We start from the raw sequence: 55970 nt of genomic DNA, 5'->3' as shown, positions 1-55970 counted from the left end.
GACCGTCGGCGCGCGGTGGCGGTGCGCGTCACTTCGCGTCCGCGTAGCACTCCACCACCGCCGTGCTGAACGGAAACCGCACCGGTGTCTGCCCGAAGGCGATCCGTCCCGCCAGCTCTCCTGCCTCGCGGATCGCCGTCGCCACCGCCTCCGCCTCCTTGGCGGGGCAGTGCACGATCACCTCGTCGTGCTGGAAGAAGACCAGCTCCGCGCGCATGCCCGCGGTCGCCTGCCGCAGGGCCGCGAGCAGCAGGAGTGCCCAGTCGGCCGCGCTTCCCTGGACCACGAAGTTGCGGGTGAACCGGCCTCGTGCCCTGGCGTTCGACGAGGCGTAGCCCGGGGTGAACTCGCCGTCCCGGGACGGTTGTTCGGTGGTCTCCTGGGGGAGGCCCGCCTCGTCGTCCTCCGCCGCGCCGGCCGCGCGCGGGCTCGTGCGGCCGAGCCAGGTGCGGACGAGGCGGCCCTCCTCCCCGGCCCGGGCCGCATCGTCCACATACGCCACCGCCAGCGGGAACCTGCGCCGCAGAGCCGCCAGGTTCTTGAGCCCGTCGCCCGACGTCTGGCCGTAGATCGCGCCGAGGAGCGCCACCTTGGCGTGGTCGCGGTCGCCGGAGAAGGCGCGGTCGGACAGGACCGAGTACAGATCGCCGTCGTGGCCGGCGACGTCCATCAGGCCCGGGTCACGGGAGATGGCGGCCAGCACCCGCGGCTCCATCTGGTCGGCGTCCGCGACGACGAGCCGCCAGCCCTCGTCCGCGACCACCGCGCGCCGAATCACCTTCGGGATCTGCAGGGCGCCGCCGCCGTTGGTCGTCCAGCGGCCGGAGACGGATCCGCCCGGCAGATACCCCGGCCGGAAGCGTCCGTCCCGCACCCAGTCCTGGAGCCAGCTCCAGCCGTGCGCCACCCAGATCCGGTACAGCTTCTTGTACTGGATCAGGGGTTTCACGGCGGGGTGGTCGATCTCCTCCAGTTCCCAGCGGCGCGTCGAGCGCAGCCTGATGCCCGCCTGGGCGAAGGCCTTGATGACATCCGCGGGCAGATCGGGGCGCACCCGCCTGCCGAACGCGGCCGACACCTCGTCCGCCAGCTCGGCCAGCCGGCGCGGCTCGCCGCCGCCCGCGTACCGCTCGCCCAGCAGTTCGTGCAGGAGCCCGCGGTGCACGTCGGCCCGCCACGGGAGCCCGGCGAGGTTCATCTCGGCCGCCACCAGCATGCCCGCCGACTCGGCGGCGGTGAGCAGCCGCATCCGCCCGGGGTGCTCGGCGGCGTCGTGCCGGCGCAGCTGGTCGGCGTACACCTCCAGCAGGGACCCCAGCGGCACGGGCACCGGCTGGGGCTCGAACAGCGAGGACTGTGAACCCGGTTCGGCGGCGCGCGGGGGCGGATCGGGAGGTACGGGGCCCTTGTGGAGCCGGGCCAGGGCGGCTGCCGCCGAGCGCGGCTCCCCGAGCCGCCCCTCGTGGCCGAGCAGCAGCAGCTCCGCATCCTCGATGTCGTAGCACCGCTCCACCCGCACGCCGGCGGACAGCAGGCGGGGGTAGATATCGGCGGTCGAGCGCCACACCCAGCGCCCGACCTCCGGCCGGGAGCGGACGGCCTCGGCGAGGTCGGGCTCCGTGAGGACGGGCCCGGCGGGCAGGCCGTCGGGGCTGAGGGGCACGAGCTGCGCCCCACCGCCCTCCGCAACCGCCAGAGCCCATCGGTCGCTCATGGATTCGAGTGTGGCAGGCGGGTGTGACAACGGCGGCGGACCCGCCGAGCGGCCGGACCGGATCGGCGCCTGGCCCGGGTCCGGACGCGTCAACCTCGTTGCCGGACCGGTTCGGCCCCTCGTCCGGACCAGATCGGCCACGTGACTCGGCCCGGCCCGGACCGGATCGGCCCCTGGCCTGGATCGGCTCGGCCTCTGGGCCTGGATCGGATCGCCCCCGTGACCCGGTCCGGACCGCCTCACCCGGACCGCCCCACCCGGACCGGCCCACCCGGACCGCCCCACCCAAGCCGGCCCCGAGTCAGCCCCCGGGTCGCCGTAGGGGCCCCGACTCGATCGAGCTGCGCGGCGGCACGGCCGAGCGGATCGTCATCATCGCCGACCCGGAGGCGGGACCTGCGGGGGGACGTTCTCCGCGAACAGCGTCGAGACGCCCGAGCCCGCACTCGCCGAGCACACCCGACCGGCGGCCGACGGCACGCTGCGCGCCACGATCATGGAGACCTTCCCGCCGGCGGCGGCCACGGGGCAGACGCTGTACGAGACGGGCCACGTGCCCGGGAAGATCGTGATCAATCCGTCGCGTCGGTGAGGGTGCGGATCACCCGGGCCGGGTTGCCGACGGCGAGCACCCCGGCGGGGAGATCCAGGGTGACCACGGAACCGGCCCCGACGACGGTGTTCTCGCCGATCGTCACACCGGGGCAGACGATCACCCCGCCGCCGAGCCAGACGTTGTCGCCGATGGTCACCGGCTCGGCCTTCTCCCAGCCGGCGCGGCGGCGCTCGGTGTCCATGTCATGTGTCGGGGTGAGGAGTTGGACGTTCGGGCCGATCTGCACGTCCGCGCCGACGGTGATCGGCGCCGCGTCCAGAAAGACCGCGTTGACGTTGACGAACGTCCGGTCCCCGATGGAGATGTGGTGGCCGTAGTCGCACTGGAACGGGGGCCGGATGTTCACGTTCTCGCCCACTGAGCCCAGCAGTTCGGCCAGGATCCGTGCCCGGTCCGCGCGCGCCGCGCCGCCGTTCGCGTTGTAGGCGGCGCACAGCGCGAAGCGCCGCTCGGTGTCCGCCATCAGCTCGGGGTCGTCGGGCAGGTACCACTCACCGGCCTGCATGCGGTCCTTGTTCGCGCCCACGTCAGCTCCTCCCGGCCTCCCGGATCCCGGCCTCCCGGATCCCGTGCGGTCCCACGGCGTCTCTAGGATCGATCATGTCGGTCCGAACGGAACCAGAGGTGGGGATTCGTGGTACGAGGTGCGGTGCGGCGCGTGGGAGCGAGAGTGCTTCCGGCAGCGCTGCTGCTGGGTGTGGTGACGGGATGTGCGGCGGAGGCGGAGCCGGAGGAGCCCGCGGCCGCGTCGAAGAACACGGCGTCGGGGAAGAGCACGGCGGGCGCCCCGGCGGGAACCGTCGCGAAGGGCGGTTCGATCGGAGGCAAGGGCTCGGCGTGCGTGCTGCCCGTCGCCTTCGACCTCGCCTCCGGCTGGTCGCCGGAAGCGGTCATGATCGACGCCGAGTTCGGTGCGCTGAAGCACGGCCCGGTCACCCTGGTCTGTGAGATCGACGCCAAGCCGGCCGGGAACGTCGGCTTTCTGCGGGTATGGACCGGCGGTGCGGGTTCCACGGATCCGCGCGCGGCGCTGGAGGCCTTCGTGGCCGAGGAGTCCAGGAGCAAGAAGGACGTCGCGTACACGAAGACCACGGTGGGTGGTTTCGCGGCGGCCGAGGTGACCTACCTCAACACCGACGAGTCCCTCGACGCGCCGAAGAAGGAACGGGCGCTCGCCTTGGCCGCACCGCGGGGTCTGGTCGTGCTGCACCTGGGCGGGATGGACACCGCGGAGCACGAGCAGATGCTCCCGGCGTACGAGCTGGCGAAGAAGAGCGTGCACGGAGTCTGAACGGGCGGACGGCCGGGGCGGGTTGCCGGGCGGAGGGTGCGCGCCTTCAGGACCGCGGCCGGAACAGGGCGGCCCGGGCCCGGTGTTCGGCGTACGCACGCGCGGTTCGGGCCTCGCGCGTCGGCGTGGTGCGTGTCGCCCGCCCTCCCCCCCCCCCGACTCCCCTCACGCCGCCTGACTCCGGCGGCCCCGGACTTCGGTACCGCCCGGCCTCCCCCGCACGGCGGACCAGGACTCTCCTCGGCGCCGACGCGACGGACCGGCCCCCCGGCGAATCTCGACACATGCCGAGAATCCGAGCTCTGCCGAATGTGCCGTACCGCGTCGCCGTCGCCGCCCACGCCGTACCGCTGATCACTCTGCCCTCCGGTCTGTGGCGCCTTGCCCTCGCCGCTGGGCTGCCGGTGGCCGAGGACTCCGTGCCCGACTGGGGACAGGGGGTCTATGTCGTCATGCTGAGCGTCGTCTCCGAGGCGCTGGCCCTGCTGACACTCGGACTGGTGCGGTCGTGGGGTGAGGTCGTGCCCAAGTGGGTCCCGGTGCTGGGCGGTGGCCGCGTACGGCCGGCGGCGGCGGTGACCGCGGCGTTCGCGGGAGCGGCCGGGCTGATCGCGTTGCTCGGCTGGGCCGTCTACGCCTCCGCCACCGGGCTGGGCGAAGGGTCCATCGGCTCACCGGCACAGAACGCCCTCCTTCTGGTCTGCTACCTCCCGTTGATCGCCTGGCCCCCGCTGCTGGTGTACGTGGCGGTCGCCTATCACCGCCGCAGGACCGCGCTCGCTCCTGTCCGGGTGTGAAGCGCACGTCCGGGCGCGACAGTGTTCCCCCTGCACGCTCCGTACGTCATCGGCGCGTTGCCACCCACGCGGGCAGCAGCGCCGCCGCCACCGCGACGACCGCGCACACGCCTGCCGCGGCACCGGCCGTGGCCCAGGGAACGGCCACCGTGACGGGGGCGGACAGGAACGCCAGTGCCGCCGCGAGCCCGGCGAGGTTCACCGCGGTGACAGCGACTCCCAGCAACGCGCCGATCCCGACAGCCTCTCCCGCAGCATGCGCAGCACGTCACGGCCGGTCGCGGTGTCCAGCGCGCCGGTCGGTTCGTCGCCGAAGAGCACCGCGGGCCGGGTGATCAGCGCCCGGCCGATCGCGACCCGCTGCTGCTGACCGCCGGACAGCCGGCCGGGCCGGTGCCGCGCCCGGTCGGCGAGCCCGACGCGGCGCAGCGCGTCGCCGACCTCCGTACGGGACGGCCGGCGGCCCGCCAGCCGCAGGGGGAGGGCGACGTTCTGCGCGGCGGTCAGCGACGGGGCGAGGTTGAACTGCTGGAACACGAACCCCACGCGCTCCCGGCGCAGCAGCGTCAGCCGTCGCTCGCTCAGCCCGTCGAGCGCCGTGCCGTCGATCTCCACGCTCCCCGACGTCGGCCGGTCGAGCCCCGCGGCACACTGGAGCAGCGTGGACTTCCCCGAGCCGGACGGCCCCATGACCGCGGTGAAGGAGCCGGCGGAAAGGCCGAGGTCCACACCGTCGAGAGCGGTCACATCGCGGTGGACGCGGCGCAGGGCGGTCAGCCGTACGGCCGTGCCGGAAGTGGTCGTCGTCATGCGTCCAGGCTTCCGGGGCGCGGGCCGGGGTTCACGACCACTGAGGGGCGTCCTGCAGGTAGGGCCTGCCCTACCTGGGATCATCGGTGAGCAGGGCGGCGTACCGGCGGGAGCACGAGCGGCGAAGACGCCGCCTGGGGGGACACGGACGGCGAGGACGCCGGCGGGACACAAAGGAGGCGGACCGGTGGGCACGGTGGACGAGGCGCTCGCGGGCGCCCTGTACGCACAGGGCGACGCGGGGCTGGACACGGGCGCGTCGCTGCTCGCCGCCGACCCCGCCGCGGACGGTGAACTGACCCGGCGCGGCGAGGAGTTCGTCCGCCGCGCCTGGGAGCGTGGCTGGCAGCCGGCCGATGTCGTACGGCTGGTCCGGCGCGACCTCGACGAGCACCATGTGCGGCTGGTGTCCCAGCTCATCGCCGGGGAGTCGCACCGCTACGACCGCCTCCCCCCGCGCTGGTCCGCACAGCTCGCCGAGCTCGCCGGCCCGGACTGGCGGACGGACCGCTTCTCGTACGCCACGGCGGTGCTGGAGCTCTACCGCCTGCTGGTCGGGCTGCCCGCGATCGAGCCGGTCGGCCCGGTGCCGGGCACGCCCTTCACGGCACCGCCCTCGCCGGACGAGCCGCGGATGCTCGGCCGTATCCGCGCCCTCCTCGCCAAGGCGGAGGCCACCGGCTTCCCGGAGGAGGCGGAGGCGCTCACTGCCAAGGCCCAGGAGCTGATGGCGCGTCACAGCGTGGACGAGGCCGCCGTGTCGCACCGCACCCATGCGAAGGACGCTCCGACCGCCTGCCGTATCGGGGTGGACGCCCCGTACGAGACGGCGAAGGCGATCCTGCTGGACGCGGTGGCAACGGCGAACCGCTGCCGGGCCGTCTGGAACGGTGCGTTCGGCTTCTCCACGGTCGTCGGCTTCGACGGCGACCTGGAGGCGGTCGAACTGCTCCACACCTCGCTGCTGGTCCAGGGTCACGCGGCGATGACCCGCGCGGAGGCGTCCCAGCGGGCGGGCGGACGCAAGCGTACGAAGACGTTCCGGCAGTCCTTCCTGATGTCCTACGCGAGCCGCGTCGGCGAACGCCTCGCCGCGGCCACCGAGAGCGTCGCCGCCCCGGAGGACCTGCTGCCGGTGCTGGCCTCCCGCGATGTGGCGGTGGCGGGCCGGACGGAGGAGATGTTCCCGCGGACGACGACGACACGGGTGCGTGGTGTGACGGACGAGGCGGGCTGGCTCGACGGCAGGGCGGCGGCGGACCGGGCGCAGGTGTCGCGTGAGCGGGGCCAGTTGCGGCCGTGAGGGCGCGGGGTGCGGTCGGGCCGGGGCGGGCGACGCGGCTTCGGTCGTGCGGCGCCAGGCGTGGGCGCACCGGATGCACGAGGCAAGGGAGAAAGCGGGCGCAGGTCTCGCAGGACCGGGGGGAGCTGCCGGCGCAACGCGCCGGGCCGCAGGCAGGACCGTGCCCAGGTCTCGCGTGATCGCTGCCCGTTTCGGCCATGCAGTCCCGGGCCGCAGGCAGGTCCGCGCCCAGGTCTTGCGTGATCGCTGCCCGTTTCGGCCGTGCAGCCCCGCGCCGCCCGCGCCGCCCGCGCCGCCCGGATCGTCTGAATCGTCCCGTTCTGCCGTTACCCTCGCCCCATGTCCTGGCTCCGGGCCCTGAAGGAGACCGCACGCTCCGGGCTCACCCTCGAACGGCAGCGGCTCGAGCCCCTCGTCGCCCTGCGGGGCGCGCTCGGCCTCGCTCTCGTCGTCGCGGGTGCGCTCTCCCTCTTCGGGCCCGTCGTCGCCGTCAGCGCCGCCTTCGGAGCCTTCCAGGCCGCCATCGCCACCTATCAGCGCAGCTGGCGTCCGCGTCCGGTGCTCGCCCTCGCGTCCGGCGCGAGCCTCGCCGTGTCCACCTTCATCGGCTACCTCACCGCCTTCCACCTCGTGTTCTTCCTCGCGATGCTCGCGCTGTGGACCTTCCTCGCCGGGCTCGCCTGGGCCCTCGGCCCCACCGTCGGCAACATCGCCATGTCCAACGTCGCGATCATGCTGGTCACGGTCACCCTCCCCACGTCCGTCGCGGCAGCGGCGGGCCACGCCGCCATGATCGCGGCCGGCGGGGTCGTCCAGGCCGCCCTCGTCGTCCTGCTGCCGGTACGCCGCTGGGGCGCCCAGCGTGACGCGCTCGCCGACGCCCTCACCGCGGAGGCCGACTACGCACGGCGGCTGCGCCACGACCCGACCGCCCCCTTCGACCCGGCCCCGCTCATGCAGGCCCGACGTGCCGCCGCCGTCACTCCCCGGCAGGCCCGCCGTCGCCCGGCCGAGCTGCACGGGATGCGCGGCGTCGTGGAGCGGATCCGCCCCGTGCTGGCCGCCCTCGCCGACCCGGCGGTCGGGGTCCCCGCCGAAGGGCCCGAACGCGGCCGGGTGCGCGAACTCCTCTCCGCCGCCGCGTCCGTCCTCACCGAGGCCGCCCGCGCCGTCCGGCACAACAAACCGCTGCGGCTGCCGCCGTCCGCGATGGCCGCGCTCAGGACCCCGGACACCGCCGCGGTCCTCACCGGCCCGGCGCGCCGCGGGGCCCGCCGGCTCGCCGCCCTGCTCGACGACGTGACGGAGACGGCCCGCGGCGCGGGCGCCACCGAGGGCCCGCACCGCGACCGGCCGCCGCTGATCCGGCTCGTCCCCGCTTCGCTGCGCGTCCTGCGCGACGAACTGCGCGGGGACTCACCGGTCCTGCGCCATGCCTTCCGGGTCTCCGCCGTCACGGCGGCCGGCTACATCGTCGGCACCGCGCTGCCACTGGGCCACGGCTACTGGGCGCCCATGACCTGCGTGATGGTGATGCGCCCGGACTTCTCGCAGACGTACGCCCGTTCCGTCGCCCGGTTCGGCGGCACCCTGATCGGGGTCGGCGCTGCCACGGCCGTCGTGCAGGGGGCCGGACCGGGCGTCTACGTCTCCGGTGGTCTCGCCGTCCTGTGCGCCTTCTGCGTCTTCCTCGTCCTCAGCACGGGGTACGTCGTCGCGAGCGTCTTCATCTCCGCCTATGTCGTCCTCCTGCTGGGCATGGGAGGCGAGGACTGGAACCAGACCGTTCCCGAACGGGCCCTGCTCACCCTCGCCGGCGGAGTGCTCGCGATGATCGCGTACGCGGTCTACCCGGCCTGGGAGACCCCACGGCTGCGGCATCGTCTCGCCGACTGGCTGCACGCCAACGGCTCCTACGCGGCAGCCGTCGTGGACCGCTACGCCGACCCCGCGGGCCGGGCGGACGAGGACATCCGTCAGGCCCTGCTCGACGCGCGCGACGCCCGTATCGCCTGGCGGGAGTCGGTGAAGAGGGCTCAGCACGAGCCCGTACGGCACCGGGGGCTGTCCCGCGACGCCGCGGACAGGGCGGGGAAGGCGCTCTCCCAGCTCGGCCGTGGCGCCATGCTGATGGAGGCGCATCTGCCCGACCGCGGCGCGGCCCCCGTGCCGGCGGCAGCCGACCTTGCCGAGGCGCTGCGCCGCGACACCGAGCGCGCCGCCGCGGCGGTACGCGAGCGCAGGACCCCGCACTGGGACGCGGTGCACGAGGCCATCGACCATTGGGACAGCGAGAGCGCACCGGACACGGTGCTGCGCACCGGCGCCGGGCTGGTGGCGGAGGCACTGGACGACCTGAGCGAGGCGCTGGAGCCGGAGGACGAGGGCGTACGCGAACGGGCCGCGAACCCTGACCCGTGAGGTCGGGGGACGCGGCCCGTCACGGTGACGCGGGGAATCAGGAAGTCGGGATCCCCGTCGGGAGCGTGCTGGGCAGCCCCTCGGGCAGCTTGCCGCTCGCGGACTTGGTGAGCGTGTCCTTTTTGCCGGCGTCCCAGGCGATGACGAGGGTCTTGCCGTCGTTGGACTCGATCGATCCCATCGTCCGGTCGGTGTTGCCGTCAGAGCACTTGAGCGACAGCATCGGCTCGCCGCCCATGTCCGCCAGGTCGCCGGTGCAGGCGCGTCCGTCCGCGACCAGGACGGCCTTCTTGCCGGTGACGGCGAGGTCGACGGACTTGCCGTCGGTCTTGCCCGTCCACGCGCCCTCGATGTCACCGCTCGGCTTGTCGCCGCCGCTCGACGGTGTGGGCGCGCCGGACGACGTCTTCCCGCCCGAGTCGGCGCTGTCGTCGCTGCCGCATCCGGTCAGTACGAGAGCTGCTGCGGCGACGAGGCCTGCGGCGGCCATCGACATGCGTACACGCTGGTGCACGTGACTTCCCCCTTGTCGGTTGCAGGACCGCGCCACGCTACCAGGGACAACTGCCGTGCTCCCGGCGGCAATCCGGCGGCCGCGGCGGGGCTGACTCCCGCGTCACCGGGCGCGTGACGCACACCTCATGAGACTGGCGGCGGTTCGCCGGAGCCGGAAGGGCGCGGATTGCGTCTCTTCCTAGTACGCGAGGTGCACGAGGTCCTCGGCCGCGGGGAGGACGTCCCCGGAGCTGTAACCGAAGCGCCACCCCGCGTGCACGTGCATCTGCCCGTGCGGGTGCTCATGCAAGTGCATATGAACAGAGCTATGATCCGGGACAGTTGACACATGCACCTTGTACCCCGGGAGCGACACGTGCACCACGCGTACAACGGCATGGCGGCCACGGAGCTCCGCGGGGTCGTCTGGCAGAAGAGCAGGCACAGCAACTCACAGGGTTCCTGTGTCGAGTTCGCCAAGCTGCCCGGGGGAGATGTGGCGATGCGCAACTCACGGCATCCCGACGGACCCGCGCTCGTCTATACGCCCGCGGAGATAGAAGCGTTGCTTCTCGGCGTGAAGGACGGCGAGTTCGACCACCTGATCGCACCCGCCTAGGCCGGGACGCCCCAGCGTGTAGGCCGCGAGCGGACGGCCCGGTGAGTCAGAGCCAAGAGGGGCCGGCCCGCCCCCCGATGCGGGTCCGCCCCCGGTCTCGCGGGTCCGCTCGTGTCACCCCAGCCGGAACAGCGCCCACACGACCTTGCCGTGCAGGGATCCGGCGAGCGGGTGCCAGCCCCAGCTGTCGCTGAAGGAGTCCACCAGAAAGAGGCCGCGGCCGGACTCGGCCGCGCCGCAGGGGTCGGGGAACGAGGCATCGTCGCCGGCGCACGCGCCGGGACCCTCGTGGCTCGGGTCGCGCACCGCGCACACCAGCCGACTCGCCCAGCGCATCAAGTGCAGCCGTACCGGGGGGCCCTGGACCTCGCGCGGTGTCTCGTCGGGCAGGGCGTGCCGCAGGGCGTTGGTGACGAGTTCGGAGACGACCAGCGCGACATCGTCGAAACGGTCCGTCAGCTCCCACTGTCCGAGTGTCGTTCTCGTGAACTGACGTGCCCCGCGCACCGCTTCGTAGCGGGCGGGGAGGGAGCACGAGGCGCTGTTGGAGACTGCCGCGGGATCGAAAGGGGGAAGCCCCTGCCGTAACGGCTCGAGCATGGTCGATCCATTCGTCCCCATGCGAGGCACTCCCGGGAATCGCGGCTGTGACGCTTCAACACGAACGAGCACGCAGGTGCGCGAGGACCATGGTTCCGAATGCGTACGGCAGATGCAAGGGCAGATGCACGTGCACGCGCCGGACCTGTCCGACCCCGTGCCGTTTCTTGACCATATCTTCCACGGATCTCTCCCACGGCCTTCCCAAGGGCTTCCCATTTCCGTAATCGAATGAGTACGGGCTGAAGCGTTTTGGTGGCAGAATCCGGCACTTGGGGTTCGGGGGTGCTCCACGCTGTAGGGGACGGAACGCGATGAACGGCGATGGATGGGGAGGGTTGGAGTCGTGACCGCAGGCGAGTCGTGGGCCGAAGGGCCAGGTGGCGGTTCCGTTGTGCGGCGCATCCTGTTGGGCTCGCAGCTGAGGAGGCTGCGCGAATCGCGCGGCATCACCCGCGAAGCAGCCGGCTACTCGATCCGCGCATCGGAGTCAAAGATCAGCCGCATGGAGTTGGGACGTGTGAGCTTCAAGGCGAGGGACGTCGAGGACCTGCTCACGCTCTACGGAGTCGCCGACGAATCCGAGCGCGGACCCCTGCTCGGCCTCGCGAAAGAGGCCAACGTCGCCGGGTGGTGGCACAGTTACGGCGACGTGCTGCCCGGCTGGTTCCAGACATATGTGGGACTGGAGGGCGCGGCCTCGCACATCCGGATCTACGAGGTCCAGTTCGTCCACGGCCTGCTGCAGACCGAGGCGTACGCCCACGCCGTCGTCGCCCGGGGCATGCCGAACGCACCGCGGGCGGAGATCGACCGGCGGGTGGCCCTGCGCCTGGAGCGCCAGAAGGTGCTCGTCTCGGAGCGCGCCCCGCATCTGCACGCGGTGCTCGACGAGGCCGCACTGCGCCGGCCGTACGGCGACCGGGAGATCATGCGGGGTCAGTTGAGGCATCTGATCGAGGTCTCCGAGAACCCGAACGTCACCCTTCAGGTGATGCCGTTCAGCTTCGGCGGGCACGCGGGCGAGAGCGGTGCGTTCACCCTGCTGCGGTTCCCGGAGTCGGACCTCTCGGACATCGTCTATCTGGAGCAGCTGACCAGCGCCCTGTATCTCGACAAGCGCGAGGAAGTCGCCCAGTACGGGCGGGTCATGAAGCGTCTGCAGGAGGAGAGCCCGGATTCGGCCGAGAGCCGGGACGTCCTGCGTGGTCTACTCCAACTGATCTGAAACGACAGTACGATGACGTGACGTCAGGCATCTGCTTCTGCGATGGGAATCGGATCACATGTCCTTCTTCACCGAGCTGGCCCACCAGTACATCGATGGCGAGTGGAGGCCTGGCACCGGCTCCTGGGACATCATCGACTTCAATCCGTACGACGGTGAGAAGCTCGCCTCCATCCCCGTCGCCACAGCTGTCGAGGTCGACCAGGCCTACCGTGCGGCCGAGCGTGCGCAGGTGGCGTGGGGCGAGACCAACCCCTACGCCCGGCGGACGGTGTTCGAGAAGGCGCTGCGCGTCATCGAGGACCGTGAGCAGGAGATCACCGAGGCGATCATCGCCGAGCTGGGCGGCACCCATGTCAAGGCGGCGTTCGAACTCCACCTCGCCAAGGAGTTCCTGCGCGAGGCCATGCAGCTGGCGCTCCGGCCCGAGGGCCGCATCCTCCCCTCGCCGGTCGACGGCAAGGAGAACCGCGTCTACCGCCTCCCGGTCGGTGTCGTCGGTGTGATCAGCCCCTTCAATTTCCCCTTCCTGCTGTCGATCAAGTCGGTCGCCCCCGCGCTCGCGCTCGGCAACGCGGTGGTCCTCAAGCCCCACCAGAACACGCCGATTTGCGGTGGCTCGCTGGTGGGCAAGCTCTTCGAGGACGCGGGTCTGCCGGCCGGCGTGCTGAACGTCGTCATCACTGACATAGCCGAGATCGGTGACGCGCTCCTGGAGCACCCGGTGCCGAAAGCCATCTCCTTCACCGGTTCCGACAAGGTGGGGCGTCATGTCGCCACTGTCTGCGCGGCCAGTTTCAAGCGGGCGATCCTCGAACTCGGCGGCAACAGCGCGCTGATCGTGCTCGACGACGCGGACATCGACTACGCGGTCGACGCGGCGGTCTTCAGCCGGTACGTGCACCAGGGCCAGGTCTGCATGGCCGCCAACCGGGTGCTGGTGGACCGCTCGGTGGAGAAGGAGTTCACCGAGAAGTTCGTCGCCAAGGTGCGCACGCTCAAGGTCGGCGACCCGTCGGACCCGGCGACGCACATCGGTCCGCTGATCAACTCCCAGCAGGCCGACGCGGTGACGGCGCTCGTCGACCACACGGTCGAGGCCGGTGCGACCGCCCTGCTGCACGGTGGCGCCGTGGGCAATCTGGTCTCGCCGTCCGTGCTCACCGGCATCGCGACCGACTCGCCGATCCTGGGCCAGGAGATCTTCGGGCCGGTGGCGCTGATCGTGCCGTTCGACGGGGAGGACGAGGCCGTCAGGATCGCCAACGACACCCCGTACGGCCTGTCCGGCGCCGTGCACACCGCGGACATCGAGCGGGGTGTGCGGATCGCCAAGCGCATCGAGACCGGCATGATCCACATCAACGACGGAACCGTGCACGACGAGCCGATCGTGCCCTTCGGCGGCGAGAAGCACTCCGGCAGCGGACGCCTGAACGGCGAGTCGATGATCGAGGCGTTCACCACCCAGAAGTGGATCTCGGTACAGCACGGGCGCTCGCGCTTCCCGTTCTAGGCGGGTACAGGGCCGGGCGCGGGTCGCGTACCCCCGCCCGGGTGACCGGTACTGAACTCTTCTCCTTACTCTGCTCACCGCGGGCCCTTGAGGACAGAACCTGTCCGCAAGGGTCCGTAGTGTCGTGGTGTCGGAAGGAGGCGGGAGGTATCGCCCTCTCCTCGCAGCAGCCGGAAAGGCGGACACCATGGTCACTCACGTTCCCGCAGAGGCCCGTGGAGACGAGCGCGGTGCGCTCCTCTCCTTCGTCGAGGCCCAGCGCGGCGCGATCCGCCGGTCGGTCCTCGGGCTGACGGAGGAGCAGGCCGCCAGCCGCCCGACCGCCAGCGAGCTCACGCTCTCCGGACTGCTCAAGCACGCCGCCGAGATGGAGCTGAACTGGCTGCGCATGGCGCAGGAACGCCCGAACGAGAAGGCGCGCACCGAGGAGACGTGGGGCGACAGTTTCCGCCTGGTCGACGGCGAGACGATCCCGCAGACGCTGGCCTTCTGGGAGTCGGTCGCCGAAGAGACCGAGGAGTTCATCCGCTCGGTCCCCAGCCTGGACGACACCTTCCCGCTGCCCGAGGCTCCCTGGTTCCCCGCCGACGGAAGGGTCTCGATGCGCTGGCTGCTGGTGCACCTGGTGGAGGAGATCGGCCGGCACGCGGGTCACGCGGACATCATCCGCGAATCGCTGGACGGCAAGGGCGCGTTCGACCTGGTGGCGCTGGAAAGCGGCCAGAGCTGGGGCTGAGCCCGCACGCGGGCGGAGGCGGGCCGGAGCCGCGGCCGGGACGGTGCGGCCCGTGCGGCTGCGCGCGAGCGTCACCGTCAGGTCCGCGGCTCAGCCGGGGCCCGGACAGTCAGGCCCGTGCGGCTGCGCGCGAGCCTCAAGGCCAGGTCCGCGGCTCAGCCGGGGCCCGGACAGTCAGGCCCGCGCGGCTCCGCGCGAGCCTCAAGGCCAGGCCCGGCGGCTTCGCGCGAGCCTCGAGCGATCAGTCCCGCAGCTCCGCCAGCCGCTCCAGGCTGTCACGCGCCGACGCGCTCTCCTCGTCGGTGAGCCGGACTGCCGCCGCCCGCTCCAGCAGTGACCGCGCCGCCTCCTCGTCCCCGAGCCGCAGGGCGATGTCGCCGCGCAGGACGAGCAGCCGCAACAGCTGTACGGGGGTGGGCCGTTCGTCGTCCAGCCCGAGCACCCGGTCGATGATCTTCGCCGCTCCCGGCAGGTCCTCCTTGGAGTCGGCGAACAGATCCGCCATGTGCAGGGCCCGGGCGAACGTCTCCTTGGGGGCCGGCCGGTGGCTCTGGTCCTCGTCGGTCTTCTGGCCGATCCGGATGGAGTTGCCGCCGGGGTCGGTCATCAGGAACTGCCGTACCCCGTACGACATGTTCTTGAGCGGTCCGATGCGCGGCAGCCCGCGCAGCGGGATCCTTCCGTACGCCGCTTTGAGGCCGGCGCGGAACGCCGTGTGCAGTGTGTCGACGTCGTCGGTGAGGATGTAGCAGCCGGAGTAGGACTCCTTCGGGTCGTACGCCTTCATGCCGAAGAACTGCAGCTCGACGGGCCCACGCTCGACGACCGCGTAGGCGTAAGGGCTCTTCTGAAGGAAAGTCGTCTCGAAACCCAGGGCGGTGTAGAAGTCGACCACCGGCTGGATCGTCCGGCACGGGAGGAGCGGGATGGTCTTCTCGGTCATGCCACGTAGTCTAGTCAAAGTTGAATAGAAGGGAGTCCCGGCTGATGTCAGCGATCCGTCTGCTGGTCCTCGGTGCGGTACGTCAGCACGGGCGGGCGCACGGCTACCAGGTCCGCAACGACCTGGAGTACTGGGGCGCGCACGAGTGGTCCAACGCCAAGCCCGGCTCGATCTATCACGCGCTCAAGCAGATGGCGAAGCAAGGGCTGCTGCACGCCCATGAGATCGCGCCGTCCACGGCCGGCGGTCCGCCGCGCACCGAGTACGAGATCACCGAGAAGGGCACCGAGGAGTTCCTCCGGCTGCTGCGGGAGTCCCTGACCTCCTACGACCAGAAGATGGACGTCCTGTCGGCCGCGGTCGGCTTCATCGTCGACCTGGAGCGTGCGGAGGCCGTGGCCCTCCTGGAGGAGCGGGTGCGCGGCATGGAGGAGTGGCGCTCGGCGGTGACCGAGTACTACACCCCGGAGGAAGGACCCGAGTCGCTCGGTCACATCGGCGAGATCATGAACCTCTGGGTCGCCTCGGCCGACTTCGGCGCCGAGTGGACGCGCGGTCTGATCCGGCGGATCGAGGCGGGTGCGTACACCTTCGCCGGTGAGGGCGAGCCGTTCGTCGCGGTGCTCGCCGAGGGCGAGGAGAACCCGTATGCGACGGGTGAGGCGCACGAGGGCGATCTGGGCTGACGGTCTCGGGCCGCGGGAATTCGTCGGTTAATCAAGTTTGACCAATCGCGCATCCGGGGATACCGTCCTCCTCGTAGTCAAGTTTGACTACTGGCGTCGAGGTGCTGGAGGAGACGCATGACGGACGCGATCGTCGTCGAGGGCGCGCGCAAGCGGTACGGGGAGAAGAAGGCACTGGACGGACTGGACCTGACGGTGGCCGGCGGCACGGTGCACGGCGTGCTGGGGCCCAACGGCGCGGGCAAGACCACCGCCGTGCGCATCATGGCGACCCTGCTGCGCCACGACGGGGGCACGGTGCGGGTCGCGGGGCATGACGTGCGGACCGATGCGGCGGCCGTCCGGCGGCGGATCGGACTGCTCGGGCAGCACGCCGCGGTCGACGAGGAACTCGGTGGCCGGCAGAACCTGGAGATGTTCGGGCGGCTGCATCATCTGGGCGCGCGCCGGGCGGGCGTGCGGGCCGACGAACTGCTGGAGCGGTTCGGGCTCGCCGACACCGGTCGCAAGGCGGTCAAGCAGTACAGCGGCGGTATGCGCCGGCGGCTCGACCTGGCTGCCTCGCTGATCACGGACCCGCAGGTGCTGTTCCTCGACGAGCCGACGACAGGGCTCGACCCCCGCGGCCGGGCCGAGGTGTGGAGCGCGGTCCGCTCGCTGGTCGGCGGCGGCACGACCGTTCTGCTGACCACGCAGTATCTGGAGGAAGCCGACCAACTGGCCGACCGGATCTCGGTCATCGACGCCGGACGGGTCGTCGCCGACGGCACCGCCGACCAGCTCAAGGCCAAGCTCGGCGGCGACCGCATCGACGTGGTCCTGCACGACGCCGCCGACCTGGCACGGGTCGCCGCGCTGCTGCCCGGAGAGACCACCGTGGACGAGGACCGGCGGCTGATCAGCGCTCCCGTCAGCGACCGGATGGCCGCACTGACCGAGACCGTACGGGCGCTGGAGGTGGCCGGGATCGAGGCGGAGGACGTCGCACTGCGCCGGCCCACCCTCGACGAGGTCTTTCTGCATCTCACGAAGGAGGCCGCGGCATGAGCGCCTATGCCCTCACCGACTCCTGGACCATGACCCGGCGCGAACTCGCGCACTGGGCGCGGCAACCGGTGCAGGTCGTCGTCGGCCTGGTCTTCCCGGTGATGCTCCTGCTGATGTTCGGCTATCTCATCGGCGGCGGACGCGGCGTCGAGGGCGCCTACGTCAACTACCTCGTCCCCGGCATGCTCGCGCTGACCATGGCCTTCGGCCTCGAGTCGACGATGCTCGCGGTCACGCAGGACCTCAACAAGGGTGTCATCGACCGGTTCCGCTCGATGCCGATGGCCGACTCGGCGGTGCTGGTCGGCCGCAGCGCGGCGGACATGCTCCAGTCGGCGCTCAGCCTGCTGGTGATGACCGGTGTCGGATACGCGATCGGCTGGCGCTGGCACGGCTCGTTCATCGCGTTCCTCGGGGCGCTCGGACTGCTCCTGCTGCTGCGCTTCGCGATGCTGTGGATCGGCATCCATCTGGCGATGGTCGCCGGGAAGCCCGAGATGGTGCAGGCCGTGCAGATCCTGGTGTGGCCGGTCGGCTTCCTCTCCAACGCGTTCGCGGCACCGGAGTCGATGCCGGCCTGGCTGGGCGCGGTGGTCCAGTGGAACCCCATGTCCGCGACGGCCACCGCCGTACGCGAGCTGTCCGGCATCCCGGTCGACGGCGGCTGGGCGGCCGACCACGCCCAACTCCTCGCCGTGCTGTGGCCGGTGCTGCTGGTCGGCCTCTTCTTCCCGCTGGCCGTGCGGAGGTTCCGCCGGCTCAGCCACTGACCCCGAAGACCCTAATGATGGAAGGCTGTCGCCGCCGTCGTGTCACTGCCCATGGGACGCGACTGGCGGCGCAGTTCGGGCAGCAGGTCGTGGACGGACTCCATCAGCAGTGCGCCGAGGTCCGACGAGAAGCCGTTGCGGCAGACGATGCGCAGGACGGACAGGTCCTCGCGGTTCTTCGGGAAGGCGTACGCGGGCACCAGCCAGCCGCGCTCGCGCAGTCGGCGGGACACGTCGAAGACGTCGAAGTTCTTCACGTCCGGCGCGGTCGTGAAGGCGAACACCGGCAGCTCGTCACCGCGGGTCAGGAGCCGGAAGTCGTCGATGGCCTCGAACTGCTTCGCCAGCAGGCGCGCCACGTCCCGGCTCGTCTGCTGCACTTCCCGGTAGCCCTCCCGTCCGAGTCTGAGGAAGGTGTAGTACTGCGCCACGACCTGGGCCCCGGGCCGGGAGAAGTTGAGCGCGAAGGTCGGCATGTCGCCGCCCAGGTAGTTGACCCGGAAGACCAGCTCCTCGGGCAGGAGTTCCGGCGAGCGCCACAGCGCCCAGCCCACGCCCGGGTAGACGAGCCCGTACTTGTGTCCCGAGGTGTTGATCGAGGCCACCCGCGGTAGCCGGAAGTCCCACACCAGGTCTTCGTCGATGAACGGTGCCACCATCGCGCCGGACGCGCCGTCGACATGGACCGGCACGTCCAGGCCCGTGCGCTCCTGCAGCGCGTCCAGGGCGGCGCAGACCTCGGCGACCGGCTCGTAGGACCCGTCGAAGGTCGAGCCGAGGACCGCCACCACACCGATGGTGTTCTCGTCGCACAGATCGGCGGCGGCCTGCGGGTCGAGATGGAAACGCTCGCCCTCCATCGGCACCAGCCGCGGTTCGATCTCCCAGAAGTTGCAGAACTTGTCCCAGCAGACCTGGACGTTGATGCCCATCACCAGGTTGGGACGCGCGCCCGGATAACGATCGGCGTTCCGCTTCATCCAGCGGCGCTTGAGGGCCATGCCCGCGAGCATGCAGGCCTCGCTGGACCCGGTCGTCGAGCAGCCCACGGTGTCGGCGGGATCCGGCGCGTTCCACAGATCCGCGAGCATGGCCACACAGCGCCGCTCCAACTCGGCCGTCCGCGGGTACTCGTCCTTGTCGATCATGTTCTTGTCCCGGCACTCGCTCATCAGCACACCGGCCTGCGGTTCCATCCAGGTGGTGACGAAGGTGGCGAGGTTGAGCCGGGAGTTGCCGTCGAGCATGAGCTCGTCGTGGACCAGGCGGTAGGCCGTCATGGAGGGGACGGGCGCGTCCGGCAGCCGGTGTGTGGGCGGAGCCACCGTCATGCCACTGACCGGGTCGGCCGCCCCGTAGAACGGGTTCAGCGAGAGCCTGCGGTGCTCCTCGCCCTCCTCGGAGGACTCGTCCGCACCCTTGTGGAGTGCCATGCGCTCGCCGCCCTTCGTGTCCCGCGCCCAGTGCGCTCGGCTTTCAGGCTCATACGGCCGAGGTGCTCACGCAACGTGAGGCGGCGAGTCGGGACGCGTGACGGCGGCTCCGGACCGGCGGTCGCTCCGGCCCGGCGGTGAGGGAACCCGCGCTTCCGGACCTGCGGTGAGGGACCCCGCGCTCCCGGACCCGGCGGTCGTGCCCGGGCCCGGACGTCCCCTGGCGTCGCGCGTCAGAGACGCGCGATGACCGCGGCCGTGCCGTATGCGCAGACCTCGGTGCCCACGTCCGCCGCCTCCGAGACGTCGAAGCGGAACATCAGCACGGCGTTGGCGCCCCGTGCCCGCGCCTGCTCGGTCAGTCGCTCCATCGCCTGGTTGCGGGTCTCGACGAGGGTCTTGGTGAGGCCCTTCAGCTCACCGCCGATCATCGACTTGAGGCCGGCGCCGATCTGGCTGCCGAGGTGACGCGAACGCACGGTGAGGCCGAAGACCTCTCCGATGATCTCCTGCACCTGGTACCCGGGTACGTCGTTCGTGGTGACGACGATGACGTCCGCGTGCGGGCCCTGGCCGCCGCCGTAGTCCTCGATGCCCATCTTGTCCACCTTTCGTGAGCCTGTGACGGGAGCTATGACGCACAGCTTTGTCCCAGCCGGGGGACAGTGCATCCTGAGCGCACCGGCGGAACGCGGAACGTGCCCGATGCGTTGATAGTTTTGGTCGGGCGACATGCCGATAGCCGATCGACGACTACCTACTCAGGAGCCCGGACCTCGTGACTACCCTTGCGCTCGGACCGAGCTGGCTGGACCCGGACTATCTGATCGGGACCTTCGGCCTCATCGGCGTCCTGGTCATCGTCTTCGCCGAGTCCGGCCTGCTCATCGGCTTCTTCCTGCCGGGTGACTCGCTGCTGTTCACCACCGGTCTGCTGGTGACGACGAACAAGCTCGACTATCCGCTGTGGCTGGTCTGTCTGCTGATCGTGCTGGCGGCCATCATCGGTGACCAGGTGGGCTATCTCTTCGGCCGCAAGGTCGGGCCCTCGCTCTTCAAGCGCCCGGACTCCCGGCTCTTCAAGCAGGAGAACGTGGAGAAGGCGCACGACTTCTTCGAGAAGTACGGCCCCAAGTCGCTGGTTCTCGCGCGCTTCGTGCCCATCGTGCGGACGTTCACGCCGATCATCGCCGGTGTGAGCCGGATGAACTACCGCTCGTTCATCACCTTCAACATCATCGGCGGCACCCTGTGGGGTGCGGGCGTGACGCTGCTCGGTGCCGCGCTGGGCAAGGTCGAGTTCGTGCACCAGCACATCGAGACGATCCTGATCCTCATCGTGCTCGTCTCGGTGCTGCCGATCGCGATCGAGTTCCTGCGGGCCCGCTCGAAGAACAAGAAGGCCGCGGTCTCCGCGCCCGACTCGGACGTCCCGCCGGCCCGCGGCGGCCGCCACGCCAAGCGCTGAGCACCGAACGCGCGGCCGGCCGACAGGGCCGGCCGCGCCGAGTTGTCGTGCAGGCCGGCCACCCACGCCGTACGGATCGGCCGCGCGGAGTTGTCGGGGCCGGCCACCTCGTGTCGTACGGACCGGCCGCGCGGAGTTGTCGTGCAGGGCGGCCACCTCGTGTCGTACGGACCCGCCCCCCACGTCGTACGGGCTAGAAGCCGCGTGTCCGCTTGGCCGCGCGGCGCTCCGACGGTGCTGTGCCACCCGGCAGCCGGAAGAACAGCCGGGAGAGCTCGCCTCCGAGGTTCACCCCGATCGCGATGGCAAGCGCCAGCGCCGCCGCCTTGGACAGCGAGGCGAGGCCCGCGTTCAGATCGCCCCGCGCGATCTCCAGCAGCCCGAAGTACGTCGCGCTACCCGGCAGCAGTGGCCCGATCGCGGCGGTGACGTACGGCAGCGCGGAGGCGAAGCGGTAGCGCGACAGCACCTGCCCGAACAGACCCACCAGCCCGGCCGCGGCGGCCGTGGCGGCGACCGGCGGGACGTTCGCGGTGTCCGCGAGCGCGCCGTAGACGACCCAGGCGACACCGCCGTTGAGCGTCACCAGGAGCACGGTGTCCCGCTCCTGCTGGAGCATCACGGCGAAGCACAACGACAGTGCCATCGCCGCCAGCGTCTGGATCACCGGCCGCTCCACGCTGTGGATGGCCGTCTCCGGGTTGAGCCCCGCATCCAGCGCCAGCCCGAGGTAGAGCACGCTGAGCACCCCGACGACGATGCCGACGACGAGGTAGCCGACCTCGAGGAGGCGGGCGGCCGCGGTGATGTAGAAGCCGGTCAGGCCGTCCTGGACGCCGGCGACCAGCGCCCGCCCGGGGATCAGGGCGAACAGGCCACCGGTGATCACCGCCGACGCCCGGACCTCCAGCGGTGACAGAGTCAGCGCGACCCCCATCGCGGCCGGGGGCATGGCCGCCGCCACGAACTGGTAGAACTCCGGCAGCCCGCGGCCCGCACACAGCCACGCCAGCCGGTCGCCCAGCATGGCGCTGATCGCCGCCGCCAGGAACACCAGCACATCGCCGCCGACCAGCACGGATGCCGATCCGGCCAGCAGTCCGCCGGACAGCGTCAGCGCCCAGCCGGGAAAGGGGTGCCGGTTCCTGCGGATCTCCGCGAGCGTCCGGTACGCCTCCTCCAGGGAGACCTCGGTCTCCTCCGAGCTGATGTCGTGGATCAGCCGGTAGACGGCCGCGAGACGGGTGTAGTCGGTGCCCCGCCGGCGTACGGTCCGATTCGCCGTCACCGGGTCGTCGACCAGCGAGGGCTGATACGTGATCGACAGCAGCGTGAAGGTGACCGTGGGCTCGCAGCGGTCGAGACCGTACGAACGCGAGATGGCGAACATCGCCGCCTCGACGTCCTCGGCGCCCTCGCCGCCCGCCAGCAGCAGCTCGCCGATACGCAGCGTCAGGTCGAGCACCCTCGGCACGGCCGGGCCTGCGTCGTCCTGCTTCTGGACCGTGTCCGGGACCGGGCGCTCGCCCACCGGGATCTTGAGCATGGCCCGCATGCGGTCCTGCCACGGGACGTCCTTGGTCAGCCTGACCATCGGGATGCCCTGCGCGGGCGTGAAGGCGGGCGGTGAGTGGCGGGCGCTGTAGGTGCGCGGCGGTGCGAAAGCGGAACCTTCCGGCTCGACCGGAGCGTCCGGCGCGAACCCCGCCGGAACCGCGAATTCCGATGTGGTGGTCGGATCCTCGTCGGCCGTATCGGTCCGGCCCACTCCCGTGGGTGGGGCAAAAGCGCTGCGCGCCTCGTCGGACTGAGGCTTCCGGTCTTCCGGACCCTCCGGCTCCGCCACCACGTGCTGCCCTCATTCCCTCTTGTTCCGGCTTGTCACCCAGTATGTGCATGGACCCCCGGGCACACGCACGGCGGGCGGGACACCCTGAGGTGTCCCGCCCGCCGTCTAGTGACCGCTGTCGGCGGCGTTATGCGCGCCGGATGATCAGTGCGCGCCGCCCTGCGCCTCGAGGCGCTTGTAGGAGGCCTCGATCTCGGCCTCCGCCTCGGTGCGGCCGACCCAGTTCGCGCCCTCGACGGACTTGCCGGGCTCCAGGTCCTTGTAGACCTCGAAGAAGTGCTGGATCTCCAGGCGGTCGAACTCGGAGACGTGGTGGATGTCGCGCAGGTGCTCCACGCGCGGGTCGGAGGCCGGGACGCACAGCAGCTTGTCGTCGCCGCCCGCCTCGTCGGTCATCCGGAACATGCCGATCGCGCGGCACTTGATGAGACAGCCGGGGAAGGTCGGCTCGTCGAGGATGACCAGCGCGTCCAGCGGGTCACCGTCCTCGCCGAGGGTGTTCTCCACGAACCCGTAGTCGGCCGGGTAGCTGGTCGAGGTGAAGAGTCGACGGTCAAGGCGGATACGACCGGTCTCGTGGTCCACCTCGTACTTGTTCCTCGAACCCTTCGGGATCTCGATGGTGACGTCGAACTCCACGGGTGGCTCCTCCATGATCAACACATAGGTCTGGTGGTTAAGTGTCCCTCACGCACGTGTGTGATCGCGAAAGGGGCTGGTGCGAGGTGCCAGTGGTCAGGACATGGCAGCTCACCGCGGGCGCGGCCGTGGCCGGGCTCGCCCTGGCTGCCGGGGCGGTGGCCGCGGCCGGCCCCTGGGACTCCGGTCAGCGTAAGGCCGAGAGGGAGTGGGCCGCCGCCCGGAGCCAGGGTGGTGGCGTACATCACCCCAGGCCGGTGCCGGGGCGCCCGCAGCCCGCGCCCAGCGCACCGGGGGTCCTCGCGGCGCTCGGCATCCCGGTGACGGCTCCCGCGACTCCGCCTGCGGCCGCTCCGGCCGATCTCGCCGGGGAGCTCCTCCCGCTCCTCGGCGACCCCGGCCTCGGCACGGTGCAGACGGCTTCCGTCGTCGACCTCGCCACCGGCCGCGCGCTGTACGGGAAGGGGGCAGCCACCCCGATGACCCCGGCCTCCACGATCAAGATCGCCACCTCGGTCGCCGCCCTCAGCGCGCTCGGCCCCGACCACCGCATCCCCACCACGGTCACCGCGTCCAAGGACGGGAAGGTGCTCACCCTGGTCGGCGGCGGGGACGCCGGCCTGGACCGGGCCCGCATGGGCGCGCTCGCCGAGCGCACGGCGCGCGTGCTGAAGGCGCGCGGTACCACCGCGGTGCGCCTCGCCTACGACGTCTCGCTCTACAAGGGCCCGGTGCGCCACCCCATCGGCAAGAACGGCAACCTCGCCCCGGTCACCCCGCTGATGCTCCACGAGGGCCGGATCGACGAGCGGAGCACGAAGGACTCCGGACGCTTCGACAACCCCGCGCGCGAGGCGGCACGCGTCTTCGCGCAGTTGCTGAAGGACCGCGGCCTCACGGTCGCGGCCGACCCCGCGCCCGGCCGCCCCGCGGTGGGTTCGAAGCCCGTCGCCAAGGTGCTCTCGGATCCCCTCTCCGCCCTCGTCGAGCGGCTGTTGACCGAAAGCAACAACGACCTCGCGGAGGCCGTCGCCCGTCAGACCGCCCTGGCCACCGGCCGCCCGGCGAGCTTCGCGGGCGCCGAGCAGGCCGTGACCGCGCAACTCAAGAAGCTGAAGGTGCCGTTGGCGGGCGCCCGCTTCGCCGACGGCAGCGGGCTGAATCGCGCCGACCGGCTCTCCGCGGGGCAGCTCACCGCCCTGCTGGCCCTCGCGGCCGACCCGGACCGTCCCGGACTGCGGCCGGTTCTCACGGGCCTTCCCGTCGCCGGCTTCACCGGAACCCTGTCGGGCCGCTACGGCGCCACCTCACCGGGCACCGGCCTCGTCCGCGCCAAGACAGGCACCCTGAGCCAGGTGAACTCCCTGGCGGGAACGGTCGTCGCCCCGGACGGACGACTGCTCGCCTTCGCCTTCATGGCGGGCGGCACACCCAGCCGGGAATTCGCCCAACCCGCCCTGGACCGGCTCGCGGCGGCACTCGCCACGTGAGGCCCGTGGCCGACCGGCCCCTCCCGACACCTCACCGTCCCGCGGGCCCACCACGTACGGTTGACGCATGACGAGCATCGGTGGTGCCGAGATGGTCGACTGGAACCTCGCCGTGGCGACCGCGATCCGCTTCGTGCGGCCCGGGCCCGAAGTGACCCGGGAGGAGGCGCGGGCCGTCGTCGCCGAGCTGCGGCGGCATGCCAAGGCCTCGGAAGAGCATGTGCGCGGCTTCACGCAAATGATCCCCGAAAGCCATCAGCCCGAGGACACCCCGGTCCTGGTCGTTGACCGGGCCGGCTGGGTGCGGGCGAACGTCGCGGGCTTCCGCGAACTGCTCAAGCCCCTGCTGGAGAAGATGCAGGAGCGCCGCCCCGGCGGCCCCGGCGGCGCGGTCCTGGGCGCGGTCGGCGGCAAGGTCACCGGCGTCGAGCTCGGCATGCTGCTCTCCTTCCTGGCCTCCCGGGTCCTCGGTCAGTACGAGACCTTCGCCCCCGCCACCCGTGAGCTGCCCGCCGGCTCCAACGGCGGCGGACGCCTCCTGCTGGTCGCGCCGAACATCGTTCATGTGGAGCGTGAGCTCGAGGTCGATCCGCACGACTTCCGGCTCTGGGTCTGTCTCCACGAGGAGACCCACCGCACGCAGTTCACCGGCGTGCCGTGGTTGCGCGACCACCTCGAGGGCGAGATCCAGTCATTTCTCGGGGAGACCGAGGTCGACCCGATGACCGTCCTGGAGCGTCTGCGGGAGGCGGCCCAGTCGCTGGCCGGCGGCCGTCCCGAGGGCGAGGAGGACGAGGGCCGCTCCCTCGTGGAACTGGTGCAGACCCCGGCCCAGCGGGAGATCCTCGGACGGCTGACCGCCGTGATGTCCCTGCTGGAGGGGCATGCCGATTTCGTGATGGACGGCGTGGGTCCCGACGTCGTGCCCTCCGTGGCGGAGATCCGGGAGAAGTTCCAGCAGCGCAGGGCGCGTGGCGCGAGCCGGCTGGACCAGGCGCTGCGCAAGCTCCTCGGACTCGACGCCAAGCTGCGCCAGTACCGCGACGGAGAGCGTTTCGTCCGGGCTGTCGTGGAAGAGGTCGGTATGGAAGGGTTCAATCGGGTCTGGACATCCCCGAACACCCTCCCGACCAAGGCGGAGATCGCCAAACCGGCGGACTGGGTCGCGCGGGTGCACCGTAAAGCAGAGTCCTGAACCGGAGGCAGCCGCACGCCCTGGTAATCACCCATCCGAGGGACCGTGGGCCGTTGGCAGGCGTGCAATGCTCGGAGAACGGCTCGGTTCTGTCACCATCGACGCACTCTGAGTGACTGAACCTCAATCCGACTCCGACCGAGGCACCCCCCAATTCCACGAAGGGCACCGGACATGGGTCCCCATCCTGCGGTCGCGGCGATACGCCTGGCGGTCCGCCGCGTACTCCACGACGTACTCACCGAGCTCACCGAGACAAACGAACACGCAGCCCGGCTCGAGCGCACCCTGAGCCATGCGGCCGCCGCACCCTCCGGGTCCCACCTGCCCGGCCGGTCCGCCATGCCCGCCCACGAGCCGCTTGTGCTCGTGGCCTGCTCCGGCGGCGCCGACTCCATGGCGCTCGCCTCCGCGCTCGCCTTCGAGGCACGCAAGCTCTCCGTCCGGGCCGGCGGCATCACCGTCGACCACGGCCTCCAGGACGGCTCCGACCTCCGCGCGGCCGAAGTCGCCGCACGCCTCGGCTCGCTGGGTCTCGATCCCGTCGAGTCGATCACCGTCCGCGTCGGCCGCGAAGGCGGACCCGAGGCCGCGGCCCGCGACGCGCGGTACGCGGCGCTGGACGACGCGGCCGAACGCCACGGCGCCGTCGCCGTGCTCCTCGGCCACACCCGTGACGACCAAGCCGAAACCGTCCTGCTGGGGCTGGCACGCGGCTCCGGGACCCGCTCGCTGTCCGGGATGGCGGCCGTCTCGGGGGCGGCCGGGCGTTACCGCAGACCCTTCCTCCAGCTCGACCGGCAGACCGCCCGCAAGGCCTGCATGGTCCAGTCGCTGCCCGTCTGGGACGACCCGCACAACGCCGACCCGGCCTACACCCGCTCCCGGCTGCGCCACGAGGGCCTGCCCGCCCTGGAGAAGGCGCTCGGCAAGGGCGTCGTCGAGGCCCTGGCCCGTACCGCGCAGCTCTCCCGCGACGACGCCGACGCCCTCGACACCTGGGCCGCCGACGCGGAGGCCTCCGTCCGTGACGACTCGGGCCGGCTGGAGTGCGCCAAGCTCTACGCCCTGCCGCCCGCCGTACGCCGCCGTGTGCTGCGCCGCGCCGTGATCGAGGCCGGTGCGCCGGCCGGTTCGCTGTTCGCCCGTCACGTCGAAGAGGTCGACCGGCTGATCACCGGCTGGCGCGGCCAGGGGGCCATCAATCTGCCGGGCCGCGTCGAGGCGCGACGGCAGGGTGGCAGACTGGTCATTCGGCAAGGCTGACGCAGCGGCGCAAGCACCACGGCTGTGTCACCCCGGGGGCGACCCCGGGACCCCGGCAGACAGAAAGCGACCGCGTGAACGAGAAGGACTTGGGCACCGACCTTCAGTCGGTGCTCATCACCAAGGAAGAGATCGACGCGAAGCTGGCGGAGCTGGCCGCGAAGATCGACGCGGAGTACGCGGGCAAGGATCTGCTCCTCGTCGGTGTGCTCAAGGGCGCCGTCATGGTGATGGCGGACCTGGCGCGCGCGCTGTCCACGCCCGTCACCATGGACTGGATGGCGGTGTCGTCCTACGGCGCGGGCACCCAGTCGTCGGGTGTCGTCCGGATCCTCAAGGACCTGGACACCGACATCAAGGGCAAGCACGTCCTGATCGTCGAGGACATCATCGACTCCGGCCTCACGCTCTCGTGGCTGCTCTCGAACCTCGGATCGCGCGAGCCGGCCTCCCTCGAGGTCTGCACGCTGCTGCGTAAGCCGGATGCCGCAAAGGTCGCGATCGACGTGAAGTGGATCGGCTTCGACATCCCGAACGAGTTCGTCGTCGGGTACGGGCTGGACTACGCGGAGAAGTACCGCAACGTGCCGTTCGTGGGCACGCTCGCACCGCACGTCTACGGCGGCTGACGCCACCGGGAACCCTTACCCCCCTCCCGCCGTTGGAGCATGGGAGGGCGGGTTCGTCAGCCGTACCGTGCGGTCACGGTGACGATGCTGGGGTACCGTCCGAAGAACAGTTAGCTTTAAATACAGAGCAGTCTCACAGCAGCATTTACTACGGGCAGGAGGGACGGGGCGAATTCGCTCCGTATGGATGGACGTGAAGCGATACTTCCGTGGGCCGGTCATGTGGATCGTGCTGGCCGTCCTCGCCGTGGTCGTGTTGATGCAGGTCGTCGGCTCGTCCGGCGGCTACAAGACGGTGGACACCGGCGAGGTCGTCCAGGCGATCGACAAGAACCAGGTCGACCAGGTCAAGCTGACCACTGGCGACGAACAGATCATCAAGGTCGATCTGAAGGACGGCCAAAAGGTCAAGGACAGCGACAAGATCCAGGCGAGCTACATCGGCACCCAGGGTGCCGATCTGGCGAAGACGCTGCAGACGAAGTTCGAGGCGGGTGACATCGAGAAGGGTTACACCGTCTCGCCGTCGAAGCAGAGCCCGTTCGTCTCGGTGCTGCTCTCCCTGCTGCCCTTCGTCCTCATCGTCGTGGTCTTCCTGTTCCTGATGAATCAGATGCAGGGCGGCGGCTCCCGAGTCATGAACTTCGGGAAGTCCAAGGCCAAGCTGATCACCAAGGACACTCCGAAGACGACCTTCGCCGATGTGGCGGGGTCCGACGAAGCCGTCGAGGAACTCCACGAGATCAAGGAGTTCCTGCAGGAGCCGGCCAAGTTCCAGGCCGTCGGCGCCAAGATCCCGAAGGGTGTGCTGCTCTACGGCCCGCCCGGTACGGGCAAGACGCTGCTCGCTCGCGCTGTCGCGGGCGAGGCGGGCGTCCCGTTCTACTCGATCTCCGGTTCCGACTTCGTCGAGATGTTCGTCGGTGTCGGTGCCTCCCGAGTCCGTGACCTCTTCGAGCAGGCCAAGGCGAACGCTCCGGCGATCGTCTTCGTCGACGAGATCGACGCCGTCGGCCGGCACCGCGGTGCGGGTCTCGGCGGTGGCCACGACGAGCGCGAGCAGACGCTCAACCAGCTGCTCGTCGAGATGGACGGCTTCGACGTGAAGGGTGGCGTCATCCTGATCGCCGCCACCAACCGGCCGGACATCCTCGACCCGGCGCTGCTGCGTCCGGGCCGGTTCGACCGGCAGATCGCGGTCGACCGTCCCGACATGCAGGGCCGTCTGGAGATCCTCAAGGTCCACCAGAAGGGCAAGCCGGTCGCCCCGGACGTCGACCTGGGTGCTGTCGCCCGTCGTACGCCGGGCTTCACCGGCGCGGACCTGTCGAACGTGCTGAACGAAGCGGCGCTCCTCACGGCGCGCAGCAACAAGAAGCTCGTCGACAACCACGCGCTGGACGAGGCGATCGACCGTGTGGTCGCGGGCCCGCAGAAGCGGACCCGGATCATGTCGGACAAGGAGAAGAAGATCACCGCGTACCACGAGGGCGGACACGCCCTGGTCGCGGCGGCCTCACCGAACTCCGACCCCGTCCACAAGATCACCATCCTGTCCCGCGGCAGAGCCCTGGGTTACACGATGGTCCTGCCGGACGAGGACAAGTACTCGACCACGCGCAACGAAATGCTCGACCAGCTGGCATACATGCTGGGCGGGCGCGCGGCCGAGGAGCTCGTCTTCCACGACCCGACCACGGGCGCGGCGAACGACATCGAGAAGGCCACGGCCACGGCTCGCGCCATGGTCACGCAGTACGGCATGACCGAGCGTCTCGGCGCGATCAAGTTCGGTGGCGACAACTCCGAGCCCTTCCTGGGCCGTGAGATGGGTCACCAGCGCGACTACTCGGAAGAGGTCGCGGCCCTGGTCGACGAAGAGGTCAAGAAGCTCATCGAGACCGCCCACAACGAAGCGTGGGAGATCCTCGTCGAGAATCGTGACGTCCTCGACAACCTGGTGCTCCAGCTGCTGGAGAAGGAGACCCTCGGCAAGGAGCAGATCGCCGAGATCTTCGCCCCGATCGTGAGGCGCCCGGCCCGCCCGGCGTGGACGGGTTCCACCCGCCGCACGCCGTCCACGCGGCCGCCGGTGCTCTCGCCGAAGGAGCTGGCGTTGACCAACGGCGCGGTCGGTGCCAACGGCGCCGTCCCGGCGGACTCCTCCTCCGTGGAGGCGGTCCCGGAGGAGCGCCCGGAGAGTTGACCCGCCGGGGGTTACCAAGCCCGGAATGGATGCCGCGTCCACCAGGATTTAGCCTGGAGGGCGCGGCATTCGTATGACCGCAGGCCAGAGCAAGAGGAACGAGGCACAGATGACCGATCCGGTGACGCTGGACGGCGAGGGCTCGATCGGCGAATTCGACGAGAAGCGCGCTGAGAACGCCGTACGCGAACTGCTCATCGCGGTCGGTGAGGACCCGGACCGCGAGGGCCTGCGGGAGACGCCGACCCGGGTGGCGCGGGCGTACCGGGAGATATTCGCGGGACTGTGGCAGCAGCCCGAGGACGTGCTGACGACGACGTTCGACCTCGGTCACGACGAGATGGTCCTGGTGAAGGACATCGAGGTGATGAGCTCCTGCGAGCACCATCTGGTGCCCTTTGTCGGGGTCGCGCACGTGGGCTACATCCCGTCCGTCGAAGGGAAGATCACCGGCCTGTCGAAGATCGCCCGCCTCGTGGACGTCTTCGCCCGCCGGCCGCAGGTGCAGGAGCGGCTGACGACACAGATCGCCGACTCGCTGATGGAGATCCTGGAGCCGCGCGGTGTGATCGTGGTCGTCGAATGCGAGCACATGTGCATGACGATGCGCGGGGTCCGGAAGCCGGGCGCGAAGACGATCACGTCCGCGGTGCGGGGGCAGCTGCGCCATCCGGCGACGCGCAACGAGGCGATGAGTCTGATCATGGCGCGCTGACCGCGCCACAGCGGCGGCTCGGGCCGGCTTCTGGCCGTGTCGCAGCGTCCCGTCCGGTTCGCGACGCCCGCACGGGCCCGGTGTCCTCGGGGACGGAAGGCGGCCCCATGCCGCGTTGCCGCCGCCAGACCGGGCCGTTCCGCTACGCGGGCGCACCGGCGCCCGGCGATCGCACGCACTGGAGGCCGTGAACCCCGTCCTTCGGGCGGGGTTAACCGGCAGGTCCTACGCGGGGGCCGGGCCCTCGTCGTCGTCCTCGGGCAGCTTGCAGACCCGCTCCAGGAAGAACGCCGCCGCGATCACCGCGATGCCCGCGACGACCGAGAAGCCGGCGTAGACCGCCTGGTCGCGGCGCGCCGGGATGTCCAGCGAGCCCAGCAGGAACACTCCCGTACCGCCGTACATCCCGCTCACCAGCGCCGCCACCAGCGCGCTCGCCTGGCCGAACACCACCGCACGGGCCGCCATCAGCGGCTCGACGCCCTTCGCGCCGGGGCGGCGCTCGCGCTGGGCGCGCAGGCGGGCCCGCAGGGAGAGGGCGGTCGCGGTCAGGACGACCGCGATCACCGCCAGCACGATGGGTGCGGCCAGCGGGACGCTCGGCAGGGTGCCGAACGACTCCCACAGGCGGGCGGCGCCCCAGGACAGCACTCCGGCCGCGGCGAAGAGACCGGCCAGTACACCGAGCCGTAGTTGCTTCACCGAGTGAGCCGCCCTTCCGTCCTGCCGCATCGCGCCTGTCGCATCACACCGTGCATTGTTCCGCAGAGCCTAACGACTACTCGGGCAGACGGAGTTCCAGGTCGGCGCGGGGAAGCACACCGTCCTGGCCGATACCGTCCAGCAGCTCCGCGACCGGCCCGCGGCCGGGCAGCTGTGCCCCCGGCTCCACGTCGTGCCACGGCACGAGGACGAACGCGCGCTGATGCGCCCGCGGGTGCGGCAGCGTGAGCACCGGGTCGTCGGAGACGACGTCCGCGTACGCCACGATGTCGACGTCGATCGTCCGCGGGCCCCAGCGCTCCTCCCGTACCCGGTCGAAGGCCTCCTCGATGGCCTGACCGCGCTCCAGCAGTGAGGACGGCGGGAGGGTGGTCTTCACGAGGATCACCGCGTTGAAGTACGAGGGCTGCGAGCCGGGGTCCACACCCCACGGCTCCGTCTCGTACACCGGGGACACGGCCTTGACCCGCAGCCCCGGGGTGTCCTCCAGGGCGTCGATCGCGCCCTGGAGCGTCTCCAGCCTGTTCCCCAGGTTGGACCCGATGGAGATCACGGCACGTTTGGGGTTGGACAGGGTGACGTCCGCCGCGTCGACCTGCTCCACGACGGAGGCGGGCACCGGCTGCACGGTCGGGTCGCTCTGCGTCCCGTGCGGGAAGAACGCGGTCATACTCGGCTCCGGGTGATCGTGATGGTCACGTCGTCGAACGGCACGGTGATCGGGGCGTCCGGCTTGTGCACGACGACCTCGACCTCCTCGACACCGTCGTGCTTGAGGCACTGCCGGGCGATGCGCTCCGCCAGTGTCTCGATCAGGTCGACCGGCTCGCCCTCGACGACCGCGACGACCTCCTCCGCCACCACGCCGTAGTGCACGGTCTTCGCCAGGTCGTCGGCCTCCGCCGCGGGCCGGGTGTCGAGGCCGAGCACCAGGTCCACGATGAAGGTCTGGCCCTCCTCCCGTTCCCGGGGGAAGACGCCATGGTGCCCGCGGGCCTTGAGGCCGCGCAGCGCGACACGATCCACGCGAATCACTCCTGCTTCCTGTACTTGGCGGGATGCGGGCACCGGCGCCGCGTGCGGGCGGGCCGGGTGCCCATGCGAATCTACCTGCGGCCACCGGCCCCGCTCGCCCATGGGGCCACGCGGAGCTGCGGAGGCCGGGCGGCCCGCTCCTGGCCGGAACGTCCGCTTCCCCGCCTCCAACGGTGCGCTTACCCCGTTACGAGGGGGACTCCTCGTCCTCCGCGTCATCGCTTTCCGTCAGGACGGGTGATCCGTGATGTGACCAGATCCTCCATCCCTCGTCTGTGCGACGGAACACATTCGTGGCGACCACGAGCTGCCCGACGAGAGGACCGAGCTCGCCGCCGTCCTCGGCCGGGCCGCCGCTGAGGATGTTCTCCGTACATGTGACGAGGGCGGTGTCGCCGGCCAGGTTGACCTTGACGTCGGTCAGGAAGAACTGGATGTACTCGGTGTTCGCCATGATCAGGGCGTACGAGCGCAGTACCTCGCCGCGGCCCGACAGGACCGGCCAGCCGGGGTGGATGCAGGAGATCTCGTCGTCCAGCCAGAGGCCGGAGAGCTTCTCGAAGTCGCCGCGCTCCATGGTCTCGTAGAACGTCGTGTTGGCCTCTTCGACCAGCTCGATGTCGGTACGGCTCACCGGGCGGCCCCGACGGCGCGCGCGACGCGGACGGCGTCGGCCGTGGCCCGCACTTCGTGGACGCGCACGGCCCAGGCGCCCTCGTAGGCGGCGATCGCGGAGATCGCGGCGGTGGCGGCGTCCCGTTCCCGCGCGGGTGGCGGGGCGTCGCCGTCCTGGGCGAGGACCCGGCCGAGGAAGCGTTTGCGGGACGCGGCGACGAGCAGCGGACGGCCGAGTGCGCGCAGTTCGCCGAGGTGGGCGACGAGGGCGAGGTCGTGCTCGGCCTGTTTGGCGAAGCCGAGGCCCGGGTCGATGACGATCTGCCCGGGGGCGACACCGCCGGCCACGACGGCGTCCATACGCTCCCTCAGCTCCGTGACGACCTCGGCGACCACGTCGGCGTAGACGGCGCGGCTGTTCATGTCCTCGCTGAAGCCGCGCCAGTGCATGACCACGAAGGGCACACCGGCGGCGGCGACGGCCGGCACCATCGCGGGGTCGGCGAGGCCGCCGCTGACGTCGTTGACGAGTACGGCTCCCGCGGCGACGGCCTGCTCGGCGACGACGGCGCGCATGGTGTCGACGGAGACGGTGACCCCTTCGGCGGCAAGGCCCCGGACGACGGGGATGACGCGGCGCAGCTCCTCGTCCTCGTCGACCCGGCTGGCGCCGGGCCGGGTGGACTCACCGCCGACGTCGACGAGGTCGGCGCCCGCGGTGACGAGGTCGAGGCCGCGTTTGACGGCGGCGGTCGTGTCGAACCAGCGGCCGCCGTCGGAGAAGGAGTCGGGCGTCACATTCACGACCCCCATGACGGCACAGCGATCCCACTCCGGCAGCCCGCGCAACGTACTCATACGCCCAGCCTAGGGCCGCAGGCCGATGGCTCGCCCCGCGCGGCCGTTCCGCGGGGCACCTGCCGGGGCCCGTCGCGGGCCCCTCATGCCGCGCGGATCTCCCGTTCCTGCGTCATCGGTGTGATGTGCGCGCACGGGCGGGCCGGGCGCGGGGCCCTGCGCCGGGGGAAGAGGCGCGGGAGCGACAGGGTGACGAAGCCCTCCGCCTGCATCGCGGCGAAGCCGATCCTGGGCAGGTCGCGGGTGTTGCGGAAGACCACGAAGCGGGGCTCCCAGCGCGGCCGGAACTTGGCGTTGAACTTGTACAGCGACTCGATCTGGAACCAGCGGGAGAGGAACACCAGCAGTCCGCGCCACAGCCGCAGCACCGGGCCTGCGCCGATCTTCTCGCCGCGGGCGAGCGCCGAGCGGAACATCGCGAAGTTCAGCGACACCCGTTCGATCATGAGTGCGGGGGAGGCCTGGAGCGCCGCGACGATGAGCAGTTCGTTCATGCCCGGGTCGGCGGAACGGTCGCGCCGCATCAGTTCCAGGGACATGCCGTTGGTGCCCCACGGGACGAAGTGGATGATCGCCTTGAGGTCGCCGTAGGGGGCGACCCCTGGCTCGTCGTCCGTCTTGTGTGCCGTGGCTATCACCGCGTCGCCGTCGTCCGGGTCGCCGATGCGGCCCAGAGCCATCGAGAAGCCCCGCTCGGTGTCGGTGCCCCGCCAGGCCTCCGCGGCCCGGCGGATCTGCTCCAGCTCCTCGGCGGAGATGTCACGGGCGCGCCGGACGCGGGTGGTGTACCCATTGCGCTCGATGCGCTTCACCATCTGGCGTACGTTGCGCATCGCCCGCCCGGTGAGCGAGAAATCCGCGACGTCCACCACCGCCTCGTCGCCCAGCTCCAGGGCGTCCAGGCCCGTCTCACGGGTCCAGACCTCGCCGCCGGTCTCCGAGCAGCCCATCACGGCCGGGGTCCAGGAGTGCGCCTTGGCCTCGTCCATGAAGCGCTCGATGGCGCCCGGCCATGCCTCGACATCGCCGATCGGGTCGCCGCTGGCGAGCATCACGCCGGACACCACGCGGTAGCAGACGGCGGCCTTGCCGCTGGGCGAGAAGACGACGCCCTTGTCCCGCCGGAGCGCGAAGTGGCCGAGCGAGTCGCGGCCGCCGTGCCGGGTGAGCAGGTCGCGCAGCCGGCGCTCGTCGTCCTCGGTGAGCCGGGCCGCCGGGTGCTCGGGCCGGAAGGCGAGGTAGATCGTGGTCACGGCGGTCAGCAGACCGAGCGCGCCGAGGGAGTAGCCGACGGTCCAGGACACGCTGCCGGAGTAGTCGACGGGGCCCTCGAAGCCGAAGAGCCCGTAGAGCACGTGCTCCAGACGGTCCACCAGACCCGGGCTGCCGACGGTCCTGCCGGGGTGCGCGCTGACGATGACCAGACCGAGGCCGAGCGAACCGGCGCCCATCAGGACGAAGTTGGCGAGCGCCTTCCAGCGGCTGCGCGGATCGGGCAGCGCGGCGAACTCGCCCCGGTGGCGCAGCAGCAGGGTCAGCAGGAGCAGGGAGACCAGGGCGCCGATGACCGAGTGCCGGTAGACGAACTGGCTGACCGCTCCCACGGGGAGCAGGATCACCGCCGCCCGCCAGGCCCGGCGCTTGTGCCGCTTGAGTCCGTGGGCGAGCAGCAGGAGCAGGACGCCGGCGCTCAGCGAGAGCGCGGCGGCGAACGGGCCGGTGGCTCCGGGGAGCACTTCGGCCAGCGTGTGCACGCGGCTGTGCCGGAACCGGGGGAACACCCCGGCGGCAATGTCGACCAGGCCGACGAGTGTGCAGGCCGTGCCGACCAGCGAAGGGACCGCCTCCGGACGGGGACCGCGCAGGAGGCGGTGTACCCGATTCGGAACCAATCCTGATTTGTCCCCATCTACCGTTGCAGACATCGCTTCCCGTGACTCCGCGAGAGATCCTGTGTCCGAGGGCCGCAGGTCGGTGGGCTCCGGACGATTTGCGCTCTCTAGGACGGCACTTCCAGGGGGCGGGTTCACTCACTCACAGGAAATTCTCAAGGAAGAAAGCTCACGCGACTCATGGGTCTGACCAGTAACAAAGTTCTGGCCTTGGCCGTCCTCGTGGCCGTTCTGCTGTTCGCCGCGACCATCTGGCTGTGGCCTCGGCTGGCCGGCCCCAACTGGCGTGCCGTGACGGGAAGGGTCGGCATGCTGCTGGTGACCCAGCTCGCCCTGTTCGCGGCGGTGGGACTCGCCGCGAACAACTCCTTCCTCTTCTACGGCTCGTGGTCCGACCTCTTCGGCCGCGAGCAGGACATGGGCGTGGTGGTCGACCATTCGGCCGGCGCGAAGCGCATCAAGGTGGTCGAGCGGAAACGGCTGGACGTGCCGGGCGGCGCGCGTACGGCGGTCGGCGGCCAGATCCAGAAGATCGTCGTCTTTGGCGAGAAGTCGAAGATCGACAGCCCGGCGTATGTCTATCTGCCGCCGGAGTACTTCCAGCCCGAATTCCGCAGGAAGACCTTTCCCGCGGCGATCGTGCTGACGGGATATCCGGGTACCGCGGAGAATCTGCTCAAAGGGCTGAAGTATCCGAAGACCGCCTGGCAGGAGGCGAAGAGCGGCCGGATGCAGCCGACGGTCCTGGTCATGCTGCGGCCGACCGTGGCACCGCCGCGGGACACCGAGTGCGTGAACGTTCCCGGTGGTCCGCAGACGGAGACGTTCTTCGCGAAGGATCTGCCGAAGGCGGTCTCCGAGACGTACCGGGTCGGGGACAGGCCCAGGAACTGGGGCCTCATCGGGAATTCGACCGGCGGCTACTGCGCCTTGAAGATCGCGCTGCATCACCCGGGGCAGTTCTCGGTGGGCGCCGGTCTGTCGGCGTACTACAAGGCCGCGGAGGACCCGACGACCGGCGACCTCTTCCACGGCGACAAGCGGGCGAAGAAGCGCGCCGATCTGCTGTGGAGCCTGGACCACCTGCCACAGGGCACGTCGTCGTTCCTGGTGACGACGTCGAAGTCGGGTGAGGGCAATCTCAAGCCGACCGGGCACTTCATCAAGAAGGTGAAGGCGCCCGCGCGGGTCTCCTCGATCACGCTCGACAGCGGCGGGCACAACTTCAACACGTGGCGGCGCGAGATTCCGCCCGCGCTGGTGTGGATGTCGGGTCGGCTCCAGGCTTCGTGAGGCCGGACCCGGCCGAGCGGACCCTGGGTGCCCGGCCCCGAGCGGGGCCCTGCCCGCCGCGACGGTGCCCCGGCCGGGACGCGTGCCGCGGCGGTCCGCGGGCCCGGACGTGCCCGCGACGGTGCCCGGGCCGGGGACGCGCGCCGCGGCGGTCCTGTGCGGGCCACCGCGACGCGCGTCCCGGGTCAGCTCTTGGCGGCTTCCGCGATCGTCGCGATCGACTCCAGGTCGACCTCGGTACGGGGAATGGCCTGCGCGTCCGCGTCGATCGAGCGGCGCAGCGCCTCGTGCAGCCGGGCCGGGGTCAGCACCCCGAGGAAGCGGCCCGTCTCCTCCTTGTCGATCACCGCGATCCACCCCGCGTCGTGCTGGAGCATGGTGGAGAAGGCCTGCTTGAGGGAGGCGCCGACCGGCAGCCATGCCTCCATCCGGCGCGCGTGCTCGCGGACGGAGCCCTTCCTGAGCGCCCCCTCGGCGGAGAGCCAGCCGTGCAGATTGTCTTCGCCGTCCAGGACGACGGCCCAGCGTGAACCGAGCTCCCGGGGCAGCGTGTCGTCGAGGTGGACGACGGGCGGCTGCTCCAGGTCGCCCTCCTCGATGGGGGTCACCGAGAGGCGCTTGAGACCGCGGTCGGCGCCCACGAAGTCGGCGACATAGGGCGTAGCGGGGGCGCCGAGCACCGCGGCCGGCGCGTCGAACTGCTCGATCCGGCCCTGTCCGTAGACGGCGATACGGTCGCCGAGCCGGACGGCCTCCTCGATGTCGTGCGTGACGAACAGCACGGTCTTGCGGACCTGGGACTGGAGTCTCAGGAACTCGTTCTGCAGATGCTCGCGGACCACCGGGTCGACCGCGCCGAACGGCTCGTCCATCAGCAGCACGGGCGGATCGGCGGCCAGGGCACGTGCCACGCCGACGCGCTGGCGCTGGCCGCCGGAGAGCTGCTCCGGGTAGCGCCCGCCGTACGTCGAGGGGTCCAGGCCCACCAGATCGAGGAGTTCGGCGGCGCGTGCCCTGGCCTTGGCGCGCTGCCAGCCGAGGAGATGGGGGACGGTCGCGGTGTTCTCCAGGACCGTCTTGTGCGGGAAGAGGCCGACCTGCTGGATGACATAGCCGATACGGCGGCGGAGTTGGACCGGGTCGATGGTCGATATGTCCTCACCGTCCAGGAATATCCGGCCGCTGCTGGGCTCGATGAGGCGGTTGACCATCTTCATGGTGGTGGTCTTGCCGCAGCCGGACGGTCCGACGAGCGTGACCAGTTCACCCTCGGCCACCTCGAACGACAGGTCGTCGACGGCTGTCGTCCCGTCCGGGTATCGCTTGGCTACGTGCTCGAAACGGATCATGGTTCCCCATTGTGACGGGTGTGGTGTGAAAGCCATGTTGCTGCAATGTGGCGGCCCTCGGCGATTGTCAGGGGTCGGGGATAGGGTCGCCAGACATACGTTCGGCAGGGGTGGGGAGGTGGGGCGCATGAGCATGCGGCAGGCCGCGCAGAGCTGTCTGGCGGCCAATGACTGGATCTGCGGGGAATACCTCCGCACCCGCGGCCAGGAGTTGACCGACGCGACCGTCGAGCACGTCTGGATCACCGTGGCATCGGTCCTGATCGGACTCGCCGTCGCTTTTCCGCTGGCGCTGCTCGCCCGTGCCAAACCGGCTTTCGCCGGTCCGGTGCTCGGTCTGACGACCCTGCTCTACACGATTCCGTCGCTGGCGATGTTCTCGCTGCTGCTGCCGGTCTTCGGGCTGTCGGCCGCGCTGGTCGTCACCGGTCTCGTGCTCTATTCGCTGACCATTCTCGTGCGTAACATCATGGCCGGCCTGGAAGCGGTGCCGGCCGAGGCGCGCGAGGCCGCCCGCGGCATGGGATACGGACCGGGCCGGCTGCTGTGGGAGGTCGAACTGCCCCTCGCGCTGCCCGCGTTGATGGCCGGCCTGCGCATCGCCACGGTCTCGACCATCGCCCTGACGACCGTCGGAGCCCTGGTCGGCAAGGGCGGCCTGGGCAATCTCATAGACGACGGCGTGCAGACCACCTTCAAGGCCCAGGTGCTCACCGCCTCCGTGCTGTGCGTGCTCCTCGCGGCCGTCGCCGATCTGCTGCTGCTCGGCGTCCAGCGTCTGCTGACGCCCTGGACCCGCATACGCACGGCGCGGCCGGGCGCCGGACACCTGGGCTCGCAGCCGCCCGGCTCGGCGTCCACGGGCACCGCCGGTCCCGGCCCGGCGCGGCAGGGCACGGCGAAGGAGGCTGTCTGATGGGGGTCATGGCCGACGCCTGGACCTGGCTCACCACCGGAGCCAACTGGTCCGGCGAGAGCGGTGCCTGGCACCGGCTGGGTGAGCATGTGTACGTCAGCGGGGTGGCCCTCGCGCTCGCCTGCGCGATAGCCTTGCCCATCGCGCTCTGGCTCGGGCATCTGGGCAAGGGCGGTGCGCTCGCGGTCAACATCTCCAACGCGGGCCGCGCCGTCCCCGTCTTCGCGGTCCTCGCCCTCTTCATGCTCACACCGCTGCGCAGCGCCGGTTACGCACCGACGATCATCGCCCTGGTGCTGTTCGCCGTGCCGCCGCTGCTCACCAACGCCTATGTGGGTATGCGCGAAGTGGACCGCGCGGTCGTGGAGGCCGCGCGGGGCATGGGGATGTCCGGCGGCCAGCTGTTCTTGCGCGTCGAACTGCCCCTCGCCTACCCGCTGCTCATGACCGGCCTGCGGTCCGCCGCGGTGCAGGTCGTCGCCACGGCCACCATCGCCTCGATGGTCGGCCAGGGCGGTCTCGGCCGCATCATCACCGCGGGATTCAACACCTACAACACCCCGCAGGTGGTGGCCGGCGCACTGCTCGCGGCGCTGCTGGCCCTGCTGGTGGAAGGGGTCCTGGTGGTGGCCGACCGGCTGCTCGACCCCCTCCGCAAGTCCGTGTCGACCGTGTCGCCCCTGTGACCGCGGTGCCTTCCCCACTGTGCATTCTGTGAACCCCTGGACGGAGAACCTGATGAGCAACACCTCGCGCATCGCGGGAGCAGTACTGGCGGTTGCGGCCCTGACGGGTTCCCTCGTCGCGTGCGGCGGAGACAGCCTGGAGAAGTCGGACGATTCCGGCTCGAAACCGGCCGGTTCAGGCGCGAAGGGCACGCTCGTCGTCGGCGCCGCGGCCTTCACCGAGTCCAAGGTCCTCGCCGAGCTCTATGCGCAGGTCCTGGCGGACGCCGGATACAAGACCTCGGTCACCACGGTGAAGAACCGTGAGCTGTACGAACCCTCGCTGGAGAAGGGCGAGATAGACGTCGTACCCGAATACGCGGCGACGATCGCCGAATTCCTCAACGCGAAGGTGAACGGGCCGAAGGCACCCGACGAGAAGCCCGTCGCCTCCAGCGATGTCACGGCCACCGTCGCCGCACTCACCGAGCTCGCCGAGCCGCGCGGTCTGAAGGTGCTCCCCGCCGGCGGAGCCGTCGACCAGAACGCCTTCGCGGTCAGCAAGGAATTCGCCGAGAAGAACAAGCTCAAGACCCTCTCCGATCTCGGCAGGTCGAAGCTCAAGGTGAAGATAGCGGCGGGCGACGAGTGCGAGGTCCGCCCGTTCTGCGCGCCGGGTCTGAAGAAGACGTACGGCATCGATGTCACCGGTATCGACCCCAAGGGTGTCGGCACCCCGCAGGCCAAGCAGGCGGTCAAGGACGGCACCGACCAGCTGGTGCTGACCACGACGACCGACGCCGTACTGGACGGACTGGTCTTCCTCGAGGACGACAAGAAGCTCCAGAACGCCGACAACGTCCTGCCCGTGGTCAATGCCAAGGACGCCGCCGCACCGGAGGTGGCGGCCGCTCTCGGCAAGCTCACCAAGGCGCTGACCACCGAGGATCTCGCGGAGTTGAACCGCAAGGTGGACGCCGAGCGGGCCAAGCCGCAGGATGCCGCGAAGGATTACCTGGAGTCCAAGGGACTCCTCACGAAGTAGGGAGTGGGCGGCCCGGCGTTCTCGAACGAGAGATTTGCCGGGCCGACACCCCATTCGGCGTCTACGCACGGTAAATTTCAGGCCATGCCACGTGGACGCCACCGCCATTCCCCGCCCCTTCACAGGCTGCTGCCGCCGTCGGCGGTCGCCGGAGCGTCGGTGTTGTGCGCCGCCGGCGCGTGGTTTCTGACGGAGCCCGTCGTGCTCCGCACGCTGGTCACGGCGGCGACTGCCGCCGCGATCACCGGTGCGGTGCTGATGCGCAGTTGGGACCGCGCGGCCGGCCGGCAGGTCGCCGACCTCACCCGCGGCCGCGCCGGCGACGCCTGGAAGACCGAGGAACAGATAGCCGAACTCGAGGCGGACCTCGAGGAATCACGCGATCTGCGCACCAAGCTGGACGCGCGGCTGCGCGCCAAACGCGTCGAGCTCGCCGCCCTGCGCGGGGAGCACGCGGCCCTGCTGCGCCGCTACGCCACCGCCGAGACCGAGCGGGCAGGCGTCCTGGAGGACCGTCGCCGGCTCGCGATCGAGGCGACCGCGCCCAAGGCGCTGATGCCGGCCGGCTCCACGCCCACCCCCTCGACCTATCTGCGCGCCTCCGTGGCGCTGGACAACCTCTCCCGCAACGCCGCCGCCCAGGAGGCGAAGCGCACCGTCGAGGAGGCCCGCAAGCGGGATCTCGCGGAACGGGCACGTGAGGCGGACGAGCCGCAGGGGAAGCACGCGGCGGCCGCCGGCGGGGAGCAGCACTCCCGTCCGACGTCCGCCCTCCCCGCCAGGCGTCCCGTTCCGGTGGCGGCGGCGATCGTGCCGTACGGCCCGAGGCGCCGTCCCGGCAAGCGCCGGCCCGAGGGAGGCTTCGACTTCTTCGGGAACGCCATCGCGGCCACGCCGGCCGACGGGACCGACGGCGAAGGCACGCAGAAGGCCATCGAGGCCGCGCAGCAGGAGGATCTCGCGGACGTGGTGGGCGAGGAGGCCCTCGCCACGCAGCGCACGGACAGCTCCCGCGCGGTCGGCAAGGTCATCGACCTGACGGAGCACGACGAGACGGAACAGGTGGACGTCGGGAAGCTGCGAAAGGCGGTCAGTTCCTGACCACGCGGTCCTGAGCCTCATGGGCGGCCGGCGGTTTCCGCCGGCCGCCCACTCATTTGTCGATGTCGCCGACGACGAAGAACAGCGAGCCGAGGATCGCGACCATGTCCGCGACCAGCGTGCCCGGCAGCAGCTCGGTGAGCGCCTGGATGTTGTTGTACGACGCCGAGCGGAGCTTGAGGCGGTACGGCGTCTTCTCGCCCTTGGAGACGAGGTAGTAGCCGTTGATGCCCAGCGGGTTCTCGGTCCAGGCGTAGGTGTGGCCCTCGGGCGCCTTCAGCACCTTGGGCAGCCGCTGGTTGATCGGTCCCGGCGGGAGCGTGTCGATGCGGTCCAGGCAGGCATCCGCCAGAGCCAGCGCGTTGTGCGTCTGCTCCAACAGCACCTCGAAGCGGGCCAGGCAGTCGCCCTCGCTCCTGGTGACCACCTTCAGGGTGTCCTGCAATTCCCCGTACGCCAGATAGGGCTCGTCGCGGCGCAGGTCGAAGTCGACGCCGGAGGCGCGCGCGATCGGACCGCTCACGCCGTACGCGTGGACCGCTTCCGGGGACAGGACTCCCACCCGGCGGGTGCGGCCGCGGAAGATCTCGTTGCCGAGCACCAGGTTGTCGTAGATGTCCATCCGCGAGCGGACGTCGGCGACGGCGTGCCGGGCGCGGCCGAGCCAGCCCGCCGGGAGGTCCTCCTTGAGGCCGCCCACGCGGTTGAACATGTAGTGCATCCGGCCGCCGGAGACCTCCTCCATCACGGCCTGGAGCTCCTCGCGCTCGCGGAACGCGTGGAAGACCGGTGTGATGCCGCCGAGTTCGAGCGGATACGAGCCGAGGAACATCAGGTGGTTGAGGACCCGGTTGAGTTCGGCGAGGAGCGTACGGGTCCACACCGCGCGCTCGGGGACCTCCATGCCGAGCATGCGCTCGACGGCCATGACGACGCCGAGCTCGTTGGAGAAGGCGGAGAGCCAGTCGTGGCGGTTGGCGAGCATCACGATCTGGCGGTAGTCGCGCGCCTCGAAGAGTTTCTCGGCGCCGCGGTGCATATAGCCGATGACCGGTTCGGCGTGCTGGATGCGTTCGCCGTCGAGAACGAGGCGGAGGCGGAGGACGCCGTGCGTGGAGGGGTGCTGCGGGCCGATGTTGAGCACCATGTCGGTGCTTTCCGCCGCGCCGCCGATGCCGACCGTCGTCTCCGTCATGGCGCCAGTATCCCCGACGGGGTGCGGGACCTCACGGGTCCCCGGGGCCGAGCCCGGGTCGCTACCGCCGACGGGCCCGGCCGCGCCCGCCCCCTCACCTCAGTCCCGGACCCGTGGAGCAGTCCCGCGCCCCGGACCCCGCGCCCCGCGCCTGCCCCGAAGCCCGCGCCCCGGCCCCGAACCCGCCCGCGCCCCCTCGCCTCAGTCCCCGGCGACGCCCGCCGCCCCCGGCACGCGCTGGAGCAGCCAGCCAAAGTCGCCCAGGCCTCCGTGTGCCGTCAGTTCCGCCGCCTCGCCCGCCTGCGACAGCGCGCGGACGTACGCCGCCGGGTCCGTCGAGGCGAGGGAGAGCGGTGGGCGGGCGCCCGAGACGCCGAGCGTGCGCAGCGCCTCCCGCTGCGTCGTCAGTTCCGCACCCGGCAGGGCGCACGCGTCCAGTGCCACATGCGCCGTGAGGTCGCAGCTGCCGTCGGGGACCGGGCGTACCTCCCTGCCTTCCCGGAAGCCCGTCAGGGTGCCGAACGGCGGCCGTGACCCGGCCGCGTGGGCGTAGTCCACCGCGACCGCGAGCCCCGCCCGCAGGGTGCCGACCGCCCGCGCCCACGCCTCGTCGCGGGGCCACCCGATCTCCGCCCGGCAGCCGGGCTCCTTCAGCGGCCACCAGCGGTCCAGCCACGCGGCGTCCGCGCCGGTGACCGGCGGGCCGAGCCGCTCGCGGCCGTCCGGTCCGACGAGGACCAGGTGCGGCACACCGTCCTCGTCCGCCTCGGCGACGTCGACGGGCACGTTGTCCAGCCACTCGTTGGCGAACAGCAGCCCCCGGACACCCGCCGGGGGCTCGGCCACCCATGTGACGCGGTCGTCGAGGCCCTCGGGGCGTGCCGCCTTCTCCACGGCGTACGCCCGTACCGGGAAGTCCGCCGGAAGCGCCGCGAGCACACCGGTCACGAGCTCCCCGCGGCCCGCGCCCATGTCGACGAACGCCAGGTCCCCGGGGGTCCCGGCCAATTCCTCCGCCGCGCGTCGCAGCAGCGCCGCGACGGCCGCGGCGAAGAGCGGTGAGGCGTGCACCGACGTACGGAAATGTCCCACCGGTCCCTCGGGCCGCAGATAGAAACCGCCCGGACCGTACAGCGCGCTGTGCGCGGCTTCCCGCCAGCCCGGCCACTGACACGTCTCATCCGTCACGGGCCCAAGTCTCCACCTTGCGGAGTACGCCTCCGCCCATCGGATCGCTCTGCCGGTTGACCCCTGCACCTATGTACGTTCCCTACTCTGGGTTACGTGCAGCGCCTCTATGACTTCATCCGCAGACACCCGACGGGCGTCGACACCTTCTGGGCTGTCGTGCTCGGCGGGATCTCCCTGCTGTGGGCGGCCACGGTTCCGGTCGGGGTCGGCGACAAGTGGACGGCGGCACTGGTCGTGCTGCTGCTCAGCCTGGTCGTGGCGCTGCGTCGTCGTATGCCGGAGAAGATGCTTGTCCTCACGGCCGCGCTGGGTGTCGCCCAGCTCGCGCTGGACATCCAGGTCAACCCGGCCGACTTCGCGATGCTGGTGATCATCTACACCGTCGCCGCGCACGACCGGTCGCCCTGGGCGTCCCGGCTGGCGCTCGTCGGCGGGCTGTCCGCGGCCACCCTGGCGCAGCTGCGCTGGCCGATGGAGGAGACCGGCACCTGGGGCAAGGTGTTCTTCACCGTCGTCCTGAGCGTGCCGTTCGCGCTGGCCTGGGTGCTCGGCGACTCGATACGCACCCGTCGCGCGTACTTCGCCCAGCTCGAGGAGCGCGCGACGCGGCTGGAGAAGGAGCGCGAGGCGCAGTCGAAGGTCGCGGTCGCCGCGGAACGCGCCCGGATCGCCCGTGAACTGCACGACGTCGTCGCGCACAACGTCTCGGTGATGGTCGTCCAGGCCGACGGCGCGGCCTATGTGCTGGACGCCGCGCCCGACCAGGCAAAACAGGCGTTGGAGACCATCTCCACCACCGGCCGCCAGGCGCTCGCGGAGATGCGCCGGCTGCTGGGGGTCCTGCGCACCGGGGACGCCCCGGAGAGCGGTGAGTACGTCCCGCAGCCCGATGTGCAGCAGATCGAGGACCTCGTGGAGCAGGTGCGCCACTCGGGGCTGACCGTGGACTTCAAGATCGAGGGGACGGCCCGGCAGCTGCCGAGCGGCGTCGAGCTCACCGCGTACCGCATCGTGCAGGAGGCGCTGACCAATACGCGCAAGCACGGTGGCCCGGAGGCCGGAGCCAGTGTGCGGCTGGTCTACTTCGACGACGGTCTCGGACTGCTGGTCGAGGACGACGGCCGCGGCTCGGCGCACGAGCTGTACGAGGACGGCGGCGCCGACGGGCGCGGCCACGGGCTCATCGGCATGCGGGAGCGCGTCGGTATGGTCGGCGGCACACTGGACGCCGGCCCGCGGCCCGGCGGAGGCTTCCGGATCAGCGCCCTGCTGCCCCTCAAGCCCGCCCACTAGCCGCGCGACCCGACCGGATCGACCGGCCACCCCCGACCCGACCCGACAGTCCCGACCCGACCCGACAACCCCCACCCGCACCGGCCCGCTCCAGACCCCACAGCCCCGAGAGACCGAGGACCCCGCTGCCATGTCCATCCGTGTGATGCTCGTCGACGATCAGGTGCTGCTGCGCACGGGGTTCCGCATGGTGCTCGCCGCCCAGCCCGACATGGAGGTCGTCGCGGAGGCGGGCGACGGGGCCGAGGCGATCGAGAACCTGCGGTCCACGGCCGTGGACGTGGTGCTGATGGACGTCCGTATGCCGAGGCTCGACGGTGTCGAGGCGACGCGGCGGATCTGTGCCGCGCCGAACCCGCCGAAGGTGCTGATCCTGACCACCTTCGACCTGGACGAGTACGCGTTCTCCGGGCTGAAGGCGGGCGCGAGCGGTTTCATGCTGAAGGACGTGCCGCCCGCCGAACTGCTCGGTGCGATCCGCTCGGTCCACAGCGGTGACGCGGTCGTCGCACCGTCGACGACCCGCCGGCTCCTGGACCGCTTCTCCCCGATGCTGCCGAGCAGCGGCAGCGAGCCGCAGCACAAGGAGCTGGAGCGGCTCACCGAACGGGAGCGCGAGGTGATGATGCTGGTCGCCCAGGGTCTGTCGAACGGCGAGATCGCGGCCCGGCTGGTGCTGTCGGAGGCCACGGTGAAGACCCATGTGGGCCGCATCCTGACCAAGCTGAACCTCCGCGACCGGGTGCAGGTGGTCGTGCTGGCCTACGAGACGGGCCTGGTGCGCGCGGGCGGTGGAGCGGCTTCCTGACGCGATGCTGCTGTGGATCAACGGCCCGTTCGGCGGCGGCAAGACGCAGACCGCGTACGAGCTGAACCGCCGGCTGCCGGGGAGCGTCGTGTGCGACCCGGAGCGGGTGGGCTTCGGGCTGCACCGCATGATGCCGCCGTCGCTGCGCGAGGACTTCCAGGACCTCCCGGCCTGGCGCCAGGGCGTGTTCGAGGTGCTGGACCTGACCCTGAGGCACCACCGGGGCGTGGCGATCGCGCCCATGACCGTGGTCGAACCGGCGTACTTCGAGGAGACGGTGGGCCGACTGCGTGCCGCCGGGCACGAGGTGCGCCACTTCGCGTTGCTCGCGGAGCGGGAGACCGTTCTGCGGCGGCTGAGGGAACGCGGCCTGGGACGTGGGCTCCAGCGGGAGAGCTTCGCGGTACGACGTCTCGATCTGTGCCTGGAGCGGCTGCGGGAGCCGCTGTTCGCCGAGCACATCAGGACGGACCGCATCGGTGTACCGGCGGTGGCCGACCGGATCGCGGATTCCGCCGGGCTGCGCCTCACCCCGAACACGGACGGGCCGCTCGTGCACCGGCTGCGCACGGCGTGGACGGGGATCCGGCACATCCGCTTCGACTGACGGCCGAGCGGCCTCTCTCTCGGCCCGGGGCGTCGGCCGGCGACGGCACTGCGGTCGCGGGGTCCGCGGCCCAGTGGTGCCCGCAGTCGGCCCTCGCTAGCGCAGCACCGTTTCCAGGAAGTCGCTGCCCAGCCGGGCCACCGCCGCGACGTCCAACTGGTGCAGCACGTACCGGCCGCGCCGGCGCGTGGAGACGAGCCCGGCCTTCTTCAGCACCGACAGATGCCGCGAGACCTCCGGCGCGGTGATGTCGTACGCGTCCGCCAGTTCGCTCGTCGTGTACGCGGCACGCGCCAGGTTGCGGCACAGCCGCATCCGCATGGGGTGGGCGAGCGCCTCCATCCGCAGCTTCAGCAGCTCGACGGGTGCGGGGCCGGGCAGTCCGGGCGACCCGACCGGGTAGTGGATCACCGGTCGCCAGCCCGGTGCGTGCAGCACCATCAGATGCGGCCAGCCGAAGCTCGACGGCACGAGCGAGAGTCCGGCGCCCACCGAGGTGTCGACGGCGGTCGTCCGCCCCTCCGCCAGCTTGTCGGCGCTGATACGGGTCCGGTCCTCGTCCACCGTGAGCGCGGGGGAGACGTCGTACAGCGCCTCGGCGAGGCCCTTGCGGCGCAGCAGCTCGGTCTTGTGCCGGGCGTCGGCGGCCAGCTGTGGTGCGACGCGGCGCCAGGTGTCCGCGAAGAAGGCCTGGTCGCAGTCTTCGAAGAGCCTGCGCACCCAGGCGCGTACGGACGCCGGGTCGTTCAGCAGCCGCCGGGAGAAGTCGAGCTGCTTCGGTCCGCGGGTGGCGGCGAGTTCGAGCGCCCGCTCCCGCCGGGCGGGGTCGGTCAGGGCGGACGGGCCGGCGATTCCGTACGTACTGGCGCAGGTGAACTCCAGCGCCGCCGACACGAACCGCTCGTCGTCGAGACGGTCGAGCAGGTCGAGCTCCTCGGCGATCGTCGCGCCCGTACGGCCGCCGGCGCCGCCAAGGGTCGCGGGCAGCCCCGCGAAGGGCATGAAGACGTCCGAGAAGGTGGACCGCCACAGGAAGTCCGCTTCGTGCAGGCGGTCCGCGAGATCGGGCTTGAGTCCGGCGGCGGTGGCCGTGGCCCAGCCGTGCAGGCCCGGATGGTGCGCCGGCTCAGCCAGCGCGTGCAGGGCGACGCCGAGCTCGGCGAGGGGGGAGATGTCGAAGACGATGCGCTCCTGAGGGAGCCCGCTGATGTCGATGGTCACGCTCACAGGTCCCATGGTGCTGGGTACGCGGGACGGGAGGGCGCCGGTTGACGCGGCTCGTCAATCGACGCGACGGGCGGTGGGGGACCGGCGCAGCGTTGAGGACATGAACGCCATGCAGCAGCACATGATCGACAGCTATCGCGCCTCCGTCCTCGGCACCCCGTCTCCGCCGCAGCCGGGCGCCCACGACTGGCAGGTCGCCCGCGAACTGGGAGCGGAGATGGCCCGCGGTCCGGGACTCCTGCGAACCCTGCGGGCGACGCTCCACCGCACGGCGGAGCGACCCCGGACACCGAGCGGCTGACGTGCGGGGGGCCTCCGCCGTGGGGCATCCGGGCATACCCGCGGCCCCGACGGCCGCAGGGCACTCTGCCCCGGCCCCGCAGCCGTGGGGCTCTCGGGAGTACCCGCGGTCCCGGACACGAGTGGCTGACGTGCGGAGGGCTCCGCCGTGGGGGCACTCGGGCATACCCGCGGCCCCGACGGCCGCAGGGCACTCTGCCCCGGCCCCGCAGCCGTAGGGCACTCGGGAGTACCCGCGGTCCCGGACACGAGTGGCTGACGTGCGGGTCCGCCTTGGGGCACCCGGGCATTCCCGGTGCCCCGGACACTGCAGGGCGCTCTGCCCCGTGCCCATGCCGCCGTGGGCCCGGGCATGCCCACGGCCTCGGACACCGAGCGGCTGACGTGCGGGGACCCCGCCCTGGGGCACCCAGGCATCCCGCGGCCCCGACGGCCGCAGGGCACACTGCCCGGCCCCGCCGCCGTGGGCCCGCGCACTGCCCCCCGAGGCTCCTAGCCCACCCGCCCAAGAAACCCCTTCAGCGCCTCTCTCACGTCCTGCGCCGACCACTCCAGCCCCTGCGACGCCACCGTCACCTCCGTGACCGACAGCCCCGGCGGAGAGCCGTCCGAGAACCATCTGCGGAACAGCGTCACCCCTGTCTCCTCCGCCTGGGCCACCGCCGCCTCGTTCAGCGTTTCCGCGTCGTACGGCAGCCAGACCTGGAACTGGTGCGTGTGCGGAACCTGCGGGTGCACGCGGAACCATGGGGCGTCGCTCTCGCGCAGGCCCGCGTCCAGCGCCGCGGCGACCGTCTTCGCGTGCGCCACGTACGCGGGCAGGCGCGGCAGTTCGCGCTCCAGCCCGAGCAGCGCCGACAGGGCGGCCGGGTACTGCTGGAACATCAGGCCCCCGTACCGGTGCCGCCAGGCGCGGGCCTCCGTGATCAGGTCCGCGGGGCCCGCCAGCGCGGCACCCGAGAGCGCGTCGAGCGACTTGTAGAAGGACACGTACACGCTGTCCGCGAGCGAGGCGATCTCGTCCAGCGGGCGGCCGAAATGCGTCACGCACTCCCACAGTCGCGCGCCGTCGAAGTGCACGACGGCGTCCCGCTCCCGCGCCGCCTCCGTCACGTCGACCAGCGAGTCCCACGACGGCAGGACGAAACCCGCCTCGCGCAGCGGGAGTTCCAGCATCAAGGCTCCGAAGGGTTCCTCGAAGTCCTGGACCTCCTCCGCCGTCGGCAGCCTCTGCTCGGTCGTCGGGTGGACCGTCCGCAACCCGCTCACCGCCGTGAAGGCGCCGCGCTCGTGCATTTCCGGGTGGGCCGTGGGATGCAGCGCGACGGTGCTGTTGCCCGTCCGGCCCGCCCAGCACCGCAGCGCCACCTGCTGCGCCATCGTCCCGGTGGGGAAGAACGCGGCCTCGGGGAACCCGAGCAGCCGCGCCACCCGCCGCTCCAGGTCGGCGACCACCCCGTTGCCGTACACATCGGTCCAGTCGTCCAGGTCGTGGACCTGGCCGGCGTCCGCCGCGAGGGCCGTCAGCCGCTCCCGGATCCGGTGGTCGGCGGACGCCCGCCAGAGCACCCGGTCCGATCCGCGCCATGCGGCCAGCCTGCGCCGCCGCTCGTCCTGTTCGCCGGTGTCAGTCACCCTTCGATCATTCCCCACAGCCTGTGGACAACCGGAAATGCGAGGGGCCCGCTGGCGTAGCATGACGGGAAATCGTCCGGTACCCCCCGCGGACTGGAACGGAAGGCCCCCACCGCGTGAATGCCACAGCACCACAGGAACCGCTCGACCCGCGGAACCGCCCCGCGCGCCTGACCGTCGGCGTCGTCGGAGCGGGCCGTGTCGGACCGGCGCTGGCGGCGTCGCTCCAGCTCGCCGGACACCGCCCGGTCGCGGTCTCCGGAGTCTCGGACGCCTCGGTGCGACGAGCCGCCGTCCTGCTGCCCGACGTGCCCATCGTGACGCCCGCCGACGTCCTCGCCCGCGCCGATCTGGTCCTGCTGACCGTCCCCGACGACGCGCTGCCCGCCCTCGTCGAAGGCCTCGCCGAGACCGGTGCCGTGCGGCCGGGACAGCTGTTGGTGCACACCTCCGGGCGGTACGGCGTGGGTGTGCTGGATCCGGCGCTGCGCGCGGGCGCGCTGCCCCTCGCCCTGCACCCCGCGATGACGTTCACCGGCACGAGCGTGGACGTCCAGCGGCTGGCCGGCTGCTCGTTCGGGGTGACCGCTCCTGCCGAGCTGCGGCTCGCCGCCGAGGCGCTGGTCATCGAGATGGGCGGCGAGCCCGAGTGGATCGAGGAGGAGGCCCGCCCGCTCTATCACGCGGCCCTGGCCCTCGGCGCCAACCACCTGGTGACCCTGGTGGCCCAGTCGATGGAGCTGCTGCGTACGGCGGGGGTCGCCGCCCCCGACCGGATGCTCGGCCCGCTGCTCGGCGCGGCCCTGGACAACGCCCTGCGGTCGGGAGACGCCGCCCTCACCGGCCCCGTCGCCCGCGGTGACGCCGGTACCGTCGCGGCGCACGTCGCGGAGCTGCGCAAGCACGCACCGGGCACCGTCGCCGGCTATCTCGCGATGGCCCGCACCACCGCCGACCGGGCGCTCGCCCACGGGCTGCTGAAGCCGGAGCTGGCCGAGGACCTCCTGGGTGTGCTGGCGGAGGACGACGCGCGATGAGCCTTCGAATGGTGACGACCGCGGACGAACTCCACGCCCTGAGGGCTTCCACCGGCACCCGCGCCGTCGTGATGACCATGGGCGCCCTGCACGAAGGCCACGCCTCCCTCGTACGCACCGCCCGCGACCTCGTCGGCCCGGCCGGCTCGGTGGTCGTCACGGTCTTCGTCAACCCGCTCCAGTTCGGCGCGGGTGAGGACCTCGCCCGCTACCCCCGCACCCTCGACGCCGACCTCGCGACCGCCGAGGCCGCAGGCGCCGACATCGTCTTCGCGCCCTCCGTCGACGAGGTCTACCCCGGCGGAGAGCCCCAGGTCAGGATCTCGGCAGGCCCCATGGGCGAGCGTCTGGAAGGCACGTACCGCCCGGGCCACTTCGACGGCATGCTCACCGTCGTCGCCAAGCTCCTGCACCTCACGCGCCCCGACATCGCGCTCTACGGCCAGAAGGACGCGCAGCAGCTCGCGCTGATCCGCCGGATGGCGCGGGACCTGAACTTCCCGGTCGAGATCGTCGGCGTGCCGACCGTGCGCGAGGAGGACGGTCTCGCCCTCTCCAGCCGTAACCGCTTCCTCTCGCCGGCCGAGCGGATCACCGCACTCTCCCTGTCGCGGGCCCTGTTCGCGGCCCGTGACCGCCTCGCCGCCCAGCAGGCACTGCACGCCCGCGCCGAGGCGACCCCCGGCACGCTCGCCCGGGCCGCCGCGCTCTCGGCCATAGGGGAGGCGCGCGCCGCCGCCGACACCGCGGCCGTCGCCCAGGCAGGTCCCGGCGGCGCCGACGCCGTACGGGCCGCGGCGCGCACCGTCCTGGAGGAGGCCGCGCGGCTCACCCCGCCCCTCGCCCTCGACTACCTCGCCCTCGTCGATCCGGCCACCTTCGCCGAGATCCCCGACGACCACCACGGCGCGGCGATCATCGCCGTCGCGGCGAAGGTCGGCGACACCCGCCTGATCGACAACATTCCCCTGAGCTTCGGAGTCTCCCCGTGACCGGCATACGGCTGAACGCCTCCGCGCCCGGCTGGGCCATCGCCGCCGACGTCGTCGTGGTCGGCTCGGGCGTCGCCGGTCTGACCGCCGCGCTCCGCTGCGCCGCCGCCGGGCTCTCCACGGTCGTGGTCACCAAGGCCCGCCTGGACGACGGCTCCACACGCTGGGCCCAGGGCGGCATCGCCGCCGCGCTGGGTGAGGGCGACACCCCCGACCAGCACCTGGACGACACCCTCGTCGCGGGCGCCGGCCTGTGCGACGAGGTGGCGGTGCGCGCCCTCGTCACCGAAGGCCCGGACGCCGTGCGGCGGCTGATCGCCACCGGCGCCCACTTCGACACCTCCGCCGCCGGCGAGATAGAGCTCACGCGCGAGGGCGGCCACCACCGCCGCCGTATCGCGCACGCCGGAGGCGACGCGACGGGCGCCGAGATCTCCCGCGCACTGGTCGAGGCCGTCCGCGACGGGGGCCTGCGCACCATCGAGAACGCCCTGGTCCTGGACCTGCTCACGGACGCCGAAGGCCGTACGGCGGGCGTCACCCTGCACGTCATGGGCGAGGGCCAGCACGACGGCGTCGGAGCCGTCCACGCCCAGGCCGTCGTCCTCGCCACCGGCGGAATGGGCCAGGTCTTCTCCGCCACCACCAACCCCGCGGTCTCCACCGGCGACGGTGTGGCACTCGCGCTGCGCGCCGGGGCCGAGGTCTCCGACCTGGAGTTCGTCCAATTCCACCCGACGGTGCTGTTCCTCGGGACGGACTCGGAGGGCCAGCAGCCGCTCGTCTCGGAGGCCGTCCGCGGAGAGGGCGCCCACCTCGTCGACGCTGCCGGTGTCCGCTTCATGCTCGGCCGGCACGAACTCGCCGAACTGGCGCCCCGCGACATCGTCGCCAAGGGCATCATGCGCCGGATGCAGGAACAGGGCGCGGCCCACATGTACCTGGACGCCCGCCACTTCGGGGCCCGGATGTGGGAGCAGCGCTTCCCGACCATCCTCGCGGCCTGCCGGGTCCACGGCGTCGACCCGGTCACCGAACCGATCCCGGTCGCCCCCGCCGCCCACTACGCCTCCGGCGGCGTACGCACCGACCTGCGGGGCCGCACCACGGTCCCGGGGCTGTACGCCTGCGGCGAGGTCGCCTGCACCGGTGTGCACGGCGCCAACCGGCTCGCCTCCAACTCCCTGCTGGAGGGCCTCGTCTTCGCGGAGCGCATCGCGGCGGACATCGCCTCGCGCGCCCCGCTCTCCGCCGGCGAGCCCGCCGCCCCCGCCAGCCCGTCGGAACTGCCGCTGATCGCACCCGAGGCGCGCGTCGAGATCCAGCGGATCATGTCGCAGGGCGCGGGCGTGCTGCGGTCCGCCGCCAGCCTGACGGGGGCGGCCGCCGCGCTGGAAGGTGTCCACCGCGCGGCCGTCGAGGGCCAAGAGGGCTCCGCCAAGGCGGCCGAGCCGGGCGTGGAGTCCTGGGAGACCTCGAACCTGCTGTGCGTCGCCCGCGTCCTGACCGCCGCAGCCCTCGCGCGCGAGGAGACCCGCGGCTGCCACTGGCGCGAGGACATGCCCGACCGGGACGACACCAGCTGGCGCCGCCATCTGGTGATCCGCCTCGAACCCGACCGCAGCCTCGTCGTCCGCCGCACCGAGAGCACCGCGTTCCCGGCCACCACCGCCGTCACCGTCCCCGACGCCCCCAGGGAGCAGTAACCGTGAGCACGCCCGAAGAACGTCCGCGTCCCGTGGACGTACCCCTGATCCAGATCGGCGCCCCGGCCGAGTCCTCCGGGGGCTGCGGGGACGCCTGTGGCTGTGCCGGCGGGGAGGAGGGGTACGACGAGCTGGAGTGCGGGCTCGACCCCGCTCTCGCCGCGATGCTCGCCGACGCGGGCCTGGACCCCGTGCAGGTCGAGGACATCGCCCATCTCGCCCTCGGCGAGGACCTCGACGGCGGCTCGGACGTCACCAGCCTGGCGACCGTCCCCCAGGACGCCGTCGCCACCGGCGACTTCACCGCCCGCGAGGCCGGCACGGTCGCCGGGCTCCAGATCGCCGAGGCGGTGCTGTCGGTGGTGTGCTCGGACGCGTTCACCGTCGAGCGCCACGTGACCGACGGCGACCGCGTCGAGGCCGGCCAGAAGCTGCTCTCCGTCACCGCCGACACCCGTGACCTGCTCACCGGCGAGCGCAGCGCGCTGAACATCCTGTGCCGCCTCTCCGGCATCGCGACCGCGACCCGGGCCTGGTCGGACGCGCTGGAGGGCACGAAGGCGCGGGTCCGCGACACCCGCAAGACCACCCCGGGGCTGCGGGCCCTGGAGAAGTACGCCGTCCGCTGCGGCGGCGGCGTCAACCACCGCATGTCCCTCTCGGACGCGGCCCTGGTCAAGGACAACCACGTGGTGGCCGCAGGCGGCGTGGCGGCGGCCTTCAAGGCTGTACGGAACGCCTACCCGGACCTCGCGATCGAGGTCGAGGTGGACACCCTCCACCAAGTCAGGGAGGTCCTGGACGCGGGCGCGGACCTCATCCTGCTGGACAACTTCACCCCGGCCGAGACCGAGGAGGCCGTCGCGGTCGTCGCCGGCCGCGCCGCCCTCGAATCGTCCGGCCGGCTCAGCCTCGACAACGCGCGGGCTTACGCCGAGACGGGCGTCGACTACCTCGCGGTGGGCGCGCTGACCCATTCCTCCCCGATCCTCGACATCGGTCTCGACCTGCGTGAGGCTGACGTCTGATGCTGCTCACCATCGACGTCGGCAACACCCACACGGTGCTGGGGCTGTTCGACGGGGAAGAGATCGTCGAGCACTGGCGCATCTCCACGGACGCCCGCCGCACCGCCGACGAACTGGCCGTCCTCCTCCAGGGTCTGATGGGCATGCACCCGCTGCTCGGGGACGAACTGGGCGACGGCATCGAGGGCATCGCGATCTGCTCGACCGTCCCCTCCGTCCTGCACGAACTGCGCGAGGTGACCCGGCGCTACTACGGCGACGTGCCCGCGGTCCTCGTCGAGCCGGGCATCAAGACCGGTGTGCCGATCCTGATGGACAACCCCAAGGAGGTCGGCGCTGACCGCATCATCAACGCCGTCGCGGCGGTCGATCTCTACGGCGGGCCCGCGATCGTGGTCGACTTCGGCACGGCGACGACGTTCGACGCGGTGAGCGCGCGCGGGGAGTACGCGGGCGGTGTGATCGCCCCGGGCATCGAGATCTCGGTCGAGGCGCTGGGTGTCAAGGGCGCGCAGCTCCGCAAGATCGAACTGGCCCGGCCGCGCAGCGTGATCGGCAAGAACACGGTCGAGGCGATGCAGTCGGGCATCGTCTACGGGTTCGCGGGCCAGGTGGACGGCGTGGTGCGCCGGATGAAGGGCGAACTGGCGGACGAGGCGGACGAGGTGACGGTGATCGCGACGGGTGGTCTGGCGCCGATGGTGCTGGGCGAGGCGTCGGAGATCGACGAGCACGAGCCCTGGCTGACGCTGATCGGGTTGAGGCTGGTGTACGAGCGGAACGTGTCGCGGATGTAGGTGCGGGTTGCTGGGCCGCGGCTCGGCTTCGTGTGGCTGGGCCACATGTTCGGCGCGGCTTCTTGTGGCTCGGCCTCAGATGCTCGGGGTCCAGCCGCTTGTTCGGTGCGGCTTCTTGTGGCTCGGGCCCGGGTGCTTGGGGTCCAGCCCCTTTGCGTGGCTCGGGTGCGTGTGGCTTGG

The 55970-nt window shown here is 71.4% G+C and carries 53 protein-coding genes and 1 pseudogene; 32 read left to right on the top strand and 22 right to left on the bottom strand.

The genetic code is table 11. From position 1 onward, the window contains the following. Window positions 1-28: 28 nt before the first annotated feature. A complete protein-coding gene (locus tag ABTX78_RS28985) occupies window positions 29-1714 on the bottom strand; it encodes a bifunctional 3'-5' exonuclease/DNA polymerase (RefSeq protein WP_352209728.1) in 1686 nt (561 codons plus the stop codon). A 572-nt stretch (window positions 1715-2286) separates the two neighbouring features. Beyond that, window positions 2287-2856, bottom strand: a complete 570-nt coding sequence (locus ABTX78_RS28980; protein ID WP_352209727.1) for a sugar O-acetyltransferase — start codon at window positions 2854-2856, stop codon at window positions 2287-2289. 132 nt (window positions 2857-2988) lie between these two features. Between ABTX78_RS28980 and ABTX78_RS28975 the strand changes: the two genes are divergently transcribed. Continuing rightward, window positions 2989-3621, top strand: coding sequence for a lipoprotein (locus tag ABTX78_RS28975; RefSeq protein ID WP_352209726.1), 633 nt, complete (start codon window positions 2989-2991; stop codon window positions 3619-3621). 284 nt (window positions 3622-3905) lie between these two features. Then, complete coding sequence (locus ABTX78_RS28970) at window positions 3906-4418, top strand: hypothetical protein (RefSeq protein WP_352209725.1); 513 nt, start codon at window positions 3906-3908, stop codon at window positions 4416-4418. Window positions 4419-4464: 46 nt separating this feature from the next. Here the strand turns inward: ABTX78_RS28970 and ABTX78_RS28965 are convergent, their stop codons facing one another. Together ABTX78_RS28965 and ABTX78_RS28960 are read right to left on the bottom strand one after the other, a co-directional pair. Further along, complete coding sequence (locus ABTX78_RS28965; RefSeq protein WP_352209724.1) at window positions 4465-4644, bottom strand: hypothetical protein; 180 nt, start codon at window positions 4642-4644, stop codon at window positions 4465-4467. 20 nt (window positions 4645-4664) lie between these two features. Further along, window positions 4665-5228, bottom strand: a pseudogene (locus tag ABTX78_RS28960) (ABC transporter ATP-binding protein); the annotation flags it as partial. 187 nt (window positions 5229-5415) lie between these two features. Here ABTX78_RS28960 and ABTX78_RS28955 point away from each other — a divergent pair. Next, entirely contained in the window at window positions 5416-6531 is a 1116-nt protein-coding gene (locus tag ABTX78_RS28955) for a DUF2786 domain-containing protein (RefSeq protein ID WP_502993995.1), read from the top strand. Window positions 6532-6870: 339 nt separating this feature from the next. Beyond that, window positions 6871-8952 carry an FUSC family protein gene (locus tag ABTX78_RS28950; protein ID WP_352209723.1) on the top strand — a complete coding sequence of 694 codons (2082 nt, stop codon included), beginning with the start codon at window positions 6871-6873 and terminating at the stop codon, window positions 8950-8952. 37 nt (window positions 8953-8989) lie between these two features. Here the strand turns inward: ABTX78_RS28950 and ABTX78_RS28945 are convergent, their stop codons facing one another. Then, on the bottom strand, window positions 8990-9448 hold the full coding sequence (locus tag ABTX78_RS28945) for a hypothetical protein (protein WP_502993998.1): 459 nt from the start codon (window positions 9446-9448) through the stop codon (window positions 8990-8992). Between the two features lie 375 nt (window positions 9449-9823). On the opposite strand from ABTX78_RS28945, the gene ABTX78_RS28940 reads away from it, so the two are divergent. Then, complete coding sequence (locus ABTX78_RS28940; protein ID WP_352209766.1) at window positions 9824-10066, top strand: DUF397 domain-containing protein; 243 nt, start codon at window positions 9824-9826, stop codon at window positions 10064-10066. Between the two features lie 114 nt (window positions 10067-10180). On the opposite strand, the gene ABTX78_RS28935 is transcribed toward ABTX78_RS28940, so the two are convergent. Further along, window positions 10181-10687, bottom strand: a complete 507-nt coding sequence (locus ABTX78_RS28935) for an ATP-binding protein (RefSeq protein WP_352209721.1) — start codon at window positions 10685-10687, stop codon at window positions 10181-10183. 307 nt (window positions 10688-10994) lie between these two features. Between ABTX78_RS28935 and ABTX78_RS28930 the strand changes: the two genes are divergently transcribed. The 3 genes from ABTX78_RS28930 (at window position 10995) to ABTX78_RS28920 (ending at window position 14146) form a co-directional block, all read left to right on the top strand. After that, window positions 10995-11894 carry a Sco1979 family transcriptional regulator gene (locus ABTX78_RS28930; RefSeq protein ID WP_352209720.1) on the top strand — a complete coding sequence of 300 codons (900 nt, stop codon included), beginning with the start codon at window positions 10995-10997 and terminating at the stop codon, window positions 11892-11894. A gap of 58 nt (window positions 11895-11952) precedes the next feature. Further along, window positions 11953-13410: an aldehyde dehydrogenase family protein gene (locus tag ABTX78_RS28925; protein ID WP_352209719.1), complete on the top strand. Its 1458-nt coding sequence runs from the start codon at window positions 11953-11955 to the stop codon at window positions 13408-13410. A gap of 187 nt (window positions 13411-13597) precedes the next feature. Further along, the gene (locus tag ABTX78_RS28920) at window positions 13598-14146 is read left to right on the top strand and encodes a DinB family protein (protein ID WP_352209718.1); all 549 of its coding nucleotides are present in this window, start codon (window positions 13598-13600) and stop codon (window positions 14144-14146) included. Between the two features lie 241 nt (window positions 14147-14387). Here ABTX78_RS28920 and ABTX78_RS28915 read toward each other — a convergent pair whose 3' ends face one another. Continuing rightward, window positions 14388-15089, bottom strand: a complete 702-nt coding sequence (locus ABTX78_RS28915) for a bleomycin resistance protein (RefSeq protein ID WP_352209717.1) — start codon at window positions 15087-15089, stop codon at window positions 14388-14390. Window positions 15090-15133: 44 nt separating this feature from the next. Between ABTX78_RS28915 and ABTX78_RS28910 the strand changes: the two genes are divergently transcribed. The 3 genes from ABTX78_RS28910 (at window position 15134) to ABTX78_RS28900 (ending at window position 17592) form a co-directional block, all read left to right on the top strand. Then, window positions 15134-15775: a PadR family transcriptional regulator gene (locus tag ABTX78_RS28910; RefSeq protein WP_352209716.1), complete on the top strand. Its 642-nt coding sequence runs from the start codon at window positions 15134-15136 to the stop codon at window positions 15773-15775. 117 nt (window positions 15776-15892) lie between these two features. Beyond that, window positions 15893-16822 carry an ATP-binding cassette domain-containing protein gene (locus tag ABTX78_RS28905; RefSeq protein ID WP_352209715.1) on the top strand — a complete coding sequence of 310 codons (930 nt, stop codon included), beginning with the start codon at window positions 15893-15895 and terminating at the stop codon, window positions 16820-16822. Continuing rightward, window positions 16819-17592, top strand: a complete 774-nt coding sequence (locus ABTX78_RS28900; RefSeq protein WP_352209714.1) for an ABC transporter permease — start codon at window positions 16819-16821, stop codon at window positions 17590-17592. The genes ABTX78_RS28905 and ABTX78_RS28900 overlap by 4 nt, the downstream gene beginning before the upstream one ends. Before the next feature lie 11 nt (window positions 17593-17603). On the opposite strand, the gene gad is transcribed toward ABTX78_RS28900, so the two are convergent. Together gad and ABTX78_RS28890 are read right to left on the bottom strand one after the other, a co-directional pair. After that, entirely contained in the window at window positions 17604-19025 is a 1422-nt protein-coding gene (gene gad / locus ABTX78_RS28895; RefSeq protein ID WP_352209713.1) for a glutamate decarboxylase, read from the bottom strand. Between the two features lie 233 nt (window positions 19026-19258). After that, window positions 19259-19624 (bottom strand): YbjQ family protein, encoded by a 366-nt coding sequence (locus ABTX78_RS28890; RefSeq protein WP_340474482.1) that lies wholly within the window; start codon window positions 19622-19624, stop codon window positions 19259-19261. 179 nt (window positions 19625-19803) lie between these two features. Between ABTX78_RS28890 and ABTX78_RS28885 the strand changes: the two genes are divergently transcribed. Then, complete coding sequence (locus tag ABTX78_RS28885; RefSeq protein WP_352209712.1) at window positions 19804-20493, top strand: DedA family protein; 690 nt, start codon at window positions 19804-19806, stop codon at window positions 20491-20493. Window positions 20494-20686: 193 nt separating this feature from the next. Here the strand turns inward: ABTX78_RS28885 and ABTX78_RS28880 are convergent, their stop codons facing one another. Both ABTX78_RS28880 and ABTX78_RS28875 read right to left on the bottom strand, forming a co-directional pair. Continuing rightward, entirely contained in the window at window positions 20687-22342 is a 1656-nt protein-coding gene (locus tag ABTX78_RS28880; RefSeq protein ID WP_352209711.1) for a threonine/serine exporter family protein, read from the bottom strand. A 144-nt stretch (window positions 22343-22486) separates the two neighbouring features. Next, the gene (locus ABTX78_RS28875) at window positions 22487-22981 is read right to left on the bottom strand and encodes an inorganic diphosphatase (RefSeq protein WP_108151010.1); all 495 of its coding nucleotides are present in this window, start codon (window positions 22979-22981) and stop codon (window positions 22487-22489) included. A gap of 86 nt (window positions 22982-23067) precedes the next feature. On the opposite strand from ABTX78_RS28875, the gene dacB reads away from it, so the two are divergent. The 6 genes from dacB to folE all read left to right on the top strand — a co-directional run bounded on the left by dacB (window position 23068) and on the right by folE (window position 30482). Further along, entirely contained in the window at window positions 23068-24471 is a 1404-nt protein-coding gene (dacB, locus tag ABTX78_RS28870) for a D-alanyl-D-alanine carboxypeptidase/D-alanyl-D-alanine endopeptidase (RefSeq protein ID WP_352209710.1), read from the top strand. A gap of 67 nt (window positions 24472-24538) precedes the next feature. After that, window positions 24539-25666, top strand: a complete 1128-nt coding sequence (locus ABTX78_RS28865) for an Rv3626c family coenzyme F420 biosynthesis-associated protein (RefSeq protein ID WP_352209709.1) — start codon at window positions 24539-24541, stop codon at window positions 25664-25666. A gap of 174 nt (window positions 25667-25840) precedes the next feature. After that, the gene (tilS, locus tag ABTX78_RS28860) at window positions 25841-26932 is read left to right on the top strand and encodes a tRNA lysidine(34) synthetase TilS (RefSeq protein WP_352209708.1); all 1092 of its coding nucleotides are present in this window, start codon (window positions 25841-25843) and stop codon (window positions 26930-26932) included. Between the two features lie 74 nt (window positions 26933-27006). Further along, on the top strand, window positions 27007-27561 hold the full coding sequence (gene hpt, locus ABTX78_RS28855; protein WP_313944958.1) for a hypoxanthine phosphoribosyltransferase: 555 nt from the start codon (window positions 27007-27009) through the stop codon (window positions 27559-27561). A 187-nt stretch (window positions 27562-27748) separates the two neighbouring features. Then, on the top strand, window positions 27749-29767 hold the full coding sequence (gene ftsH / locus ABTX78_RS28850) for an ATP-dependent zinc metalloprotease FtsH (protein ID WP_352209707.1): 2019 nt from the start codon (window positions 27749-27751) through the stop codon (window positions 29765-29767). A gap of 109 nt (window positions 29768-29876) precedes the next feature. Continuing rightward, window positions 29877-30482, top strand: a complete 606-nt coding sequence (gene folE, locus ABTX78_RS28845) for a GTP cyclohydrolase I FolE (RefSeq protein WP_352209765.1) — start codon at window positions 29877-29879, stop codon at window positions 30480-30482. A 225-nt stretch (window positions 30483-30707) separates the two neighbouring features. Here folE and ABTX78_RS28840 read toward each other — a convergent pair whose 3' ends face one another. The 6 genes from ABTX78_RS28840 to ABTX78_RS28815 all read right to left on the bottom strand — a co-directional run bounded on the left by ABTX78_RS28840 (window position 30708) and on the right by ABTX78_RS28815 (window position 35638). Beyond that, entirely contained in the window at window positions 30708-31184 is a 477-nt protein-coding gene (locus tag ABTX78_RS28840) for a DUF3180 domain-containing protein (protein WP_352209706.1), read from the bottom strand. 76 nt (window positions 31185-31260) lie between these two features. Beyond that, window positions 31261-31875: a 2-amino-4-hydroxy-6-hydroxymethyldihydropteridine diphosphokinase gene (gene folK, locus ABTX78_RS28835; RefSeq protein ID WP_352209705.1), complete on the bottom strand. Its 615-nt coding sequence runs from the start codon at window positions 31873-31875 to the stop codon at window positions 31261-31263. Beyond that, window positions 31872-32231, bottom strand: a complete 360-nt coding sequence (gene folB, locus ABTX78_RS28830; RefSeq protein ID WP_352209704.1) for a dihydroneopterin aldolase — start codon at window positions 32229-32231, stop codon at window positions 31872-31874. The genes folK and folB overlap by 4 nt, the downstream gene beginning before the upstream one ends. A gap of 196 nt (window positions 32232-32427) precedes the next feature. Continuing rightward, window positions 32428-32874, bottom strand: coding sequence for a nuclear transport factor 2 family protein (locus ABTX78_RS28825; protein WP_313944953.1), 447 nt, complete (start codon window positions 32872-32874; stop codon window positions 32428-32430). Beyond that, a complete protein-coding gene (gene folP / locus ABTX78_RS28820; RefSeq protein WP_352209703.1) occupies window positions 32871-33713 on the bottom strand; it encodes a dihydropteroate synthase in 843 nt (280 codons plus the stop codon). Before folP ends, ABTX78_RS28825 begins: the two co-directional genes overlap by 4 nt. Window positions 33714-33796: 83 nt before the next feature. After that, complete coding sequence (locus tag ABTX78_RS28815; protein WP_352209702.1) at window positions 33797-35638, bottom strand: phosphatidylglycerol lysyltransferase domain-containing protein; 1842 nt, start codon at window positions 35636-35638, stop codon at window positions 33797-33799. Between the two features lie 147 nt (window positions 35639-35785). Between ABTX78_RS28815 and ABTX78_RS28810 the strand changes: the two genes are divergently transcribed. Next, window positions 35786-36898: an alpha/beta hydrolase gene (locus ABTX78_RS28810; protein ID WP_352209701.1), complete on the top strand. Its 1113-nt coding sequence runs from the start codon at window positions 35786-35788 to the stop codon at window positions 36896-36898. Between the two features lie 185 nt (window positions 36899-37083). Here the strand turns inward: ABTX78_RS28810 and ABTX78_RS28805 are convergent, their stop codons facing one another. Continuing rightward, entirely contained in the window at window positions 37084-38247 is a 1164-nt protein-coding gene (locus ABTX78_RS28805) for an ABC transporter ATP-binding protein (RefSeq protein WP_352209700.1), read from the bottom strand. 127 nt (window positions 38248-38374) lie between these two features. On the opposite strand from ABTX78_RS28805, the gene ABTX78_RS28800 reads away from it, so the two are divergent. The 4 genes from ABTX78_RS28800 (at window position 38375) to ABTX78_RS28785 (ending at window position 41974) form a co-directional block, all read left to right on the top strand. Continuing rightward, a complete protein-coding gene (locus tag ABTX78_RS28800) occupies window positions 38375-39163 on the top strand; it encodes an ABC transporter permease (protein WP_352209699.1) in 789 nt (262 codons plus the stop codon). Then, a complete protein-coding gene (locus ABTX78_RS28795; protein ID WP_352209698.1) occupies window positions 39163-39849 on the top strand; it encodes an ABC transporter permease in 687 nt (228 codons plus the stop codon). Before ABTX78_RS28800 ends, ABTX78_RS28795 begins: the two co-directional genes overlap by 1 nt. A 52-nt stretch (window positions 39850-39901) precedes the next feature. Beyond that, complete coding sequence (locus ABTX78_RS28790; RefSeq protein ID WP_352209697.1) at window positions 39902-40873, top strand: ABC transporter substrate-binding protein; 972 nt, start codon at window positions 39902-39904, stop codon at window positions 40871-40873. Window positions 40874-40957: 84 nt separating this feature from the next. Further along, a complete protein-coding gene (locus ABTX78_RS28785; protein ID WP_352209696.1) occupies window positions 40958-41974 on the top strand; it encodes a hypothetical protein in 1017 nt (338 codons plus the stop codon). 52 nt (window positions 41975-42026) lie between these two features. On the opposite strand, the gene ABTX78_RS28780 is transcribed toward ABTX78_RS28785, so the two are convergent. Further along, a complete protein-coding gene (locus ABTX78_RS28780; RefSeq protein ID WP_352209695.1) occupies window positions 42027-43169 on the bottom strand; it encodes an NADH-quinone oxidoreductase subunit D in 1143 nt (380 codons plus the stop codon). 201 nt (window positions 43170-43370) lie between these two features. Beyond that, window positions 43371-44357 (bottom strand): SAM-dependent methyltransferase, encoded by a 987-nt coding sequence (locus tag ABTX78_RS28775; RefSeq protein ID WP_352209694.1) that lies wholly within the window; start codon window positions 44355-44357, stop codon window positions 43371-43373. A gap of 96 nt (window positions 44358-44453) precedes the next feature. On the opposite strand from ABTX78_RS28775, the gene ABTX78_RS28770 reads away from it, so the two are divergent. From ABTX78_RS28770 to ABTX78_RS28760, 3 genes are all read left to right on the top strand, one after another. Then, window positions 44454-45653 (top strand): sensor histidine kinase, encoded by a 1200-nt coding sequence (locus ABTX78_RS28770; protein ID WP_352209693.1) that lies wholly within the window; start codon window positions 44454-44456, stop codon window positions 45651-45653. 130 nt (window positions 45654-45783) lie between these two features. Next, the gene (locus ABTX78_RS28765) at window positions 45784-46461 is read left to right on the top strand and encodes a response regulator transcription factor (RefSeq protein WP_352209692.1); all 678 of its coding nucleotides are present in this window, start codon (window positions 45784-45786) and stop codon (window positions 46459-46461) included. Window positions 46462-46465: 4 nt separating this feature from the next. After that, window positions 46466-47068, top strand: a complete 603-nt coding sequence (locus tag ABTX78_RS28760; RefSeq protein ID WP_352209764.1) for an AAA family ATPase — start codon at window positions 46466-46468, stop codon at window positions 47066-47068. 96 nt (window positions 47069-47164) lie between these two features. On the opposite strand, the gene ABTX78_RS28755 is transcribed toward ABTX78_RS28760, so the two are convergent. Continuing rightward, window positions 47165-48289 carry a DUF5937 family protein gene (locus tag ABTX78_RS28755; RefSeq protein ID WP_352209763.1) on the bottom strand — a complete coding sequence of 375 codons (1125 nt, stop codon included), beginning with the start codon at window positions 48287-48289 and terminating at the stop codon, window positions 47165-47167. Between the two features lie 106 nt (window positions 48290-48395). Here ABTX78_RS28755 and ABTX78_RS28750 point away from each other — a divergent pair, with 106 nt between their 5' ends. Further along, window positions 48396-48596, top strand: a complete 201-nt coding sequence (locus ABTX78_RS28750; RefSeq protein ID WP_352209691.1) for a hypothetical protein — start codon at window positions 48396-48398, stop codon at window positions 48594-48596. 491 nt (window positions 48597-49087) lie between these two features. Here ABTX78_RS28750 and ABTX78_RS28745 read toward each other — a convergent pair whose 3' ends face one another. Continuing rightward, window positions 49088-50230 (bottom strand): threonine aldolase family protein, encoded by a 1143-nt coding sequence (locus tag ABTX78_RS28745; RefSeq protein ID WP_352209690.1) that lies wholly within the window; start codon window positions 50228-50230, stop codon window positions 49088-49090. Between the two features lie 116 nt (window positions 50231-50346). On the opposite strand from ABTX78_RS28745, the gene ABTX78_RS28740 reads away from it, so the two are divergent. From ABTX78_RS28740 to ABTX78_RS28720, 5 genes are read left to right on the top strand one after another with little or no spacing between them, the layout of a single operon-like run. Then, a complete protein-coding gene (locus ABTX78_RS28740; protein WP_352209689.1) occupies window positions 50347-51267 on the top strand; it encodes a Rossmann-like and DUF2520 domain-containing protein in 921 nt (306 codons plus the stop codon). After that, window positions 51264-52259 carry a pantoate--beta-alanine ligase gene (gene panC / locus ABTX78_RS28735; protein ID WP_352209688.1) on the top strand — a complete coding sequence of 332 codons (996 nt, stop codon included), beginning with the start codon at window positions 51264-51266 and terminating at the stop codon, window positions 52257-52259. The genes ABTX78_RS28740 and panC overlap by 4 nt, the downstream gene beginning before the upstream one ends. Then, window positions 52256-53965, top strand: coding sequence for an L-aspartate oxidase (locus ABTX78_RS28730; RefSeq protein WP_352209687.1), 1710 nt, complete (start codon window positions 52256-52258; stop codon window positions 53963-53965). The genes panC and ABTX78_RS28730 overlap by 4 nt, the downstream gene beginning before the upstream one ends. Before the next feature lie 2 nt (window positions 53966-53967). Beyond that, window positions 53968-54993, top strand: coding sequence for a carboxylating nicotinate-nucleotide diphosphorylase (gene nadC, locus ABTX78_RS28725; protein WP_352209686.1), 1026 nt, complete (start codon window positions 53968-53970; stop codon window positions 54991-54993). Continuing rightward, the gene (locus ABTX78_RS28720) at window positions 54993-55790 is read left to right on the top strand and encodes a type III pantothenate kinase (protein WP_327681671.1); all 798 of its coding nucleotides are present in this window, start codon (window positions 54993-54995) and stop codon (window positions 55788-55790) included. The genes nadC and ABTX78_RS28720 overlap by 1 nt, the downstream gene beginning before the upstream one ends. Window positions 55791-55970: the final 180 nt, after the last annotated feature.

The organism is Streptomyces sp. NPDC096193, assembly GCF_040302905.1.
GTDB lineage: Bacteria > Actinomycetota > Actinomycetes > Streptomycetales > Streptomycetaceae > Streptomyces.
The sequence above is the reverse complement of the archived record's forward strand: the minus strand, read 5'-3'. Positions and strand labels throughout refer to the sequence as shown.

What these genes read in the sequence shown, in the direction of transcription:
- ABTX78_RS28790 (WP_352209697.1), top strand. Translation starts at nt 39,902, where the DNA reads ATGAGCAACACCTCGCGCATCGCGGGAGCAGTACTGGCGGTTGCGGCC.
- ABTX78_RS28945 (WP_502993998.1), bottom strand. Translation starts at nt 9,448, where the DNA reads ATGTCGATGGCCGCCGCAGGCCTCGTCGCCGCAGCAGCTCTCGTACTG.
- ABTX78_RS28800 (WP_352209699.1), top strand. Translation starts at nt 38,375, where the DNA reads ATGAGCATGCGGCAGGCCGCGCAGAGCTGTCTGGCGGCCAATGACTGG.
- ABTX78_RS28765 (WP_352209692.1), top strand. Translation starts at nt 45,784, where the DNA reads ATGTCCATCCGTGTGATGCTCGTCGACGATCAGGTGCTGCTGCGCACG.
- ABTX78_RS28795 (WP_352209698.1), top strand. Translation starts at nt 39,163, where the DNA reads ATGGGGGTCATGGCCGACGCCTGGACCTGGCTCACCACCGGAGCCAAC.
- ABTX78_RS28750 (WP_352209691.1), top strand. Translation starts at nt 48,396, where the DNA reads ATGAACGCCATGCAGCAGCACATGATCGACAGCTATCGCGCCTCCGTC.
- folK (WP_352209705.1), bottom strand. Translation starts at nt 31,875, where the DNA reads ATGACCGCGTTCTTCCCGCACGGGACGCAGAGCGACCCGACCGTGCAG.
- tilS (WP_352209708.1), top strand. Translation starts at nt 25,841, where the DNA reads ATGGGTCCCCATCCTGCGGTCGCGGCGATACGCCTGGCGGTCCGCCGC.
- ABTX78_RS28915 (WP_352209717.1), bottom strand. Translation starts at nt 15,089, where the DNA reads ATGACCGAGAAGACCATCCCGCTCCTCCCGTGCCGGACGATCCAGCCG.
- ABTX78_RS28920 (WP_352209718.1), top strand. Translation starts at nt 13,598, where the DNA reads ATGGTCACTCACGTTCCCGCAGAGGCCCGTGGAGACGAGCGCGGTGCG.
- ABTX78_RS28935 (WP_352209721.1), bottom strand. Translation starts at nt 10,687, where the DNA reads ATGGGGACGAATGGATCGACCATGCTCGAGCCGTTACGGCAGGGGCTT.
- ABTX78_RS28905 (WP_352209715.1), top strand. Translation starts at nt 15,893, where the DNA reads ATGACGGACGCGATCGTCGTCGAGGGCGCGCGCAAGCGGTACGGGGAG.
- ABTX78_RS28720 (WP_327681671.1), top strand. Translation starts at nt 54,993, where the DNA reads ATGCTGCTCACCATCGACGTCGGCAACACCCACACGGTGCTGGGGCTG.
- ABTX78_RS28815 (WP_352209702.1), bottom strand. Translation starts at nt 35,638, where the DNA reads ATGTCTGCAACGGTAGATGGGGACAAATCAGGATTGGTTCCGAATCGG.
- panC (WP_352209688.1), top strand. Translation starts at nt 51,264, where the DNA reads ATGAGCCTTCGAATGGTGACGACCGCGGACGAACTCCACGCCCTGAGG.
- ftsH (WP_352209707.1), top strand. Translation starts at nt 27,749, where the DNA reads ATGGACGTGAAGCGATACTTCCGTGGGCCGGTCATGTGGATCGTGCTG.
- ABTX78_RS28810 (WP_352209701.1), top strand. Translation starts at nt 35,786, where the DNA reads ATGGGTCTGACCAGTAACAAAGTTCTGGCCTTGGCCGTCCTCGTGGCC.
- ABTX78_RS28890 (WP_340474482.1), bottom strand. Translation starts at nt 19,624, where the DNA reads ATGGGCATCGAGGACTACGGCGGCGGCCAGGGCCCGCACGCGGACGTC.
- ABTX78_RS28805 (WP_352209700.1), bottom strand. Translation starts at nt 38,247, where the DNA reads ATGATCCGTTTCGAGCACGTAGCCAAGCGATACCCGGACGGGACGACA.
- ABTX78_RS28930 (WP_352209720.1), top strand. Translation starts at nt 10,995, where the DNA reads ATGGGGAGGGTTGGAGTCGTGACCGCAGGCGAGTCGTGGGCCGAAGGG.
- ABTX78_RS28785 (WP_352209696.1), top strand. Translation starts at nt 40,958, where the DNA reads ATGCCACGTGGACGCCACCGCCATTCCCCGCCCCTTCACAGGCTGCTG.
- folE (WP_352209765.1), top strand. Translation starts at nt 29,877, where the DNA reads ATGACCGATCCGGTGACGCTGGACGGCGAGGGCTCGATCGGCGAATTC.
- ABTX78_RS28985 (WP_352209728.1), bottom strand. Translation starts at nt 1,714, where the DNA reads ATGAGCGACCGATGGGCTCTGGCGGTTGCGGAGGGCGGTGGGGCGCAG.
- ABTX78_RS28925 (WP_352209719.1), top strand. Translation starts at nt 11,953, where the DNA reads ATGTCCTTCTTCACCGAGCTGGCCCACCAGTACATCGATGGCGAGTGG.
- gad (WP_352209713.1), bottom strand. Translation starts at nt 19,025, where the DNA reads ATGGCACTCCACAAGGGTGCGGACGAGTCCTCCGAGGAGGGCGAGGAG.
- ABTX78_RS28900 (WP_352209714.1), top strand. Translation starts at nt 16,819, where the DNA reads ATGAGCGCCTATGCCCTCACCGACTCCTGGACCATGACCCGGCGCGAA.
- folP (WP_352209703.1), bottom strand. Translation starts at nt 33,713, where the DNA reads ATGAGTACGTTGCGCGGGCTGCCGGAGTGGGATCGCTGTGCCGTCATG.
- ABTX78_RS28910 (WP_352209716.1), top strand. Translation starts at nt 15,134, where the DNA reads ATGTCAGCGATCCGTCTGCTGGTCCTCGGTGCGGTACGTCAGCACGGG.
- ABTX78_RS28780 (WP_352209695.1), bottom strand. Translation starts at nt 43,169, where the DNA reads ATGACGGAGACGACGGTCGGCATCGGCGGCGCGGCGGAAAGCACCGAC.
- ABTX78_RS28950 (WP_352209723.1), top strand. Translation starts at nt 6,871, where the DNA reads ATGTCCTGGCTCCGGGCCCTGAAGGAGACCGCACGCTCCGGGCTCACC.
- ABTX78_RS28865 (WP_352209709.1), top strand. Translation starts at nt 24,539, where the DNA reads ATGACGAGCATCGGTGGTGCCGAGATGGTCGACTGGAACCTCGCCGTG.
- ABTX78_RS28970 (WP_352209725.1), top strand. Translation starts at nt 3,906, where the DNA reads ATGCCGAGAATCCGAGCTCTGCCGAATGTGCCGTACCGCGTCGCCGTC.
- ABTX78_RS28760 (WP_352209764.1), top strand. Translation starts at nt 46,466, where the DNA reads ATGCTGCTGTGGATCAACGGCCCGTTCGGCGGCGGCAAGACGCAGACC.